Below are 55,713 nucleotides of genomic sequence, written 5' to 3'. Positions count from 1 at the left end.
GCAGCACATCGACGTTGTGGTTCACGCCGATCTGCTTCTCGCCCGCCACGATCAGGTGGCCGTTGGGCAGCACATCGATGACGGTGGTGGTGATGGAGCCGGTGAAGGCGTTGGCGCTTTCGGTGCCGCCGGCGCCGGAGAACTTGTTGTCGCTTTCCATGCCGGCGCCGAGCTTGCCCAGGATGCTGGCGCCGGGCTTCATGAACGGAATGGCGCTGACGCTGGAGTTCATCTCGTTGCTGCGGTTGACGCTGGACGACTGCTTCTGGCTGGCGGTGACCTTTTCCGTGATGGCAATGGTCACGATATCGCCCACCAGGCGGGCCTTGCGGTTTTCAAACGGCGGGCGGTAGCGGTTGCTCTGGAACAGGCTGCCGGTCGTGGTCGCAGACGGGGCGGGCGCGGTGATGGCGGCGGCCGTCAGCGGCTGGGTGGGCAGACCCATTTCCACCGGCGGTGGATCGTTGAAGGCGCAGCCGCTCAGGACCAGGGTGGCGCCGATCCAGATGCTGGTGCGCAGGGGCGGGCGGCCAGAGGTCGGGCGGTGCGACAGCAGCGAAAAACGGGAGGGCGTGGTCATGGCAGGTATTCCATTCGCAAAATCAGGAGTGGCTTGAGCAAGCACCACAAGGTTTTCAAGGTGGACTTCACCTGAAAACCTTGCTGGATGCGCTGAAGCAGCTCACTTAATAAGAGAGCTTGAGAATCAGAGCTGCGAGAGCTTGGCCAGCATCTGGTCACTGGTGGAGATGGCCTTGGAATTCATTTCGTAGGCACGCTGGGTCTGGATCATGGCCACCAGCTCTTCCACCACGTTCACATTGGACGATTCCAGAAAGCCCTGCATCACCGTGCCCAGATTGTTGGAGCCGGGGGTGCCCGCCTGGGGCGTGCCCGAGGCCGGGGTTTCACGGAACAGGTTCTCGCCCAGCGGCTCCAGGCCGGCGGGATTGATGAACGATGCCGTATTCAGCTGACCGATCTGCTGGGGGGTGGCGCTGCCGGACACCGTGACTTCCACCAGGCCGGTCTTGCTGATGCTCAGGCGGGTGGCGTTGGCCGGCACCGTGATGCCGTCCAGCAGCGGGTAGCCGCCGGCGGTGACCAGCTGGCCGGTGCCGTTCTTGCTGAAGGTGCCGTCACGGGTATAGGCCGTGGTGCCGTCGGGCATCTGGATCTGGAAGAAACCGTCGCCACTGATGGCCACATCCAGGTCCTTGCCGGATTCCAGCGGTGTGCCCTGGGTGAAGTTGCGGGTGGTGGCCACGGTGCGCACGCCCAGGCCCAGGTGCATGCCGGTGGGCAGGGTGTTCTGCTCGTCGGCCTGGGAGCCGACCTGGCGCAGGTTCTGGTAGATCAGGTCTTCGAACACGGCGCTCTGGCGCTTGTAGCCGGTGGTCGAGACGTTGGACAAGTTGTGCGAGACCACGTCCATGTTGGTCTGCTGGGCCTGCATGCCGGTCTTGGCAATCCACAGGGAATTCATCATGGCAAGGGTTCCTTCCGTATTCGGTGTGTGGGCTGCGCGCGGATCAGCCGTTCATGCTCAGCAGCTGGCTGGCTGTCTTGTCATTGCTCTCGGCCGTTTGCAGCATCTTGATCTGCTGCTCGAACTGGCGCGAGGCGGCGATCATGCCCACCATCTGTTCGACGGCGTTCACGTTGGAGCCTTCCAGGGTGCCGGCCACCAGACGGGCGTTGCCGTCGTTGGGCAGGTCGCCGTCTACACCACGGAACAGACCGTCATCGCTGCGCTTGATGGCTTGGTCGGCCGTGGGGGTGACCATCTTGAGGCGGCCGATGCTCATGGGCGGCTGGTTGGGCAGCGTGGCCACCACGGTGCCGTCGGCGCCGAAGTTGAGCTTGGCGTTCTGGGGAATGTCGATGGGCGTGCCGCCATCGGACAGCACGGGCAGGCCGGTGGCGGTGACCAACTGGCCCTGCTCGGTCACTTCCAGTGCGCCGTTGCGGGTGTAGGCCTCCATGCCGTCCATGCCCTGCACGGCAAACCAGGCATTGCCACGGGCCATGAGGTCGGTGTTCTTGCCGGTGGTCATGGCCGGGCCGGGGGTTTGCAGGTGGCCGGACGTGGCGTCCAGCGCAAACACGCGGGTGGTGGAGCCCTGGCCTTGCACGGGGACCGAACGGAATGTGGTCATTTCCGAGCGGAAGCCCGTGGTCGAGGCATTGGCCAGGTTGTTGGACAGCACCGCCTGCCGCTGGGCAGCGGCGTTGGCACCGGTCATGGTGGTGTAGATGATGCGGTCCATTACAAACTCCTAGTTGCGCGTGTCGGGTTGCGCTTAGCGCAGGTTGACCAGGGTCGAGAAGATCTGGTCCTGGGTCTTGATGGTCTGGGCGTTGGCCTGGTAGGCGCGCTGCGCGGTCATCATGTTCACCAGTTCGGCCGTCAGGTCGACGTTGGACTCTTCCAGCGCATTGCCCTGGATATCGCCAAAGCTGCCGCTGCCGGCCGATCCATAGACGGCGGGGCCGGAGTCATTGGAGGCAAGCCAGTTGTTGTTGCCGTCGGGGATCAGGCCCTGGGAGTTGGTGAACTTGGCCAGGGCGATCTGGGCTTCGGCGCGGGTGACGCCGTTGGAGTAGGACGCCATCAGCGTGCCATCCTTGGAGACGTTGACGCTGGTCAGTTCGCCGGAGGCATAGCCGTCCTGCGTCAGCTTGGCCACGGACCAGGCGCTGCCGAACTGGGTGGCCTTGGTCAGGTCCATCTTCACCGCGAAGGGGCTGGCGGCACCTGTGGTGGGGTTGATGGTCAGCTCGAACGGGTCGGTGGCCGCTGCGGGGGGCGCCGGCGTGGCGCTGGCCAGGGTGCCGTCGGTGTTGAAGGTCAGCGTGCCGATGGGGTCGGTGGCCGTCAGGCTGTCATAGACCTCCCAGCTGTTGGGGCCGGTCTTCTCGAAGTACACCGATGCAGGGTGGGCCACGCCCAGGCTGTCATAGACCTGCAGCGAGGTGCCGTAGGTGGCGCGCGGTGTGGGTTCGATGGGAGGGGTGGCCGAGGCATCGCCTGCCGCCAGGTTGGCGCGTGCATCCAGGTTCAGGATGCCCGCCACGCTGGTGGTCTGCTTGGCTGGAATGGGGGCGCCGGTGGGGAAGGTCAGTTCGGTCAGGGCCACGCTGTTGCGCTGGCCGGTGAGGGGGTCCACGGTGTAGCCCATGACCTTGTCGCCGTTCACGGTCTGCAATTCGCCGTTCTTGGTCAGCTGGAAGTTGCCGGAACGGGTGTAGGCCATGCCGCTGGAGGTGTTGACCACGAAGAAGCCATCGCCATTGATGGCCATGTCCAGACCGTTGTTGGTCGGAACGATCACGCCCTGGCTGAATTGCTGCGACACGGCGGCCACGCTCACGCCGATGCCGGCGTTGCTGCCGCTGGCGGCGCCCATGGCGCTGGCCACCATTTCATTGAACTCGGCACGCGAGGACTTGAAGCCGGAGGTGTTGCTGTTGGCGATGTTGTGGCCGATGACGTCCAGGTTCTTGCTGGAGGCGTTCAGGCCGGAGAGACCGTGATAAAAACCCATGGTGTGTGCTCCTCGAAGAGATGTGATTCCCGGTCTTAGAAGACCGACTTGACGCCGCTGTAGTCGACGGTGGCACCGCTGCCCAGCTCCAGCATCAGCTTGCCGTTGCTCACCGTGGCGGCGACGACGTTGCTGGCGGTCAGTGGCGTGACCTTGACGGTGCTTTCCGCGTTGGTGGCCTTCACGCTGTATTGCAGCTGCGACTTGTCGCCGGTGTATTTGCTGCCGTCCCAGGTGAAGTAGTTGCGGCCGGCATCCAGGCCGGTCATCTCGACCGTGTCCACCAGCTCGCCCGAGGCGTTGGAGATGGTCACGGTCACGTTCGCCGCCTTGCCGGCCAGCTCGAAGGCGGCCGTGGCCTGGCCTTCTTCGGTCACCGCCAGACCATTGCCCTCGGTCAGCACGGTGTGACCGATCAGGCTGCTGCCTTGCAGCATCTGCATCTGGTTGAACTGGCTGGTCACGCTGGAGACGGTGTCGTTGAGCTTTTCGATGCCGCTCACCGTGCTGATCTGCGCCATTTGCGAAGTCAGCTGGGCGTTGTCCATGGGGTTGGTGGGGTCCTGGTTCTTCAGCTGGGCCACCAGCAGGGTCAGGAACTTGTCCTGCATTTCCTGCGCGGAGGTCGCACCGGAACTGCTGGAAGAGGAAGAAGAGCTGTTGGAGCTGACGCCGTTGATCATGGGGTCCTACTTTCTGGTGCTGCGGGCGGTTACTGGCCCAGCTGCAGCGTCTTGAGCAGCAGCGTCTTGGCGGTGTTCATCACTTCCACGTTGTTCTGGTAGGAGCGGGAAGCGGAAATCATGTTGACCATCTCGTCCACGGCATTGACGTTGGAGTGGGTCACATAGCCTTGTTCATCGGCCAGCGGGTGCTCCGGGTTGTGCACGCGGCGGCCGGGGGTGTTGTCTTCCTCTACGCCCACCACTTTGACGCCGGCCGAGCCGTCCTTGCCCATGGGGGCGGTCTGGAAGACCACTTCGCGGGCCTTGTAGACATCGCCGTTGGGGCCGGCGACGGCATCCACGTTGGCCAGGTTGGAGGCCACGACGTTGAGGCGTTGCGACTGGGCGCTGATGGCGCTGCCCGAGACGCTGAAGATGGAGAACATGGACATGGTGGGTTCCTATTCCTGGCGGTGCGTGGATTACTGGCCGGTGATGGCGCTGAGCATGGTCTTGGACGAACCGTTCAGGAAACGCAGCGTGGCTTCGTAGCGCACGGAGTTGTCCACGAAGTTGGCGCGTTCGCGGTCCAGGTCCACGGTGTTGTTGTCCATGCTGGGCTGGGAGGCGATGGAGTAGCCCAGCGTGGAATCCTGGTTGTGCCCGGTCTTGGCGGCAGGCAGCGGAATGTGCTGGGCGTGGCTGACGCTGCCGGCGCGCTGCTGCTGCATCTGGGCGGTGGGCTGTTCGGTGGCCTCACGCAGGGTCTTGCCAAAGTCGAAGTCGCGGGCCACGTAGCCCGGTGTGTCGGCATTGGCGATATTGCTGGAGAGCATGCGCTGACGCTCGGCGCGCAGCACCAGTGCGTTGCTGTGGAAATTCAATCCGCCGGTCATTTTGTCGAGCATGTGTTCCTCTCGCTTGCAATAGATGGCATCCATGCATCGACAGGACGCAGGAAGTGGGCTGATTATGGAAATCGGGTGGTTTTTCTAAAGCGCGAAGAACTGGGGGTTGGGCCTGCAGTTCCAGGGTTTGCGCGCAGGCATCTGGCTCTACATTGCTGGCATCGCCTCGAAAGGGTTCGGGGCTGTCTGATATGAAAGCCTGTTCCTGATGTCCATTGCCCGCCGTGTTGCCGTCTCTGTCGCCACTTTCTGCAGCAAGCAGGGCGTGCTGGCGGCAGCGTGCGTGCTGGCTGCGGTGTCAGTGCACGCTCAGAGCGTGGAGCAGGTCAGCCAGCAATGGCTGAACAACGCGCTGGCGCAAGGCAGCGCTTCGCCGCAGGAAATGCCTTTGCGCCTGGAGGTGGAGCTGGGAAGACTGGATCCCCGCCTGAATCTGGCGCCGTGCGCCCGCATGGAGCCTTATCTGCCCAACGGCTCCAAGCTGTGGGGGCGCACCCGCATCGGTATCCGCTGCCTGGAAGGCAGTCGCCTGTGGAATGTGTTCATGCCTGTCACGGTCAAGGCCTGGGGTCCTGCCTGGGTGCTGACCAACAATGTCACCCTGGGGGACGTGCTGAGTCCCCAGGACGCCATGCAGTCCGAGGTGGACTGGGCGGCGGAAACGGCCGCTGTGATCGCCTTGCCGGACGACTGGGTCGGGCAAAGCGCGGCCCGCTCCCTGAGTTCGGGGCAGACCCTGCGCCAGGGCATGGTCCGGGCGCCGCAGCTGTTCAAGGCGGGATCGCCGGTCAAAGTGGTGGCTGGCGGCACAGGATTTCAAGTGACTTCGTCTGGCCAGGCACTTTCTGCCGGAGGGCAGGGGCAAGCCGTACGCGTTCGCATGGATAATGGCCGGATTGTCTCCGGTACGGTCAATGCGAGAGGGGAAGTCGTCGTCAACCAGTAGGTGGACGCCGTTTCGAAAAGAAACACTCAAGTTTTCCGGCACCCCGCCGATAGACTGGATATCAAGCCCGCAAGCGGGCACTGGAGCACACATGAAGGTCGGACAAAACGCAGAGCGGCTGGCACAGCTGCAACAAACCCAGATTCAAGCCGCGGCAGACAAAAAGGCCGGTACGGCCGGTGAAGCCCTGCAGCGCACCACCCAGACCGCCGCGGCCGGCGTGCCGGTGACGGTGTCGGATTCGGCGCGTTCACTCGATGTGAATGCCAAAAACCAAGGCGACATTGATGTTGCCAAGGTGCGCGCCATGCGTGAAGCCATTGCCAACGGCACGTTCTCGGTGAATGCCGGCGCCGTGGCCGACAAGCTGCTGGGCGATGCCAGCGACTTCCTGCGCCCTGTCGCCCGCTGAGATCTTCGCCCACCGGCGGCTGCGGCCCGCTCTTGCATGTTCTGCCTTCCGACCTTCGGCAGACCTGCATCGGCGGGCTTTGGCATTTCTGGCCCGGTGCCGCACAATGCACTCATTTTCTGACGGACGGAATATCGCGCTATGCAACTTGAAGAAGCCTTGAACCATGTGGAAAGCCAGGTCCAGCTGATGGCCGCCTCGTTGACCGGTCAGGAAGGTGTGCCAGCTCCCGATGTGGTGAGTGAGCGCTTGCGCAGCTGCATGGTGGCTTTTTCCGGGCTGGCGCAGAATTTCACGCCCGAGCAGTTCACCCCGGCATTGCGCCAGCGCATGCAGGTCATCTCCCAGACCCTGGCCCTGCAGCGCGAACATCTGGTGCGCATGGGCGCCATCACGGCACAGCAGGCCCAGGTCCTGGTGCCGCAGCAGCGCGATGGCCACACCTACGGGGAGATGGCGTCGACGGCCGCACCGCAAGGCGGACGGGCGGCGGTTTCCAAGCTCTATCACATCAGCGGCTGACGCTTCCAGCGCCTGAAAACGCAAAAGCCAGCGCTTGCGCTGGCTTTTTTGTGGGCGGCCGCTTCAGCCTGTGCAATGGCTGGAGTCTATTTTGAGGCGGGACAGCTAGCGGCGTGGGAGGCTGCAAGCGCTCCCAAGGGCCGGGGTGTTCAGTGGGGGCGCATTTTGGTGCGCAAGCGGGCAATGGCCTGGCTGTGCAGCTGGCAGACGCGGGACTCGGTGACTTCCAGCACGGCGGCAATCTCCTTGAGATTCATGTCGTGTTCGTAGTACATGCCCATCACGTACTTCTCGCGCTCCGGCAGGCCTTCGATGGCCTGCACCAAGGCGGTGCGCAGCCGGTGGTCGCGCAGCATGGCCATGGGGTCGCTGCTGCTGTCGGCCACATAGCGGTCCAGATAGCCTTCGTCGTCATCTTGGCCGGGGGACAGGTCTTCCAGATAGAACAGCTGCGTGCCGCGCACCTTGCCCAGCAGGCTTTGGTACTCGTCCAGCGGCAGGTCCATGGCTTCGGCGATTTCAGACTCGCGGGGCGTGCGGCCCAGCCGCTGCTCCAGGCGGCGGATGGTGACTTCGATGTCTTTCTGCCCTTTGCGCGAGCTGCGGCTCATCCAGTCGCTCTCGCGCAGCTCATCGAGCATGGCGCCGCGGATGCGCTGGCTGGCAAAGGTCTCGAATTGCACGCCCTGGGCACTTTCGTAGCGCGACAGCGCTTCGGCCAGACCGATCATGCCCACCTGGATCAAGTCGTCCAGTTCCACGTTCGGAGGCAGCTTGGCGATCATATGGTGCGCAATACGACGCACCAGCGGGGCGTGCTGGCGGATCAGCGCGTCACGATCAAGCTGGCCATGGGCGGTGTACATCGGGTCAATGGCTCCAATCGGTAGGCTGGGCGGCGGCCTGCTGCGGCATTCCTACCGCTTCGGCTTGCTCCAAGCATTGTAGCGACCAGCGCTGCAGTTGCCGGGGGTTATCGGGGTTCAGTTGCATGACGAGGGGCTCGACATGCAGGTGGTGCATGGCGCACTGCACCACGGCCTGCAGATTGCGGGCGAACCCAGTGTCCGGCGACATGGAAACCAGCTTGGCGGTCAGCCCTGTGTGCATCAGCATGTGCTTGAGTGCGCGGTAGCTGCGCAGCACGCTGCGGCCCTGGGAGGGCACCATCAGCAGCGGGGACTGGCTGGCACCGTGCAGCACCGGGCTCAGGATCTGTTCCGGGGCAATGATGATGACCAGCGCATGGTTGCGCAAGTGGCGGTGCAGCAGGTCCAGGGCGCGGCAGCCTTGCTGGCGGGCACGGTGGGCCAGTTGCAGCAGGCCGCGGGCGGCCGGCAGGGTGGCCACGCTGTGGGCGCCTTCGGTGCCCACGGGCAGTGCGCCAAAGCCGCTGCCGCTGTGGGGCTGCAGCAGATCCTGCAGGCCCGGCGCATCGGCCGTTTCCTGCTCGGTGCCGTCCAGCACGATGACCGGATAGCCTTGTTGTTGCAGGTGGGTGCAGGCGCTCCACAGGGCCTGGGTGCCTGCCAGATCACCGCCGGGCAGCACGCTCAGCACGCGCAGCGGGTTGGCGGCGGCCTGCCATTGCAGGCCGGAACCTTGGTGGCTGCTGCTCTCAAGCATGCAGGCCTCCGGCGCTGCGGGGCGATTCCGCAAAGAAGAAGTCCAGATCCAGGGCCGAGGGGTCGAAGGCCGAACGGGTGTGGGCACGCATGGACGAGGCGATCAGTTCCTGGGCGTTGGCGCGCTCGAAGTCTTCGGGCACGCGCTGGCCGTTGGTGATACCGCGCAGCTGCATCTGGTGGCGCACCAGTGCGTCCAGGGCCGGGCCCAGCTTCACGGCTTCGTCCACCTTGGACAGGATGGTCTGCTTGCAGCCGTTGCGCTTGAAGGCGCCCAGCGATTCGTCCAGCGTATCGCCCTGGCTGCCGGCGTTGACCACCAGCAGGCGTTGCACGCCCGGCAGGTCCAGCACGTCCAGGATGTCGTCCTTGCGCGGATCGCGCGGGGCCACGCCGGTGGTGTCGATCAGGACCATCTTCTTGCCGGACAGCAGGCTCAGCAGGTCCTGCAGCGCGGCCTTGTCATGGGCCAGGTGGGCTACCACACCCAGCATGCGGCCGTAGGCACGCAGCTGTTCGTGGCCGCCGACGCGGTAGGTGTCCAGCGTGATCAGGCCGACATTGTGGGCGCCGTGCACCTGAGCCGCCAGGGCGGCCAGCTTGGCGGCCGTGGTGGTCTTGCCCACGCCGGTGGAGCCCACCAGGGCGAACACGCCACCGGTTTCGTAGATGGAGGCCTGCTTGGCGTCGGTGTGCAGATTGCGTTCCAGCACGTTCATCAGCCACTTCAGGGCTTCGGCCGGGCCGGCGTTCTGGGGCATGCGCTCGAGCAGGGTACGGCCTAGCGTGGGCGAGTAGCCGGCGCGGATCAGCTTGACCATCAGGTTCGAGTGCAGCGGGCTCTGGCGCGTCTGGTTCAGCCACGACAGGGTGTTGAAGCGCTCTTCAATCAGGTCCTTCATGGACTGCAGCTCGCCCATCACCTGGGTGTTCAGCGCTGGGGCGGCCGGGGCGGGCTTGCGCGCCTCCACCGGCAGTTCAATCGCCATGCCGCGCAGCGGGTTGTGCTTGACCACCGTGGGGGTGGTGGGCAGCGGTGCGGTGTCGCGCACGGCATCCAGGCGGTTCTTGCGGGCAAAAGTGGGCAGTGCCGGCACTTCTTCTTCCATCTGGGCGTCGGGGCCGCGGCGGCGCAGCATGCGTTCGCGCACATAGTCCTGGAAGGACAGGGTGCTCATGCTCAGTTGCTCGGTGTCTTCCGCCACGGATTGCTTGGCCGATGCCTGCAGCGCCTTGGGAGGGCGGGTCTCTTCGGCGTCGCGGGCCTGGATGGCAGCCTGCAGGCGGTTGCTGGTGCGGTTGCCCTGGTCCAGCTTGCCCAGGCCGTCTTCCGACGTGGCCATGACTTCCACGCCGGTCGAGGTGGCGCGGTTGGCAAGGATCAGTGTGCCTTCCCCAAAGACGGCCCGCGCTTTGGCCAGGGCCTCACGGGAGGTGGGGGCGGTAAAGCGTTGGATGTTCATGCGGATGCACCTTTAAGAATGGGACCAATGCGGATGGTGTGCGTTTCGGGGATCTCGCTGTGGGCGAGCACCTGCAGTCGAGGAGCGACACGGCGCACCAACTTGGCAATGGTGTTGCGAATGGAGTCGGGAACCAGCAGGCAGGCGGGCATGCCCATTTCTTCCTGGCGGTTGGCCACTTCGGCGGCGCGCTGGGTCAGGACGTCGGCGACGCCGGGGTCCAGCGAAGGCGCTGCGGGGTTGGCCAGGGCCTGGACCAGCAGGCGTTCCAGGCCGGGCTCGATGGCGATCACGTTCAGTTCGCGGGTCGGGCCGTAAATTTGCTGGACGATGGCCGGCGACAGCGCGATGCGCACGCGGCGGGCCAGTTCCATGGGGTCCTGGGTCGAGCCAGCATGCTCGGCCAGCGTTTCGATGATGGTGCGGATGTCACGGATGTGCACCGAGTCCTCCAGCAGCAGCTGGAGCACTTTTTGGAACGTCGTGATGGACACCATTTTGGGAATGACTTCTTCGATCAGCTTGGGTGCCAACTTGGCAACATGCTCCACCAGCTGCTGCACCTCAGTGCGGCTGAGCAGCTTGGAAGCCTGGACTTGCATCAAGTGTGACAAATGCGTCGCCATCACGGTTTCCGAATCAACGACGGTAAAACCGGCCATTTGCGCCGCTTCCTTCTGGCGCTCATCGATCCAGTGGGCTGGCAGTCCGAAAGCGGGGTCGGTGGTGGGGGTGCCGATCAGCGGCGTGCTGATGCCGCCCGGGTTGATGGCCAGGTACATGCCGGGGAAGGCTTCGCCTTCGCCCACCATCACGCCACGCAGGGTGATGCGGTAGGCGCTGGGCTTGAGCTCCAGGTTGTCGCGCACATGCACGGCCGGGGGCAGGAAGCCCACTTCCTGGGCAAACTTGCGGCGCACGCCCTTGATGCGGGTCAGCAGGTCGCCCTGGCGGTTCTTGTCCACCAGCGCAATCAGACGGTAGCCCAGCTCCAGGCCCAGCAGGTCCACGGGCTGCAGATCGTCCCAGGTGGCTTCGCTGTCTTGCTGGGTGGCGGCCACGGCGGCCTGCTTCTGGGTGGCACCGGCTGCCTGTTCGGTCTTTTGCTGTTGCTTGCGGTGGGCCAGCCAGGCGGCGTAGCCGAAAGCCGAACCCATGGCCAGGAACACGACGTGGGGCATGTTGGGGATCAGACCCAGCAGGATCAGGATGGCGGCGGTGATGCCCAGCGCACGGGGCGAGGCAAACATCTGGGTGGCAATCTGCTTGCCGGTGTCGCCGTCCTTGCCGACGCGGGAGATCACCATCGCCGAGGCCACGGAAATCAGCAGGCCGGGAATCTGGGCGACCAGCGCGTCACCGACGGCCAGCAGGATGTAGCTGTTGGCTGCGTCACCCGCCGACAGGCCGTGCTGGGCCATGCCGATGATGAAGCCGCCGATGATGTTGATCACCAGAATCAGGATACCGGCCACGGCATCACCGCGCACAAACTTGGAGGCACCGTCCATGGAGCCGAAGAAGTTGGCTTCTTCGCCCACTTCGGCGCGGCGGCGCTTGGCTTCGGCTTCGTCGATCAGGCCGGCGTTCAGGTCGGCATCCACGGCCATCTGCTTGCCGGGCATGGCGTCCAGGGTGAAGCGGGCCGAGACTTCGGCGATACGCTCGGCGCCCTTGGTGATCACCACGAAGTTGATCACCACCAGGATGGCGAACACGATCAGACCCACAGCAAAGTTGCCTCCGATCAGGAAGTGACCGAAGGCCTCGATCACCGCACCCGCCGCTCCGGGGCCGGTGTGGCCTTCCATCAGCACCACGCGGGTGGAGGCCACGTTCAGCGACAGGCGCATCAGGGTGGTCAGCAGCAGCACCGAGGGGAAGGCCGCAAAGTCCAGCGGCTTGATCATGTAGGCCGCCACCATCATCACCATCAGCGCAATCGCGATGTTCAGCGTGAAGAAGGTGTCCAGCAGCCAGGGTGGAATGGGCAACACCATCAGCGCCAGGATGGCAATCACCAGAATCGGGGCCGACATGCCTTGCAGCGCATTGCCATGCTTGCCAGCCATCTGCTGGATGTTCTTGATCATTGCGGTGCTCATGGTGCGGTGCTTTCCGTGGTGGATTCAGGGGCGGTGCGCAGCTTGGTGTGCGGGTCCAGTTCAGGCGGGACCGGCGGTTGCACCAGTTCACCCGGGGGCGGGGCTTCGCCGCGCAGCGAGGCCTTGAGGCGGTAGACATAGGCCAGCACCTGGGCCACGGCGGTGTACAGCGTGGACGGGATGGCCTGGTCGAGTTCGGCGTTGGCGTAGAGCGCACGGGCCAGCATGGGCGATTCGAGCACTGGAATGTCGTGGGCCTTGGCGACTTCGCGGATCTTCAGTGCCACCAGGTCGGCGCCCATGGCGATCACCTGGGGGGCGGCCATGGTGGCTTCGTCGTAGCGCAGGGCCACGGCGTAGTGGGTGGGGTTGGTGACCACGAAGTCGGCCTTGGGCACGCGGGAGACGGAGGCGCGGTGCGCCATCTCGCGCTGCTTCTGGCGGATCTTGCCCTTCACTTCCGGGCTGCCTTCGGATTCCTTGTGTTCCTGCTTGACTTCCTGGTGGCTCATCTTCAGGCGGCGCTTGAACAGGAAGTTCTGCAGCGGCACATCGATGATGGCGACCATGAAGACCACCACCAGCATCAAGGCCATGCCGCCGGCAATCCAGTCGCCCACCTTGGACAGGGCCGAGCGGCTGGGCTGCAGGGGCAGGGTGGCCAGCTCGGGAATGCCGGAGCGCAGATAGAACCAGCCCACGAAGGCCAGCACGATGGTCAGCATCACGTTCTTGGCGGCCGTGACCAGCTGCTGCATGGACACCAGGTTCTTGATGCCCGACAGCGGGTTGATGCGGTTGAACTGGGGGGTGATGGGTTTGAAGCTGAGCACCCAGCCACCGGCCAGCACGCCGGAAATGATGGAGGCGGCCGAAATCAGCACGCCCAGAATCAGCACCGCCGTCAGAGCGACGATGGAGATGTCCACCAGGCGTTCCACCATCAGCTGGGGCGACAGGATGGTGCTGGCATTGAAGGACAGCTGGCGGGCCATGGCTTCGTGCATATGGCCGACCAGGGAAGGGCCGCCTGCCAGCACCGCCAGCGCGCCGACGCCCATCACCGTCAGGTGACCGAGGTCGCGGGAGCGTGCAGCTTGACCGTCTTTGCGGGTCTTCTGCAGTTTTCGCTCGGTAGCGGGTAGGTTTTTGTCTTGGCTGGATTCCATGGCGGCATGGGGGAATGTCCATGCCATTGTCCGCAGCGGGGTCTGCGGCGATGCCGTGAAAAGCGGGGTCGGGGGCGCGTTATTCCCGGATAGCGGACGCCGAAAACCCGCTGGAGTCTGCTAGCGCCGGCAGGCATGGGCCTGCCGATGGCTTCCCCAACAAGCGCTTTGCGCGCTGTTGCCCCCCTCATCCGGGTGAGCGGGGCCGGTGCTGCGCGGCGCAGCCGGGGGGGGCGCATGGCCGAGCCCAGCCGAGGGATGGAAAAGCCGGGCGGCGGTGCCGCCGCGGCTCAGAAGCCCAGGCTGGCCAGCAGGTCGTCCACTTCCGACTGGGAGGTGACCACGTTGGGGGTATTGTCCGGGTCTACCACCGGGCCTTGCAGCGCCGGGTGGCCGTCGGCCGTGAACTCGGCAGCCGGTGCAGCAGGCTCGACTTCCGGGACGGTCGCCAGCACCGCCGCCGCTGCCGGTGCGCTGTGCATGGGGGCCGTCTGCAGCAGCAGCTCGACCAGCTGCTCTTCCAGGCTGGACGTCAGCTTGACCACCTTGGCGATCACCTGGCCGGTCAGGTCATGGAAGTCCTGGGCCATCATGATTTCGGTCAGGCGGCTGTCCAGGCGGGCGTTGGCCGCATCCATGGCTTCCAGGTGGTTCATCACATGGCCTTTGGCCACGGCCGCCACGGGATCGGCCACCAGGGCCTCACGCATTTTCTGCGTCTGCTCCACGATCTGGCTGTGTTCGTCCTTGGCCGTATCCACAATGCCCAGCACCTTTTCCGCCGCTTCGCCGGTCAGGCGGGCGATGTAGGTCAGGCGGCTTTGGGCGTCTGGCAGGGCATCCACGGAGCCCTGGAGACGGTCGGCATAGCCAAGTTCTCGCAGCGAATCGTGCAACTGCCGGGTCAGCAGACCCAGCTTGTTGTGCACATCTCCCTGGTCGTAACCGCCGGGGAGAGGTGTATTCGGCGCTTCGTCCATGGGCTTACATCCCCATCTTTTTCAGCACCAGATTGACTTTTTCTTCCAGCGTGGCCTTGGTGAAAGGCTTGACGATGTAACCGGCAGCGCCACCCTGGGCGGCCGCCACGATGTCTTCCTTGCGGGCTTCGGCGGTCACCATCAGCACCGGCAGGTGCTTGAGCTTCTCATCGGCCTTGATTTCGGTCAGCAACTGGAACCCGTTCATATTGGGCATGTTGATGTCGGTCACCACGAAGTCGAACTTGCTGTTGCGCAGCTTGTGCAGGGCTACCACGCCATCTTCGGCCTCATCGGCTTCGGTGAAGCCGCTTTCCTTGAGCAGGTTGCGCACGATACGGCGCATGGTGGAGAAGTCGTCAACGATCAAAAAGCGAAGGGGATTGGCCACGTGAGGACCCTTTCGGTCGAAATAGCTCTGTTATCAATGATGTGCCGGTGCGCATACTAAGCGACAAATTGTCACAAAGATGGCGTGCCCGGTACAGGATTGTCCTGCTTATCGGCAGGTTCAATAGGTTCCTTGACCGCATGTTTGCCCAACAGCCGTTCTTCGGCCTCATGGGTCAGTACGGTGATGGTGATGCGGCGGTTCTGGGGGGCGCGCGGTTGGTCCGGGTACAGCAGGTCGCTGGCCGCCAGACCCACCACACGGGCCAGTTTGTCGTCAGGCATGCCGGACGACACCAATTCGCGGCGCGAGGCATTGGCGCGGTCGGAGGACAGTTCCCAGTTGCTGTAACCCCGCTGGCCGTTGCCATAAGGGGCGGCGTCGGTGTGGCCGGCCAGGCTGATGCGGTTTTCCACCCCGCCCATGGCCGTCCCCACTTCGCGCAGGATGTCGCGCATATAGGGCTTGAGGATGGCGCTGCCGATGTCGAACATGGGGCGGTTCTGTTCGTCCACGATCTGGATCTGCAGGCCGTCGGGGGTGACGTCGATACGGATCTGCGACTTGTATTCGTTCAGTGTGGCATTGCTGCTGATCATGGCGTCGATCTTGGCGCGCAGGGATTTGATGCGCTGGGCATCCTGCTGGGCGCGGATCTGGCGCGAGGTGCTGTCCATCTTGCGGCGGTCGTTGTTTTCGTCCGCGTCGGAGCGGCGGATCTGGCCGTGTACCTTGGCCAGGTCGTTGCCACCGCCGGGAATGATGCTGGAGCTGTTGCCCGAGCCGTCGCCGCCGGCCATCGAGACCTTCAGCGGCGAATTGAAATAGGCCGCAATCCCCTGCAGATCGCCTTTGGCGGTGGAGCCCAGCAGCCACATCAGCAGGAAGAAGGCCATCATGGCCGTCATGAAGTCAGCGTAGGCAATCTTCCAGGCACCGCCATGCGCGCCGTGGGCGGCTTTCTTGACGCGCTTGATGATGATGGGCTGGAGTTTTTTTTCGGTTGCCATGTGCGTGGGCCTTCTTCTTTACCGCTGGAGGCTTACTTCTGGCCCTTGACGTGCTCTTCCAGCTCCACAAAGCCGGGGCGTTCGGTCGAGAACAGCACCTTGCGGCCGAATTCAATGGCCGTGGGCGGGTTGTAGCCTTGCATGCTGGCGATCAGCGTGCACTTCACGCATTCCAGTTCCTTGGAGCCGTCCTGGAAAATCTGTTCGATCACGCCGGCCAGCGGTTCCACCAGCGCATAGGCCAGCAAGATACCGAGGAAGGTCCCCACCAGGGCGGAAGCGATCATGCCGCCCAGCACGGACGGGGGCTGGCCCACGGAGCCCATGGTGTTCACCACCCCCAGCACGGCGGCTACGATACCGAAGGCGGGCAGCGCACCTGCCAGGCGTTGCAAGGCTGCAACAGGGCGGTGGTTTTCCTGGTGGTGGGCCTCGATCTCGTTCTCCATCAGGGTCTCAATTTCGTGCGAATTGAGGTTGCCGGAGACCATCATCCGCAGGTAGTCGGTGATGAATTCCACCAGATGGTGGTCGGCCAGGATGTCAGGGTACTTCTGGAACAGCGGCGATTCGTTGGGCTCTTCCACATCGGATTCGATGGCCATCAGGCCTTCCTTGCGGGCCTTCTGCAGCAGGTCGTACAGCAGGGCCAGCAGGCTCATGAACCGGGCCTTGGTGTACTTGGAGCCTTTGATGGCCAGCGGAATGGCAGCAGCCGTGGCCTTCAGCACCTTGGGCTGATTGCTCACGATGAAGGCGCCAAACGCCCCGCCGCCAATGGTGGCCATTTCAAAAGGCAGCGCCTTGGCCAGCACGGACATATTGCCGCCGTGCAGGGCGTAGACGCCGAAGATGCAGCCGAAGGCCACGAGGTAACCGATGAGGACAAGCATGGGGAGGATTCTGTCAGTCAGCAGGCCGAGCTAAGGGGGGAAGAAGCGGCGGAAAAATGCGCATCTTCGGCGCTTGGGGAGGATCTTATCGAGGGAGACTTGGCTAGGCTAGAAGTGTATTCTGGTCAACAGATATTTCGATTTCTTTCATCACTTGCTATATGACAACGCTTGACCAAGCTGTGGTTGCCTCTGAACCCGTGCCGATGCTTTCCCATGCGCTGCATGACATCAATGTCAGGCTGATCGGGCAAAACAAGTTTTTGCCGGCGCTGACCGAGCTCATGTGCCTGGCCAAGGACCATGTGATGAGCGCCAACCTGTGGGTATTGATCGGCGTGGTGTACGCACGGATGTCGAATTGGTCGGCTGCCATCGGGGCGCTGGAAACGGCCATTGCGCTGGATGAGCGGGCGCAAGGCGCACACCAGCTGATGGCACTGGCGGTGTTCAGCATTGGCCGGCGTGAACAAGCCTGTCAGATGGTGGATGAGGCGTGCAAGCGCTCTTCGGAAAACAACGCCTGGCTGTTGCGTGCCTATATCCATGCCCACTCCTCCCGCAGCCCGGAGGTGGCGCTGAAGGTGGCTCAGGACTGGGGACGCCGTTTTGCCGATCCGCTCACTCGCAAGGCCAAGCCCCTGGTCGTTGGGGATCGGAATCCCCGGAAAAAACTAAAAATCGGTTACGTCACAGCCGATTTTCGGGAGCATTCGGTAGCGTTCTTTATGTTGCCGGTACTGAAATTTCATAATCAGGATGAGTATGAAATTCATGTGTACTCGAATGGACCATGGGACCATTACACGCCGCAGCTGCGTATGCATGTGCAGTACTGGGAAGATGTTATCGGGCTTTCCGATAAGGACCTTCATCAGAAAATCCGGGATGATCAAATCGATGTGCTGGTTGATTTGTCTGGTTTCACGCACGGCCACAGACTGGGCGTCTTTGCACAAAGAGCGGCGCCTGTGCAGGTGACGTGGGTGGGGTATATGCAGACCTTGGGTATGAAGGCCATGGATTATCGTCTGGTTGACAGTGGGGTCGCACCGCCCAGTCATGCACCTTATTATTCCGAAGCGCTATTCCAGATGCCGTTTTCAGGGTGTTATGCCCCTCCCGTGTATGCACCGTTGTGTGAGACGTTGCCGATGGAGCGCAACGGCTATCCGACGCTGGTTTCACCGAACAGTTCTGCAAAGATCACAGACGAAATGCTGGCGGTATGGTCCAAGATCCTTCATGCACGCGAAGATGCCCGGCTGATCATCTTGGTCAAGGAGCTGGATGCCGATGCTGCGCAGGCCGACATGCAGCCCCGTGTAGAGGCTGCTGGAATGCCTTTGGACCGTGTTTTTGTGATGCAGCAGCAGCCTTTGAACAATTTCATGGAGCTGGGTCACATTGCCGACATCATGCTGGATACCGCTCCTATGTCGGGAGGTACCACGGTTTTCCATGCGCTGTGGATGGGACTGACGGTGGTTTCCATGGATGCAGAGCGCGGGGTGGATGTCGTTGCGGCCCGTATTTTGCGAACGGTCGGGGCTGATGCGGAAATCACGCGCAACACCGATGAATATATACAGGCGGTTTTGGATTTGATGAATGATCCGGAGCGATTGTTGCGCCAGCGTCTGGGTGCGCGCGAGCAAATGCAGAACTGCGGGTATATGAATTTTGCAGAACGAACTGCGGACGTGGAGAAATCCTTCCGCCTGATGTGGATCAACTGGCTGCGCGGCAATAAAAAAATCCTGGATACGCAAGTTGATATGGATGCCTTGTTGCAGGAAATGGAGCCAGCGCTATGAAAGCAGATACTGCGCAGGAATTGGAGCGGATTCCATTATTGGTTCCGGACATTCCGGCACCGCAGTATTTATTGCCCTGGCTGGAAAAAGTGCATGCCGCACGGCATTATTCCAATTTCGGCCCTTTGGTGTGTGAGCTGGAATCCCGCTTTGCGCAACAGTTTGCGCTTCCGCAGCCCCAAATCACCACCGTGGCCAATGCCACTCTGGGTCTGGAGCTGGTGCTGCAGGCACTCGCGTTGGCGCCGGGGTCACGCATACTGGTGCCTGCCTTCACTTTTGTGGCCACGGCCACTGCCGTGTTGCGTGCGGGCCATATTCCTGTGCTGGCCGATGTGGATGCACACAGCTGGCTGCTGACGCCGGATATCGCGCGCCAGGCGTGTGTGGGCCGGCAACTCGATGCAGTGCTTGCCGTCGCCACGTTTGGCATGCCGCACGATATGCAGGCGTGGCAGCAGTTTGAAGAGGAAACCGGAATTCCCGTGGTGATTGATGCCGCCGCCGCTTACGGCAGCCAATGGTTGCAAGGGGCGCAGGGAACCTTGGTGTTCAGCTTGCACGCCACCAAAAGCCTGCCCGCCATCGAGGGCGGGGTCGTGGTTTCTTCCCGTCCGGGATTGGCCGCCAAGGTGCGGCAGTTGTCCAACTTCGGTATCAATCTGGATGCGGGTTCCGGCCTGCCTTTAGGCTCCCTGTCTGCCACCGGCACCAACGCCAAGATGAGCGAATACCACGCCGCCGTGTGTCTGGCGTCGCTTCAGATCTGGGAGCAGCGTTCGCTCCAGCGAAAAGCGTTGCATGCCGATTTGGTAGCGGAAATGGATCGCGCCACAGGGGGGCTGCTGGGTTGGCAGAAACCGGGGGCGGCAGGCAGCATTCAAGCGCCTGCATTGCTGTGTGCACAATTCCCCGATGAAGCGGCACGCAACCAGGCCGAGCAAGGGCTGACGCAAGCCAACATCACGACCCGGCGCTGGTACCAGCCCTTGTTGAGCGATATGGCGGTACTCCAGCAACGTTGTGAGACCTTGGCGGTGCCCAATGCGCAGCAACTGTCTCGCACTTTGCTGGGGCTGCCCTTTTTCATGGACATCACGCCAGCACAGAGGGCGCGGGTGGCGGAGACCGTGGCGCGATCCGCGCGGCGCTCAGGCCTGCGTGAAGCGCCACTTGCTACCGCTGCGCTCTAGCGTGGCATCCCATGTGCGCCTGCCGCACAGAAGAGGCGCAAGCGCATGGTCCGGGGGCGTTAAGCCCGCGGACGCCGGGCTGCGGCAGGCGTCCGTGGTGGGGCGGGGGCGTCCTGTGCTTCAGGCCGGGCGGCGCCGCAGAAAAAGCGTATCGCTGGCCACAAAAGCCTGATCGTAATCTCCTGTGCGAAGCAGTTCGTCCCCTGCGCGCTGCGGCCCATCGCCGAAGGCCCACACATAATCGTCCAACAGCAACCAACCGCCTGGTATCAGATGGGGCGACCAGGTTTCAATATCCTGAACGACATGGTCATAGCGGTGATTTCCATCGATATGCAGCAGCGCTATTTTTCCCGTGACCGGGACATCACCCAGGTCGGGAGAGTGCAAGCGCTGACCGGGAATCGCATCGAGGTAGGTCTCAATGGCTTGAACCGATGGTGCCCGGATATAGCCCATGCTGCCGACTTCGCTGGCCGTAGCGCAAAACTCTGCAAAAACACGGTCAAGGTCAATCAGTGATCTGCTATCGAACAAGCCCTGGGCGGCAGCTCCTTGATCCACAATTTGCTCCATGCGCCATGGATCGACACAGATGGTGGAGCCCACGCGGTAGTGCTGGGCCAGCCGTGCCAAGGCATACGCGGATCTGCCAAAGAGCGAGCCGATTTCCACCACATCGCCTGCGGGAACAAGGCGTGCAATGGCAGACATGGCCGTCAATTTCTCGGAATCGCTTTCACCTGGAACGCGCAAGAAGCCTCTGTGCAGTGCGGCGTATTGCAGTCGGTTCATGGCCGGGGCAGCATGCATGCCGTCGATTGACAGTGCCAAGTGATCCTGAAGTGCTTTGTCAGCCCAGTTCAGATGGGGCTCGAACTCATTCCAATAGTTCTGGAATGGGTGATCGTTGCACAGAGTGAATGCATATTTCTCGGCATCGCCATCTGGACCTTTTTTCAAGATGTTCTTGAAATGAGACCAGACCCCATGGTGGGGTGAATGGATATGCGTAATATGGTGATTTTCTAGCGCGCTTTCAAAGGTTGTGTTGAAAGCAGGGTCGGTGATATAGGGAAGTGATATTATTTCTTCGAAGTATTTTGAAGGAGAATGCAGCGGAACAGAGCTGGCCCCAATCACAGAAAAACCTAGCTGTTTTGCTGTCTTTGCAATATTTTCTGCACCATCAATTACCGCGGGAAATATAAGCAATGTCGGTTTTTTCATAGGCGATCAGAGGGAAATTTTTTTACTTTTGGACTTGATCAGCAAGTCCACATAGCCTTTTCCGAAATTGGCTCTTTTCCGAACGTATGCGTCAAATGGGGCAATGTCTTGGGGTGTCAATGGCGTCTTGAAGCGATCTGCCAAAGAGGTGTTGTGAAAAGTCGGCGGTGATAACTCAATCGCATCAAAATTTTCCACCAGATAGGTCAGGAAAGCATGAGAGCCCTGCGCGTCTACTTTATCTATCCATGCCGGTGCAAACTCTGTTCGAACAAGGAAATTATGATTCCGTTTGAAGAATTCTTCACCACCTTGAAGCACCTTGAAGTCATACCCTTGGGTGTCAACTTTAATGAATACTGACTTGTCGTCGGGGAATTTTGACAGAAGGCCTGACAACGTATTCTGGGAAACTGCGTAACTTGGTGTGTCGTCTCCGCTGGCAACACGACCATCGACGGAGAATCCCGGGCATTCTAGGAACCCCACATCCTCTGCCGAGTCGCCCATCGCAATGTTCTTCAGTTCATAGCATTTTATCGAGTTGATCTCCATATTTTTCTTATAGAGCGATGCAAGGCTTGCATTTGGTTCGATTGCAATAATATCTGTTTCAGGAAAATTTTCTGCAAAGCAAACAGAAGAAAATCCAATATTGGCGCCGATATCTACAATCAACTGGGGAGCAATAAGATTTCTTATCTCCTCGTATACTGGATGGTGAAACTCTGACCAGGCATTGTCTGTCTGATAGATGCCTCCACCCATGCTGCAGTCGATCTTGAGTTGGCTTTTCCCGAAATTGATCAAATCTCCGCGCCGCTGGCATATTTCAGCATAGAGTTCTGAATTGGAGAAATATTTTAATGCATTCATATCTTTGTCACATTGATGGGAACAAAATACAAGACACTTTCTGTCCATCCTTCGGTGTAGTGTCGGAGATAGATCTTGTAGTCTTTTCTGAGTTGCGTGACAAAATCATAAATTTGGATGAAATCCTGCGGATGGTGATAACCGCTGATCGCAAGAATAGGGTGATTCTTCAAGATGGTCGCTTGTGCGCCATTGAGTGCATGCAGTTCCCAGCCTTCCAGATCCATCTTAATGAAGTCTACGCGGGATAGGTTGAAAGAATCCAGGCGATCCACTTCAATGGAATCCGTACCAGAGTCGCTTATTTTGCTTGCGGAGCCATTGTCGCCAGAAAATCGCAATACCTCTTTTTTGCTGGAGAGCCCCACTCTGTAGGCATTGGTATTGCGTGTATTTTTTAACGCATCCAGGACTCTTTCATAGTTGCTTGCAGATGGCTCAAAAACATGGATATCGGAGTAGGCTGGGTAGCGGCTGGAGAATTCTAGACTGGTCTCTCCATGAAAACCGCCCGCGTCGACAAAGGAACCGTCTTGCGGAAAATCAAAAAATGACTCGAAATATTGATCATTCACTCGGCATGTATAGCCATGCATGAATGAGGGAGATCCCGTCATTCGGTAGTGAAAAATATCTAAAAGTGTTTTCCGGGATTCATCATCTGCCAGTTTTCGGTACAAATAATCAAAGTGTTCTGATTTTTCCTGCAAAGTCGCACGGCTCTGCTGGACGTACTCAGGAGGGGTGAAAAGATCGGGGTAAATCTGATAGAGGTCTGAATGATCCAGCCACAGACCATCTCCTCGTCTTTGAACATTCTGCTGTGCAGTGATGGGGCGTGCATTGGCAACCGTATTGACCAGGATCGCATCTGCAGGCAGTGCATGCTGACTTACAACAGGCAGTCCATGCCAATCCATGGGCTCCGTAATGAAATCATCCACCACGCCTGAAAGTTGAATATCTTTCGCGAGCAGCAATGTGTTTTCATTGCGCCCCAAAGCATAGCGCTTTTTCTGATCTGCCAAAAATACCTCGGCAGTGCTCTGGCGCGGGTTGGGATGCGCTGCCCACTGGGTCAGGAATTCTGAGGGGTGAGAGAGTATGGCGTGGTTCAGCATGAAAGAGCCTCGGTGACATGAAGTGGTGGTGCCTGCATCTCGCTGGACGCGCGAGCAATGTTTTCCCATTTTCCGCTGTGGGCAGACCGGTGCACTGCCTCCAGAAAAGCCAGTCCACGGGCCGCACTGGATGGGCCAAAAACGTAGCTGGAGTCGCGATGTGAGTCTTTGCTTGCAAGCAGGTCTGCAATATCGGTATAGAGATTGGCAAAAGCCTCTATGAATCCTGCAGGATGGCCCGCTTTGAACCTTGTGTAGCGGGCACTGTTTGCGGTCATCAACTGCGAAGACCCTCGGTCTATGCGCTCACGCCGACCGTCTTGTGAATTCCACTGGATTTCTTCCGGTTCCGCTTGGACCCACTCTGCCGAGGCCTTGGAGCCGAAAACCCTGATACGCAGACCATTGCGATAGCCCAATGCAGATTTGCCATACCAGTAATTGGCGCGCACATTGTTGGGGTAACGTGCAATGCAGCTGACATCATCTAGAATATTTTCAAACAGCCCGTAGGAGCGGTGATCGGCAACGACCTCGACCGCTTCTCCTGCGCCCAGGAACTCAACCAGATGGTGTGCGTGAACACCCAGGTCCAAGGAGACCGTCGGAATCTCCGCATCGCTGAGCCGCCATTTCTGGGGGCTGGGTGCCATACCATTGGTGATGCGCGAGAAACCTTCCTGCGGCATCTCCACATGGATTTGTTGCAGTGTGCCAAGCCGCCCCTGACGGATCATTTCACGGAGTTCACGGACCATGGGGTAGCCGGTATAGTTATAGGTAACGGCCAAAAAGCCTGCATGCGTTATTACATTTCTTTCTATGTCCAGGCTCTCTCGCAATGATGTGGTCAGTGCTTTTTCGCAAATCAAAGGAACTTGATTTTCCAATGCACAATTCAGTATCGGAGTGTGCATGGGGGTGGGGGTCAGCACCGCCAGCGCATCAATATTGTTTTTCTCTTTCTGAATCAACTCACCCCAACTCTCATATACGCGTTCGGGTTGAATCCCGTACGCCATGCCGGTTTTTGCGTTGATTTCCGCATTCCTGCTGAAGCAGCCTGTGACCAGCTCAAAACGCTTGTCCAGCGTGGAGGCCGTATAGTGGGCATAGCCTACGGCGGAGTTGATGGCACCACCGATGAATCCAAGGCGAAGGGGTCGATGAGGTGTGTGGTTCATACGAGTGCGTTCCTGAAGCTTTCGTGGCGATCTTATTGCGCTGTCATGTAATTGATCTTATATAGCTGCTTGTTAGAGATCATTTTTAAGATCTCTTTCAATTCACCATGATCTTGGCATTCCAGAAAGAGAATGCCGATGCGTCCTGCCGGGCTTGGTTTGATGGCGGCGCCAATGGAAGCAATCTGTATATATTCCAGGATGGGAATATGCTTGCTGAATTCAATGGACTTGAAAATTCCGGTGTGGTTGTCTGTGATCGTGTGGCGCAAAACTATCTTTCCATCATCGGCAGGTGTCTGAGAGATATCAAACTGTGGATGGATGAAATAGCTGGCATATGCCGCAGCATAATCGAAGCCAGAAGAATGTTGGATCAACTTGCTGTATAAATCACCTGGGCATCTTCTGGTGATTTCAATCAGCCATATATTGTGACTGTGGTCCACGATGAATTGCGTGTGAACCAGCCCATTTTTTATATTGAGAATGCGCGCCAGCTGTGTGATCTCATGCCGAATCTTGTTTTTGATGGCATCGCTGAGTTCGTGAGCGACATAGCTGGTGTCCACCGCATACTGGTTTGCGAAGCCATACTCGGTCACCCAGAAGTCACGGACAATGCTTTCTGCGCCAATGAACGCAGAATGGCTATATAGCTGACCTTCTATATAGTCTTCAACCAGGCAGTTCTGGGACTTTGAGTTTTGTATCGCCAGCTGAATGGCCGATTCCAGTTCTTCAGCGGCCGGAGAATACAGCTTGGTAATGCCTTTCCCGCTGAAAGAATCTGTTGGCTTGACAATGATGGGGCGCTGAGGCGGCGAGCTGCGAACTTGCGCAATGTCATGCTTGCGGGGAACTGATAGGTTATTCGCTTGCGCAAAGTTCCTGAAAAGCTCTTTGTTGAGTATTTTTTGTGCGACGTCTGCACTATCAATGCTCGCAGCGTTCTGAACATGGGGAATGCCGGTGCATGCGGCATACGATGCATCGTTGCATCCCGGGACGATGCAATCAATCGAATATTGGGCGACGACCGCAGCCAGAATTTCCTTGTTGGAATAATCTGCGTGAATATAGTTATTCAGGCCTACGGCTAAAAAATCATTTCTATTCCCGCCAATGACAAAGACATTATGTCCCCCGGCCACCAGTGACTCATAGATTGGCATCGAGGAGAAGTTGGTATCGACCAGCAGAATGTTCATTGGAGAGATGGTTTTGAATGCCTAAAAAAAAGCCGCAGCACCCAGTTGCAACTGAATGCTGCGGCTCTTGATGCGGCCGGTAACGACGTAGCCAGTAAGAATGTTGAGATTACTTTTGCAGCAACTGCAGAACGTTCTGCGGGATCTGGTTGGCTTGCGACACCATGGCTGTGCCAGCTTGCTGCAGGATCTGGGTACGGCTCAGATTGGCGGTTTCCTTGGCGAAGTCGGCGTCCATGATACGGCCGCGGGCAGCAGACAGGTTCTCGACCTGGATGTCGATGTTGTTCACTGCATTTTCGAAGCGGGTCTGCACCGCGCCCAGGGTGGCGCGTGCGCCATTGACCTGGTCCACGGCGCTGTCGATCTTCTTGAGGGCCACCCAGGCGCCGGCTTGGGTGGTGACATCGATTTGCTCAATGCCCTTGTCGTTGATGACCGACGTTGCCGCGGCGGTGCCGCCTGCCATGTCGAAGTCGGCCTTGACGATGCCCGTGGCAGCGGCAGAGAAGTTCGCGGACAGCGTGACGGGCACGGGTTCGCCATTGGCGTCCAGCTTGCCGGACATCAATTCCACCTTGTAGGTTTCCGTGCCCTCGATCTTGGTCAGGTAGGCGGTCACACCGGTGTCGGCGGTCTTGTTGTTGATGGCCGTCACCACCTGGCCCAGACGCTCTTGCGGATTCTGGGCAGCCTTGATCGTTTCCAGGGTGACCACGGTGGCGTTGGGGGCGGTACCGACGGTGATGGAGGCAAAGTCTGCTGCAGTAGCGGTAGCAGGGTCTGCCGGGATGGAGGTGCTGATGTCGGTGATGGAGGCCAGATCCACGACCGAGTTCGTGGCGGCATAGGACGTGGTGGACAGCTGCGAAGCGCGGGTGTCTGCCAGTGCGCCCAGGGTCACGTTGTCGCCGGAGTTGGCGCCCACTTGGAACACGGCGCCGGCAAACGAACCGTCCAGAATCTTCTGGCCGTTGAAGTTGGTCTGCTTGGCCACACGGTCAATTTCAGCCGACAGCTGGCTGACTTCGGCCTGCAGGGCCTTGCGGTCGCTGTCGCTGTTGGTGGCGTTGGAGGCTTGCACGGCCAGTTCACGCATGCGCTGCAGCATGTCACCCACCTTGCCCAGCGCACCTTCTGCCGTCTGTGCCAGCGAAATGCCGTCGTTGGCATTGCGCGAGGCCACGCTCAGGCCGCGGACCTGGGTGTTCATGCGCTCTGCGATGGCCAGACCGGCGGCATCGTCCTTGGCGCTGTTGACACGCAGGCCTGACGACAGACGTTGCATGGTGGTGTTCAGCGAGCTACCCGAGAGGGTCAGGTTTCGCTGCGCATTGATCGAAGCAATATTGGTGTTGATAGTTGCGGCCATTGCTGTTCCTCTAGTGAAAGGGCGGGTTGCATCGCATCGCTACTGAAACCGTGGGCACAAATAAGCGACAGGCAACGCTAGCGATGGGGGAATTCTTCTATGGAGGGCGGCTCGGCATAGCGGGAATAAACGCAGCAATCACCGCGCTTCTCGGTCTTTCGTGACGGAGGCGGGGCAGAAGAGGGGATGGGGGCTCTGCAGGGAGCAAAGCGGCCTTCGCAGGCGGATGCGAAAAAAAGCTAAAGAAATTTCCAGGGGGCCCGATAACAGTTTTGTACGGAGCAAGCACGCAGCCTCAAGGGGGTGCAAAGGTCCACAGAGACAACCGCAAGCACCGGCAAAAGCAAACGTTCATCAACTATCGCCTGGATAAAAGGAATCGCATCATGGCCATGACCATCAACACCAACATCGTTTCGATCAACGCCCAACGCAACCTGGGTCTGTCCGGCAGCTCGCTCGGCACCGCCATGCAACGTCTGTCCTCGGGTCTGCGTGTCAACAGCGCCAAGGACGATGCCGCCGGTCTGGCCATTTCCCAGCGTATGAGCACCCAGGTCCGTGGCCTGACCGTGGCTGCCCGCAATGCCAACGATGGCATCTCGCTGGCACAGACGGCAGAAGGTGCGCTGGGCAAGGTGGGTGACATGCTGCAGCGCATGCGTGACTTGGCCGTGCAGTCCAGCAACGCCACCAACAGCAAGAGCGACCGCGAAGCCCTGCAGGCCGAGCTGAGCCAGCTGCGTGACGAAGTGGACCGTGTGGCCAAGACCACGACCTTCAACGGCGCCAAGCTGCTGGACGGCAGCTTCACCGGCGGCGTGTTCCAGGTGGGGGCCAATTCCGGCGACAACATCACCGTGGGTGCCCTGAGCAACACCAAGGTGACCGAGCTGGGCAATTCGGTGTACGGCTCCGGCTCCACCACTGCAGCGACCGCCGAGGCTCTGCAAACCACCTTGGCGGGTAACGGTACGGTTGCTGCCGCAGACGTGACGATCGGTATCCGAGGTGCCGATTCGACCACGGTGCACACGATCACCATCAAGGCCGATGCCAACATGACCAAGGAGCAGGCGCTGGGCAAGACGATCGAGGCGATCAACTCCAAGACGGCTGACACTGGCGTGACGGCTTTCCTGGAAGAGGATGCCGCTGGCGTCATGCAGATCCAGATCCGTGCGACCGCGGAACAGGCAGGCAATGCCACGGGTGTTGCGATCACCTACAGCACGGGTACCAATGTGACCGGTGCCGGTGCGGACCTGGTGGCCGCTGCAAGCGTGACCGATGCAGGCGACAAGGGTATCGACAAGCTGGACATCAGCACCCAGTCGGGCTCTTGGGAAGCGCTGCAGCGTATCGACGGTGCCATCGACTCCGTGAGCTCCGCACGGGCCGGTTTGGGTGCCATCCAGACCCGCTTTGAGAAGTCCATCGAGAACATCGAGTCGATGAACGAAAACCTGACGGCTGCCCGTGGACGCATCATCGATGCCGACTTCGCCAGCGAAACCGCTGCCCTGAGCCGTGCGCAGATCCTGCAGCAAGCGGGTACCGCCATGGTCTCCCAGGCCAACCAGCTGCCCCAGCAAGTGCTGAGCCTGCTGAAGTAAGAGGCACCGTACCCAGGGACACGCAAACCGCGGAACTCTGGGTACAGCGTTTGAATGAATAACCCCGTGCCCTGCACCCCCTCTCTCGCAGGGCATGGATCCGGAATTACGGGCGGGCAACTGCCTGAAAACAAGGTGTCAACCGTTCTTGGGCTTGAGCAAATGGGACCGGTTTGACGCTATCCATCACTGTGTGAGCGTTAGAAAAGAAGGGGAAATCAAATGGCAATGACCATTAACACCAATGTTGTGTCGATCAACGCGCAACGTAACCTGGGTCTGTCTGGCAATTCGCTGTCGACCTCCATGCAACGCCTGTCCTCGGGTCTGCGTGTGAACAGTGCCAAGGACGATGCCGCTGGTCTGGCCATCTCCGAACGCATGAGCACCCAGGTTCGTGGCCTGACCGTGGCTGCCCGCAATGCCAACGACGGCATCTCGCTGGCGCAAACCGCGGAAGGTGCGCTGGGCAAGGTGGGCGACATGCTGCAACGTATGCGTGACCTGGCTGTTCAGTCCAGCAACGCGACCAACAGCGCTAGCGACCGCGAAGCCCTGCAGGCCGAGCTGAGCCAGCTGCGTGACGAAGTGGACCGTGTGGCCAAGACCACGACCTTCAACGGCGCCAAGCTGCTGGACGGCAGCTTCACCGGTGGCGTGTTCCAGGTGGGTGCCAATTCCGGCGACAACATCACCGTGGGTGCCCTGAGCAACACCAAGGTGACCGAGCTGGGTAATTCCATCTACGGTTCCGGTGCGACGGCCGCCACGGCGACCGATGCCCTGCAGACCATCCTGGCTGGCAACGGCACCGTGGCTGCTGCGGACGTGACGATTGGTATCCAAGGTGCCAATTCGACCGCCGTGCAGACTGTCACGATCAAGGCCGATGCCAACATGACCAAGGAACAGGCTCTGGGCAAGGCGATCGAAGCGATCAACTCCAAGACCGCTGACACCGGCGTGACGGCTTTCCTGGAAGAAGATGCTGCTGGCGTGAAGCAGATCCAACTGCGTGCAACCGAAGACAAGTCGGGAACCGCTACAAGCGTGGCAGTGACGTACAGCTCCGGCACCAACGTGACCGGTACGGGTGCGAACCTGGTGGCCGCTGGTACCCTGACGGAAGCCGGCGACAAGGGTATCGACCAGATCGACATCAGCACCCAGTCGGGTTCTTGGGAAGCCATGCAGCGTCTGGACAAGGCCATTGACAGCGTGAGCTCTGCACGTGGTCAGCTGGGCGCCCTGCAGACCCGCTTCGAGAAGGCTGTCGAAAACATCGACATCCAGAACGAAAACGTGACAGCTGCCCGTGGTCGCATCATCGATGCCGACTTCGCTTCCGAAACTGCCAACCTGAGCCGCGCTCAGATCCTGCAACAAGCCGGTACCGCCATGGTGGCTCAGGCCAACCAGCTGCCGCAGAACGTGCTGAGCCTGCTGCGTTAATCAGCCAGGCAGCAGCCATGACCTGTGATGGGCCATGGTTGCTGGCTGAATGAAAGTTTGCTTTGATGACCGCCATGGATTCATGGCGGTCTTTTTTTTGGCCAGCTGGGTTTGGTCGGTGTGTATGGCGTCTTGTGATGTTGGGATCCGACAAACGGCAGTCGAAGACCCTCAACTATCGGGAAAACCGGCCGATATCTCAAATAGGCAAGGTGTAGGGGTAGCGGGTCAGACGTACTGTCCGGTGCTCTCCGTTTAATTCGGCCTTTTGTATTCCGGCAAGAGGTTACACAATACGTGCAGTTTCAGATCTGTGCAGACCGGCACGGATCAGCAAGGAGTATGCAATATGGGCGTTTCATCCGTAGGTATCGGCAGCGGGCTGAAGGTTGACGAGATCGTCTCTCAGCTGGTGGAGCTCGAGAAAAAACCACTGGAAACGCTGCAGTCGAAGGCAGAAATCATCAGTGCCAAGATCTCGTCCTATGGGCAGATCAAGTCGCTGATGGATGACCTCAATGCTGCCGCCCGGGATTTGACACTGGACCGCACCTGGGGTGCTTCCAAGGTGTCGTCCTCCGGCTCTGCTGCCACGGGTGCCATGACCGGGCTGGCCGCCGCCGGCTCCTACAACGTCAATGTGCTGCAGCTCGCGCAGAGCCAGACCTCGGTGACGACCAAGCTGGCCAAAGGTGCCACGATGGACGTGTCGGGGGTGATGCGTTTCAAGATTGGTAACCTGGAAACCAAGACCTTTGACCTGTCCATCAATGCATCGGACACGCTGCAGAACGTAGCGGACAAGATCAACGGCGACACCAATATCAGCAAGTCCGTGGTGGCCACGGTCATCAAGGACAGCTCGGGCAACGAGCAGCTGATGATTCGCTCGCGGGAAACCGGCCTGGACAGCAAGTTTGAGGTCAGCCTGGGCTCGAGTGTCGATACCAATGGCGACCTGCAAGCATTCGGTACGCTGGACACCGGCAATCTGGTGACCTTGGCGGGTACGGGTGGCATCACGACCACGCAGGCTGCCAAGAATGCCGAGATGGAACTCAATGGCGTGAAGCTGGAGTCGAATACCAACACCTTTGCGGAGACGATCCCAGGGCTGTCGATTTCGGTATCGGCAGTGGGAACCTCGCTGCTGACGATCGCGCCCGACAAGGACGCGGTGCAGGCCAGCATCCAGAAATTTGTGGATGCCTACAACGCGGTGAATGATCTGCTGTCGCAGTCCACCAAGAGTGTGCGCACCGCGGACGGCAAAACGGATGATGCGGCCATCAAGGATGGCAGCGGTCTGCTGCAGGGCGACAGCAGCACGGTGAGCCTGCAGAACTCCTTGCGGATGATGCTGCAGCGCGTTTCCAGCAACGCCACAGGGGCCTACACGCGCCTGTCCGAAGTCGGCATGCAGATGCAGCAGGGCGGCAAGCTAACCGTGGATACGGAAAAGATGACCGCCGCGCTGAAGGATGTGGATTCGCTCAAGAGCCTGTTCACTGCCAAGGCCGATGCGCAGGGCGCGGGTGGCGGTGTGGCCACCAATTACAAGACGTTCACCGACGAGCTGCTGGCTTGGGAGGGAACGCTCAACAACAAGACCGACGCCTTGCAAAAGCAGCTGGACAACAATGGTGACCAGCAGGACAAGGTGAATGCCCGGGCCTCGACGCTGGAAACCCGTCTGCGTGCACAGTACAGCGCGCTGGATGTGAAGATGGCATCGCTCAATGCTTTGGATTCCTACGTCAGCCAGATGGTGACGACCTGGAACAAGTCGAGTGATTGAGTTGGCTGGGCCAGCGGTTTTATTGCCAACAAATTAGGTGCACAAGGAATTACATGTTTTCGTCCACAGGTTTCAGCAAAGCGAATGCCTACCGCCAGGTAGGGGTGCACTCCGGCGTTGAAGATGCCTCTCCGCATATGCTGATCCAGATGCTGTTCGATGGCCTGTTCCAGTCGCTGAATGCGGCGCGTGGCGCCATAGAGCGCGGGGATATCGAGGAGAAGGGGCAGCACATCTCCCGGTCTGTCCGCATTCTGCAGGAAGGCCTGATCATGGGTCTGGATATGGAAAAAGGCGGCGAACTGGCTGCAAATCTGCGCTTGCTGTATGACTACTGTGTGGCACAGTTGACCAAGGCCAATCTGCACAGCGATGCATCGCTGGTGGAAGAGGTGATCAGTGTTTTGCAGCCTGTGGCACAGGGGTGGAAAGAAATTGGTTCTCAGGTGGATACAGTCGCACGTGGAGACTGAGATGGAGATGCAGTTGTTGGATTACTACAAAGCAATCGAAGCGAAGAGCGCAGACATGCTGCAAGCAGCCCAGTCTCATGATTGGGATGCGGTGGTCGACTGTGAAAAGGCCTGTGGTGTGCTGATCAATGAACTGCGTGTCCAGGCCGAGCAGAACGTGCTGTCCGTCGTGGAGCGCAAGGAAAAGACGCGCATCATGCAGCGCATTCTGCGCAACGATGCCCAGATCCGTATCCTGGCCGAGCCCTGGCTGGCGCAGCTGGACCATCTGGGCAAGGTGCCTGCATCGCTGATGCACTGAACCCCATCTGATTCGACAGATTACAAGGCCCGCATGCCGAGAGGTGTGCGGGCCTTGTTGCATGGGCGCCAGGATCGCTGTTGGCGGCCAGCTGCCTGGAAGGGGGGGGATGTCTGCTGATGAATTGGCGAATTGGCGTGCTGCAGGATGGTTAGGTGTGTGGTCGGGGTAAATGGCCGCGTGTTCTTTGCAGCGCGGCCCCCTGTGCCGCCACATCCGGGCTCTGGAAGATGCCAGTCCTTGCGTAGTTGGAGCGGTGCAGCGCAGCAGGCGTCGTCTACGGACAAAAAAAAGCCACAGATTGCTCCGTGGCTACTTGAAGTGTGAACTGTGAAGAGGAAAGGGGTGAATGCATGCGGCTGGCATGCATTCCAATGGGGTCATTACACCTGCATGTTCATCACATCGGTGTAGGCCTGGACCAGGCGATTGCGTACGTGCAGCGTAGCCTGGAAGCCGATCTGTGCTTTCTGCATGGCCACCATGGTTTCTTCCAGGCTGACCGACGGATTTTCCAGCTGCACTTCTTTTTGCAGGTGGGAAGAATGGTTCTGCGAGGCGCTGACCGAGCGCAGCGCGCTTTCCAGCTCGGTGCTGAAGCCGTTGCCCTGGGCCTCGGCCTTTTGCAGAGGTTTGGTCAGGCGGGCGGTCAGGTCGCCGCCGGCAGAGACGGGTGAGGTCGCGCTATGAAGACGGAGGTCCATGGTGGGTTCCTGATGGTGACTTGAAGATGGCGCAATCGTAGGCGGGCGGGGAAAGTGCATCTGGGGGAATAAAGCGGGAAAGCCGCGCCTTATTGGGGGAACGCCGGCGGGGGGATTTCGCATACTCGGCACCACGTTGGGCTCCGTGTCGGGCCCGCACTTTCTGTTTGTGGAAGAACCCATGTCCGCTGTCGCACAAGTCCCTGTTGCCGAGAATCCGCCTCCCGCAGTCACGCAGGCGCCTGCCAGTTGGCAGCAGCGCATCAGCGACATGGACCGCGGCCAGCGCCTGCGCTGGGGTGCGGTTGCCGCTGTGGCCGTGGCCGCTGTGGCCGCGGCCTTCTTCTTCAGCCGCCAGCCGGATTACCGGGTGCTGTTCTCCAACCTCAGCGACAAGGATGGCGGCGCCATCGTGGCGCAGCTGGCGGGCATGAACGTGCCTTACAAGTACACCGAAGGCGGTGGCGCCATCATGATTCCGGCCGACCGCGTGCATGACGTGCGCCTGAAGCTGGCCACGCAAGGCCTGCCCAAGGGTTCGGTGTCGGGCTTCGAGATCATGGAGGGCAGCAAGTTCGGTATCACCCAGTTCCAGGAGCGTGTGAACTACCAGCGTGCGCTGGAAGGCGAGCTGACACGTTCCATCCAGGGCCTGTCGGCGGTGCAGAACGCCCGCGTGCACCTGGCCCTGCCCAACCAGAATGGATTTTTCCGTGAGCAGCAAAAGCCTTCGGCTTCGGTGCTGCTGACGTTGTACCCCGGCCGTGTGCTGGACCGCACCCAGATTGCCGGCATCGTGCACCTGGTCTCGTCCAGCGTGCCGGAGCTGCTGCCCACGGCGGTCAGTGTGCTGGATGACAGCGGCAAGCTGCTGTCGCAGGCGCCGGATGGCAAGGACAGCCCGGTCGATCTGCAGCAGCTGATGTTCCAGCAGCAGCTGGAAAAGCAATACACCCAACGCATTCTGGACATCCTGGAGCCCGTGGTGGGCAAGGGCAATGTCAAAGCCCAGGTGACGGCCGAGCTGGACTTCTCGCAGTCCGAATCCACCACCGAGCAGCACAATCCCAACCAGGGCCAGGCGCCCAGTGCCGTGCGCAGCCAGCAGGTGGTGGAGAGCACCGGTGAGCAAAAGCCCCAGCCGCCGACCGGCGTGCCCGGCGCCACCAGCAACCAGCCGCCCCAGCAGAACCAGGCGCCGATCAACAGCAACAATGCACCGGTGCTGCAGGCTGCCAACGGCACGCAAAAGGCCGACTTCATGAGCATTCCCGGCAGCAAGCGCGAGTCGGTGACCAATTTTGAAGTGGACAAGACCGTCAGGGTCACCCGCAACAGCACCGGTGGCATCAAGCGCATGACGGCCGCGGTGGTGGTCAACTACCTGCCCGTGGCGGCGGCCGAAGGCGAAGGTGCTGCGGTACCGAAGGCGCTGCCGGCAGAGCAGCAGGCCCAGATGCTGGCCCTGGTGCGCGAGACCATTGGCTACAACGCCGATCGCGGGGACTCGGTCAACCTGATGAACGCACCTTTCCGTGTGGAGAAGGTGAATGTCGAGAACCTGCCGCTGTGGCGCCAGCCTGAAACCATTGAACTGGCCAAGACCCTGGCCTGGCCTGTGGGTCTGGGCGTGGCCGCTGCCGTGGTCCTGCTGGGTCTGCTGCTGCGCCGCCGCAAGCAAAAGAAGCAGGAAGCGACTGCCGTGGACCTGCTGGCTGCCGAAGAGCTGGAACGCCCCGCATTGGCCGCGCCGCTGAAGCCGGGCGAGCCTTCGCCCGAGCAGATTCGACTCGAGCAGGCGCGTGCCCTGGCCAAGCAGAACCCGATTGCGGTGGCCAACATCGTCAAGACCTGGATCAGCGGCGAGGCGTCCTGAAGCGACTCCTTGATTCCACACCACATACAAAGAGAATCTTATGGATGACCGTGGCCTGAATGACGCCGCCATTTTGTTGATGTCCCTGGGCGAGGAGGAGGCGGCCGAGGTGTTCAAACACCTGTCGCCCAAGGAGGTGCAGAAGCTGGGCGAAACCATTGCCCGCATGCGCGCCGTGTCCAAGGAAAAAGTGGATTTCGTGATCGCCCGCTTCACGGACGATTGCGCAGCCCAAAGCCTGCTGGTGGAAGATGCCAGCGGCTATGTGAAATCGGTGCTCCGGCGCGCGCTGGGTGACGACAAGGCTGCCCTGCTGCTGGACCGTATCCTGCAGGGTGGCGATGTCTCGGGCATTGAAAGCCTGAAGTGGATGGACCCGGTGTCTGTGGCCGAACTGCTGCGTAACGAACACCCGCAGATCGTGGCGGCCATCCTGGTTCACCTGGAACATGAACAGGCGGCAGCCGTGCTGATGCAGCTGCCCGAGCGTCTGCGCAGCGAAGTGATGCTGCGTGTGGCCACCTTGGAAGGTATCCAGCCTTCGGCCCTGAAGGACCTGAACGAGGTGCTCTACAAGGTGCTGGCAGGTGGCGACAAGATCCGCAAGACATCGCTGGGCGGTGTGAAGACCGCTGCCGAAATCATCAACCAGCTGGGCGGCAATGCCGATGTGGCGGTGCTGGACACCATCCGCAACTACGACGCCGACCTGGCGCAGAAGATCATGGACAAGATGTTCGTGTTCGACGACCTGGTCAAGCTGGACGACCGCTCGCTGCAGCTGGTGCTGCGCGAAGTGCCGTCCGAGACCCTGATCGTGTCGCTCAAGGGTGGCTCGATGGAGGTGCGCGACAAGATTCTGGCGAATATGTCCATGCGTGCTTCGGCAGCCCTCAAGGAAGACCTGGAGTCCCGCGGCCCGATGCGCCTGTCGGAAGTGGAAGCGCAGCAGAAGGAAATCCTGAAGGTGGTGCGTCGTCTGGCCGAAGAGAACCAGATCACCATCGGCGGTGGTGCCGAAGACAGCTTCGTGTGAGGACGTGGTCATGACAAGTTCCACCCACCACTACGCACGTTTCATCCCCAGCGAAGAGATCGATGCACAGTCCGTGCGCCACTGGCAGTTCGGCGATGTGCAGAAATCCGCGCCGGGCGCGGCGCTGCAGCCCCTGCACGAGCTGGCCACGCTGACGGACCTGCTGCCACCCCCTGCCCCGCAGGGCATGGCGACGCAGGCATTGCCCGAAGACGCGGTGGTGGCGGAAGAGGACAACGCCGTCCAGCTGCGCGAAGAAGAGGTGCATGCCCAGCTGGAGCAGGCCCGCCAGGAGTCGCATGATGCAGGCTATGAGGCCGGCATGCAGGCTGGTCATGGGCTGGGGCTGGAAGAGGGCAAGCAGCAAGCGGGCGCCGAATGGCAGCACCGTTTTGATGATTACATGGCCCAGCAAGGCCGCCAGGCGGCCGAACAGCTGCAGGCAGTGCTCCAGGCTGCGCAGCGCGACGTGCAAGGCATGCAGCAGCACATGGCGCCGGATGTGTTGCAACTGGCCTGCGATATTGCGCGCCAGGTGGTGCGCCAGGAACTGCGCAGCAATCCCCAGGCCCTGCTGCCGGTGGTGCGCGAGGCGCTGGACATGATGTCGGCCGAATCCAAGCCCGCCACGGTGCGCCTGAATCCCCAGGACTGGGAGCGCCTGCAGGAGCCACTGAAGGCTGCCCACCCGCAGCCCAAGATCGAATGGCTGGCGGATGCCAGCGTGCAGCCAGGCGACTGCCTGGTGGAAAGTGCCGGGGCACAGGTGGATGGCAGCCTGGAGCGCCGCTGGCAGCGTGCCGTGGCCGCGCTGGGTCTGGTGTCCACATGGTATGACGGAGCACCTGCCCATGGCCAATGACACCGATATGCCCGTGGCCGACCAGTTGCAACGGTTCTTGCAGCTGGGCCGTGAGCGGCTCAAGCAGCCCTTGCCGCTGCACAGCCACGGCACGCTCACCCGCTTGACGGGCTTGGTGCTGGAAGCGTCGGGCCTGCGCGTGCCGGTAGGCTCGCAATGCCATCTGCAGATGCCCGGGCAGGAACCGGTGCTGGCCGAGGTGGTGGGCTTTGCCGGTGATCGCGCTTTTCTGATGCCGGCGGGGGACATCCAGGGCCTGTCTTGCGGTGCGACCGTGACACCGGCCGAGCCCTATGTGCCGCCGTTGCAGCTGAGCGATACCGAGGTGCCGGTGCTGGCCAAGGGTGTGCTGCGGCTGCCCATGGGAGATGGGCTGCTGGGTCGGGTGGTGGATTCGCAAGGCGTTCCGCTGGACCATGCCGGACCGCTGGCGAACGTACAGGCCGAGACCCTGGACCGCGAGCCCATCAATGCCATGGAACGTGCCCCTGTGCGCGAAAGCCTGGACACCGGTGTGCGGGCCATCAACGCCCTGCTGACCGTGGGGCGTGGACAGCGCCTGGGTCTGTTCGCCGGTTCGGGCGTCGGCAAATCGGTGCTGCTGGGCATGATGGCCCGCTATACCAAGGCCGATGTCATTGTGGTCGGCCTGATCGGCGAACGGGGCCGCGAAGTCAAGGAATTCGTGGAAGATATTCTGGGTGCGCAGGACCGCTCGCGCGCCGTGGTGGTGGCCGCGCCGGCCGATGCGCCGCCGCTGCTGCGCATGCAGGGTGCCAATTACGCCACCGCCATTGCCGAGCATTTCCGCGACAAGGGCCAGCATGTGCTGCTGCTGATGGATTCGCTCACCCGCTACGCCCAGGCGCAGCGTGAGATTGCCTTGGCGATTGGCGAGCCGCCGGCCACCAAGGGCTATCCACCCTCGTGTTTTGCCAAGCTGCCCGGCCTGGTGGAGCGCAGCGGCAACGGCCTGCATGGCGTGGGCTCGATCACGGCGTTCTATACCGTGCTGTCCGAAGGCGATGACCAGCAGGATCCCATTGCGGATGCGTCGCGCGCCATTCTGGACGGGCACTTTGTGCTGTCGCGTGCGCTGGCGGAACAGGGGCATTACCCCGCCATCGACATCGAGCAGTCCGCGTCGCGGGTCATGCACAACGTGGTCACGCGTGAGCACTTCGATCTAGCTAGGCGGTTTAGGGCTGTCTATTCCTGCTATCAAAAGAGTAGGGATTTGATACAAGTAGGGGCTTATATGAGTGGCTCCGATCCCGCGGTGGATGAAGCCATTCGACTGCAGCCCTCCATGGTGCAGTTTCTGCAGCAAACCATGTTTGAGGCGGCGCCCATGGAACAGAGTCTGGTGGACATGGCTGCGGTCCTGGAACAGCAGTGAGCAAATAAAGGGAGACGCTGATGTCATCACTTCACGCTTTGATGGTGGCCATTGAAATGGCTACGCGCAAACGCGATGAGGCCCGCCAGGCCTTGCGCGAGCGCCAGCGTGCGCATGCGGCTGCACAGTCCCAGATGGAGCAGCTGGAAAGTTACACGGAAGAAATGCGCCAGCGCTGGGCGCCGCAAGAAGGTGCCGAACTGAAGCTGGAGGTGATGTACCACCACGAGCAGTTCATGGCACGGCTGCAGCATGCGATCGGTTTGCAGACCCGGGTGATGCAGGACCAGGCGATCCGTCTGGAGGCTGCCCAGAAGGCCCTGATGGCCACCGAGCTGCGCCTGTCCAGCCTGAACAAGGTGGTGGAGACGCGCCGCCGTGACATCGCCCTGGCGCAGCTGCGCCGGGAACAGAAGCAAACGGACGAGCGTGCTGCGCTGCAGTTCATCGGCCGCACTTTCGGCATGCAGTTCCAGGAGGCCTGAGCATGGAGACATTGCCATCCACCCCGGCTCCCGGCAAACGCGCCACGGCCGCAGAAGGACTGGCGGCCCTGCAGCGCAAGCCACGGGCTGCAGAGGGTGACAGCGACAGCGCGGGGCAGACCTCTGCCGCCGGCTTTTTCCGGCTGCTGCAGGCGGCCGCGCAACCGGAAGCCAGCGATGCGGCGTTGACGGACGTGGGCGCGTTGGGGACGGACCCCAGCCTGGGACTGGGGCTGCCGCAGGCTCTGCCGCAACCGGAGGTCGCGGTGGAGGGGGATGCGACGTCCATGACCCTGATGGTGGGCGATGCGGCCTGGACGGTGCAAAGCCTGGTGGGGCAGACGGCCCGCATGGACCAGTCCGCCGATGTGGCCTTGCGCAATGGCTCCCACTTGCAGACGCGGATGGATGCGGGGGACCCCTTGGGTTTGATGCGCAGTGCGGCCCAGAGCGCGCTGGGCGCTGCGTCCCAGGTGCCGGTGGTGGCGCAGGGCGTGGCCCAGGCCTTGGGTGGCGGCGTGATGCAGGCGGTGGCACAAGGCGATGTAGCCGGGGCTGCCGCATGGAATGCCGTCAGCGATACCGCACAGTCCCTGGTGGATGCCATGGCCGATGCCGTGAAGTCTGACGACGGCGACGCGCTGTCGCGCGGCGAGCGCGGCAGCGAAGGGCGTGTCAGCCTGCAAGGCCAATGGACGGCCACCGACCGCCAGGCACAGCCTGCCGAGGTGATGCAGCGCCTGCTGGGGCAGATGTCGCAATTCCTGTCGGCCACGGGCGCGACAGAGGCTGCGGGGCTGCGCCGTGCCGGCAGCAAATCGGTCGATGATGCGGTCACTTCAGCCCAGGATGCTGCCGCTGTGCCTCCTGGCGCCGGGATTGGCGCTGGAACAGGGCGCTTGCAGGACAACGCCGTGGCGCAGGCCGCCGCCGGCCAGCAGACGTCCAACGGAGATGCGCAGGGTGCGCAGGCCGAGCCGGACATGGCGTTCTGGATGAATGCCCGACAGCAACGCGCCGAAGTGGTGCTGGACCGGGACGGCGCGCCGGTCCGCGTGCAGGTCACCATGGAAGGCAGTACCGCCCATGTGACGTTCCGCAGTGACGAGCAGGCCACCCGGTCCATGCTGGATGCCAGTGTGGCCCAGCTGCGTGACATGCTGGCCGCCCAGGGGGTGGAGCTGGCAGGGGTGCAGGTGGGGGCGCAGGGCAGTGGCAGCTCGCAAGGCGATTCCTCTGGTGCGCAGGAGGCTTTCATGCCCGAGGGCGCGCGCCGCGTGCGCTTGCCATCGCAGGCGGGGGCTGAGCAGACGCCCGGCCTGCAGCGTGCGGGCAGTGGCAGCCGCCAAGGCGTCGATATTTTTGCGTGAACGGCAAAAAACACGCTCTGTATACAAGAGCGAAGCCACCAGGGGCGCCGAGTGCGCCCCTTGTCACGTCTGCTGCACTGCAAGGCCATGGCAGCCGGGATTCATGGCTGTGTGGGTGCTGCAATGCAACAAAAAAGACGGTTTTCTGCCCACTGGAGCGGAACACCGGGCGTGAGCGGCAGGGATTGGGCGATGTTTCGGCGCTTTATTCTGGCTATGATTTCGACCGTGCCCGGAATAATTGGCACCCAAAGGCCCGTATCAGGCCTGAGCCAGCGTAGTGCGGCGCCCTGTCCAATGGCCGGATCAGTCTGACAAATCAGGCTGTGAAGCCCGCGCAGGGCGATGTCACCCGCCGGCTCGGCGCCGGGCAGTCCCATTTTCCACGCAAGGAATCACACGTGTCCGCCACTTCTTCTGCAGCATCTCCTGGCAAAGAACCTGCCAAGAGCAAAAAACTGATCGTGATCGGTGCCGTTGTCGCTTTGCTGGTGATCGTCGCGGCCGCGCTGGGCCTGTTTCTGGTGAACAAGCAACGCCATGCCGCCGATGATGATGCGCAGGAGTCGAAAGCCGCCGCCGTGCTGGTGCCGACTTTCCTGCCCATGGAAAACATGGTGGTGAATCTGGCCGATACCGGCGGTGACCGCTTTGCGCAGATCGGCATCACGCTGGAGCTGCAGGACGAGAAGACCTCGGCCTCCGTCAAGCAGTACATGCCCAGCATCCGCAATGGGGTGCTGATGCTGGTGTCGCAGCGCACGGCCGAAGAGCTGCTGCGCCGCGAAGGCAAGGAAAAGCTGGCGGCCGACATCCTGGCCGAAGTCTCGCGTCCGCTGGGCGTGCGCCCAAGTGCCGCACGCGTCGAGCATGACGCCGACGACGGCGAGGAAGAAGAGCGTCCCCGTCGCCGTGCCAATCCGGTGCGCCGCGTGCTGTTCTCCAGCTTCATCATTCAGTAAGCAAGCGCGGGAGTACAGGGCATGAGTGATTCTTTTCTCTCGCAAGAGGAAGTTGACGCCCTTCTGGAAGGGGTGACCGGCGAGAGCCAGAAGTCAGACGCTGGCGACGTCGATGAAGCCAACGTACGCAACTACGACATCTCCAGCCAGGAACGCATCGTCCGCGGACGCATGCCGACCATGGAAATCGTGAATGAGCGTTTTGCGCGCAACTTCCGTATCGGCCTGTTCAACTTCATCCGCCGCAGCCCCGAAGTCTCGGTGGGCACGGTGAGCGTGCAACGCTACAGCGCTTTCCTGCGCCGTCTGGCGGTGCCGACCAATTTCAACATCGTGGCTATCCGCCCCTTGCGCGGCAATGGCCTGGTGGTCTGCGATCCCTCGCTGGTGTTCGGCATCATCGATACCCTGTACGGCGGCGCAGGCCGTCTGCAGACCCGTATCGAGGGCCGCGATTTCTCCGCCACCGAGCAGCGTGTGATCAACCGCCTGGTGGATGTGATCTGCGAGGAATACAAAAAGGCCTGGCACGGTATCTATCCGCTGGAGCTGGCCTACCAGCGCTCGGAAATGCAGCCGCAGTTCGCGAACATCGCCACGCCCAGCGAAATCGTGGTGTCCACCGCGTTCCAGCTGGAAATCGGCGACATCTCCGGCTCCATCCACATGTGCTACCCGTATGCCACATTGGAGCCGATTCGCGACATCCTGTATTCGTCCACGCAGGGCGACTCCATGGAAGTGGACCGCCGCTGGGTCAAGGTGCTGACGCGGGAAATCCAGTCGGCCGAAGTGACGCTGGTGGCCGAGCTGGCCCGCGCCGATGCGACCGTGGAGCAGCTGCTGGCCATGAAGCCGGGCGACTTTATCGAATTGGACCGTGAGCCACGTATCAAGGCATCGATCGGCGGTGTGCCGGTGTTCGATTGCCAGTACGGGACTTACAACAACAAATACGCCATCCGCGTGGAGCAATGCCTGCGTGGGGTGGATGCAAACTGGACGGGAGATAAGAATGGCAACTGACCAAAATACCGACGCCGCAGGCGCGGGCGCAGGCGATGATCCGTTTGCCGATTGGGCCGAAGCACTGGGCGAGCAGAAAAAGGTCGATGACCAGCAGTCCGTGCTGGATGCCGAACAAGGGGGCCCGCTGAGCGGCGAACCCGCTTTTGCCCGCGGCACGGAAGTGCCGGTCAACGACATCAACATGGTGCTGGACATCCCGGTCCAGCTGTCGGTGGAACTGGGCCGCACCAAGGTGCCCATCAAATACATCCTGCAACTGGCCCAGGGGTCGGTGGTGGAACTGGACGCACTGGCCGGTGAACCCATGGATGTGCTGGTCAATGGCTACCTGATCGCCCAGGGCGAAGTGGTGGTGGTGAACGACAAGTTCGGTATCCGCCTGACCGACGTGGTCACGCCGTCCGAACGCCTGCGCCGCGTCAGCCGTGGATAACTCGGCGACCGCGTCCGTCTCCAGCTTCCAGACCATTGCGGTGCTGGTGCTGTTCATCGCCGTGATGGCGGTGCTGCCCTGGTTGCTGCGCCGCTGGCAGCGGCGCCAGATGGTGGCGCGGGGCGGGCAGGGCGTGCAGACCCAGGTGCTGTCCACGGTGGCGCTGTCCCCGGGCCAGCGCATTGTGGTGGTCGAGGTAGGCCAGGGCGGGCACAGCACGCGCCTGGTGCTGGGTGTCACGGCCCAGAACATCCACTGCCTGCATGTGCTGGGCGATGCCGTGCCGGCGGGCGCCGCGGATGCGGCGGCGGCTTCCCCTGCCTCGTTTGCTGGTGCCATGGAACAACTTCAGCAGGCCAGCAGCCAGCCCGCGGCCAGCACACACCCTTGAAGCCCGCGGCGGCGCAGCCTGCGCTGCCGGGTGCACAACCTGATTTCTTTCTGGACCCCCTTCCATGTCTCGCACTTCCCTTTTGGCCAAGCTGGCAGCCTGCGCGCTGACCTGTGCGGTGGTGCCGCAGATGGCCTGGGCGCAGAACGCGCCCAGCCTGCCACTGCTGGTGGGTTCGGGAGGGGGCGGCACCAATTTCTCGGTGCCCATCCAGACCCTGCTGTTCTTCACGGCACTGTCCTTTCTGCCGGCCATCCTGCTGATGATGACGGGCTTCACCCGCATCGTCATTGTGCTGAGCCTGCTGCGTCAGGCGCTGGGCACGCAGTCCTCCCCGCCCAACCAGGTGATAATCGGCCTGTCGCTGTTCCTCACGCTGTTCGTAATGGGCCCCACGCTGGACCGGGTCTATGAGGATGCCTACAAGCCTTACAGCAGCGGCGCCATCACCTTCGAGGCGGCGGTGGGCAAGGCCGAGCTGCCGATGCGCGACTTCATGCAGCGCCAGACCCGCCAGTCCGACTATGCGCTGTTCGCCCGCCTGGCCAAACTGCCGGCGGACACCAAGATTGAAGATGCGCCTTTCCGCGTGGTGGTGCCGTCGTTCGTGATCAGCGAACTCAAGACCGCGTTCCAGATCGGGTTCATGATCTTCATACCCTTTCTGATCATCGACATGGTGGTGTCGTCCATCCTGATGTCGCTGGGCATGATGATGCTGTCGCCGGTGCTGGTGGCGCTGCCCTTCAAGATCATGCTGTTCGTGCTGGCGGATGGCTGGAATCTGCTGATCGGTTCGCTGGCTTCCAGCTTCGCCATCTAGAAGGAGCGTCCATGAATGCCCAGTCGGTACTGACCTTTGGCCGTGAAGCCCTGACCTTGCTGCTGATGATTTCCCTGCCCGTGCTGCTGACGGTGATGGCTGTGGGTCTGGTGGTGAGTATTTTCCAGGCGGTGACGCAGATCAACGAGAACACCTTGTCCTTCGTGCCCAAGCTGGTGGCGGCGGTGCTGGTGTTCCTGGTTGCCGGGCCGTGGATGCTGAGCACGGTGGTGGACTTCATCCGCCGCACCATCGAAAACATTCCGCTGGCGCTGGGCTGACGCGCAGCGGCTCCCGGTTTCGGTACCTACTCACAGGCGGCACACGGTGTTTGGCTTTTCCGAGCAGCAGATCATGGCCTGGCTGTCGCCGATCATCTGGCCGTTTCTGCGCACACTGGCCATGTTCTCGGTGGCGCCGGTGTTCTCGCAGCGAGCCATTCCGGCGCGCGGCAAGGTGGCCATGGCCTTTGTAGTGGCGCTGGGCGCCCAGGCCACGCTGATCGACCAGCCGGTGGTCAGCGTCAACTCTCCGGACGCTCTGGGCACGGTGCTGCAGCAAGTCGGCGTGGGGCTGGCTATCGGTTTTGCCGCACGCCTGGCCATCGCGGCCGTGGAAGTGGCCGGTGAACTGGTGGGTCTGCAGATGGGCCTGAACTTTGCCTCTTTCTTCGACCCGGTCAGCAATGCGCAGCTCAGCGCCATCTCGCGTTTTCTGGTGCAGATCTTCACGCTGCTGTTCATTGCGATCAACGGTCACCTGGTGGTGCTGATGGCGGTGATCAAGAGCTTTGACGCCTTTCCGGTAAACGGGCATTTCATGCAGTCGGTCTCGCAGATGCGCATCCACGAGCTGGGCAGTGCCATTTTTTCCAGCGCGCTGTGGATCGCCCTGCCCATGATGGCGCTGCTGTTGTTCGTGAACCTGACCATGGGCATCATCTCGCGCATTGCGCCGCAGATGAATATTTTTGCCGTTGGCTTTCCCGTCACGCTGACGGTGGGCATGCTGGGCATCACCGCCACGCTGCCGATGATGGAGCAGCCGCTGCTGCGCATGTTCGAACAGGCCCTGGGTGTGTTTGGCGCGGTGTCGTTCTAGGCGCGACGCACGGCGTGACGCCATCAGCGCCGCGGGCGCGGGCCGGGACAGAACGGCATGGTTTTGTCATGCATCCGCAGCGTCTGCGGTGAGGCTGTCTGTTTTTTGAGCAGGTCTGGCAGCGGGGGCGGGCCAGGTGCACCGCTACAGCATTGTCGGCCGTGGCTCAGACCAGGTTGTTGCGGATGGCGTAGACCGTCAGCTCGGCATTGTTGGCCAGCTGCAGCTTCTCCAGCACCCGGGCGCGGTAGACGCTCACCGTCTTCGGGCTGAGCATCAGCTCTTCGGCGATATCGGTCAGCCGCCGGCCGGTGGCAATTTTCTGCAGCGTCTGCATCTCGCGTTCGGACAGGGTTTCGTGCAGCACCTCGGCCTGGGGCTGGGCCACGCTCTCGGCCAGCATCTGTGCGACTTCGGCTGTCAGGTATTTGCGCCCCTGCATGACCATGCGCACGGCCTCGATCAGCTGCACCGGATCGCCCGCCTTGTTGGCATAGCCCTGGGCCCCGGCCTTGAGGCTGCGCAGCGCATACTGGTCTTCGGGGTACATGGAGACCATGATGACCTTGATCTCCGGGTGCGTCTCACGCACGCTGGCCAGCACCTCCAGTCCGTTGCGACCGGGCATGTTGATGTCCAGCAGCAGCACTTCACAGGCGGCGGTGCGCAGGGCCTCGCGCAGTTCGGTATAGCTGGCGGCCTCGGCGGTGACGCGGATATCGGTGGCTTCCTGCAAGGTGTCCCGGATGCCGCGGCGCAGCACGGCATGGTCGTCGCATAGCACTACTTGGATCAAAGCGTTTCCTCGGCAAATTCAGCACCAGACGCCGATGGTAGTGGGATGGAGACAATGATGCTGCTGCCTTTCCCTATTTGGCTGCTGACATCCAGCCATCCCCCCACGGTGCGGGCGCGTTCGGCCAGGCCGCGCAGGCCGAAGGCCTTGGGCTTGTCGCGCTGGGCGGGGGCGATGCCGCAGCCGTTGTCGCGCACCTCCACCGTCAGCACGCCCTCGGCATCCGACATCTCGATGTGCACGGCCGTGGCCTGGGCGTACTTGGAGACATTGGTCAGTGCCTCCTGGGTGGTGCGGTAGGCGACCAGCTGGATGTTGGATGCCAGATTGTTGTGTAAAGGCGACAATCTCAGCGCCACGGGAATGCCGGTGCGGCGTTCGAACCCTTCGGCCAGCCACTGGATGGCGGCGGCCAGGCCCTGGTCCAGCACCGGGGGGCGCAGGTCCAGCATGATGCGCTGGCTGGCGCCCAGGGCATGCTGCAGCATCTCCAGTGCGGACTGGGCGTGCTGCACTACCTGGGGCTGGGTGGCGGTGTTGCGCGCAATCCATGACAGGTCGAACTTCACGGCGGTGAGCGCCCCACCGATGTCGTCGTGGATTTCCCGGGCGATGGCGGCGCGCTCCTGCTCGATCGAGGTCTGCAGGTGCTCCGTCAGCTCGGCCAGGCGCCGTTCCGAAGCGGCCAGCTCGGCGGCCGCCAGCTCGCGCGCGCGCCGGGCCTCGTGCACTTCCAGGGCCCGCTCCAGCACGTGGGGCAGCCGTGCCATATCGTCCTTGAGCAGGTAGTCGGAGATTCCCAGTCGGATGGCGTCGACGGCCGCCGCCTCGCCAATGGCCCCGGAGAGCAGGACAAAAGGGGGAAAGGGTGATATCTGTTGTGCGCCTTCCCAGGCGTCGATGGCGGTAAACCCGGGGAGGTAGTAGTCCGCCAGTACCAGATCATAGGGACGGGCGGCCAGTGCCTCCAGGAAAGCCGCAAGCTGGTCGACGCAATCGATCTGGCAGACCCGTTGCGCACGGCGCAAAGTCAATGCTGCCAGTCGTTGATCGGCTTGTGAATCCTCAAGGTGGAGGATCAGGAGGGGTCTATCTGTTGGATCAGGACCCATAAGGGGCGCTATCATAGGATACATCTTGGAACAAACGTGCAGGCTGGCGTACGCTACAGCTCTGAAGTTAGGGCTCATTCCCCTGCACGTCCTCAGCAGAGCCACAAGGTGATGCGCCTGCGCAGGCGCCCACCGGGTGAGTTCCTGTCCAAGCTTTGCACCTGCCCCTGAATGGAGAAACGATGCATTCAACGCTATCACCGACCGGAGAACCTGCTGTTCAGGTGCCTGTCATGGTTGCGGCGGAATTGCAGGATTCCCTGTTGGTCGTCATGCGCGACCTTCATCGACTGGAAGGGCTCCTCAATCATGCCACGTCCAATTTGCTGGAGCGGTTTTCTGAAGCCAACGGCCTGCTCTCGGGCACCGGCGCAGTGGACCGCAACGAGCTCGAAGCCGCCCGCCATGCCTTGCGCAGTGCCGTCACGGAACTGCAATTCCATGACATGGCCACCCAGTTGATCTGGCACACCACCCAGGTGTTGCAGGGGTGTGCATTCCGGCTTGCGGCGGAAACCATGGGCGTGGAAGAAGGGGAACTGCCTTCGGAGCCTGCACAATCCATGATGCCGGAACGCCCTAACCCTGTGACCCAAAGCGAAATGGACGCGGGTTCGGTGGATTTGTTCTAAGACGCTGTCCTGTTTACTAATTCCAAAGTCAGTTGGAGCCCATACATGCAATCGATCCTCGCTGTAGATGACTCACCATCCATGCGCAAGATGGTGTCGTTCACCCTGTCCGGCGCAGGCTACAAAGTCGTCGAGGCCGTGGACGGCATGGACGCGCTGGAAAAAGCAGAAGCACAACAGATAGATCTTGTGCTGGCTGACCAGAACATGCCGCGTCTGGATGGCATTGGCCTCACCAAGAAACTGCGCGAGCATCCGCGCTTCAAGAACACCCCGATTCTGATCCTGACCACCGAGTCCAGCGACCAGATGAAGCAGGCTGGGCGCGCGGCTGGCGCTACCGGCTGGCTGGTCAAGCCGTTCGATCCGAACCGCCTGATCGAAGTCATTCAAAAAGTAATCCGCTAAGCAGCGGCGCAGCAGGCGATCACAGGAGCCTACATGGTGGACACTCATACAGATGCTGGGGGCGGGGCGGATTTCGACCTCACCCAGTTCTATCAGATCTTTTTCGAAGAAGCCGGGGAAAACCTCGACCAGATGGAGCAGATGCTGCTCAACCTGGACTTGTCGGCTGCCAACGACGAAGAACTCAACGGCATCTTCCGTTGTGCGCATTCGATCAAGGGGGGCTCTGCCACCTTTGGCTTCTCCGATGTGGCCGAGCTGACCCACAAGATGGAGTCGCTGCTGGACCGCCTGCGCCGCCACGAAATCACGCCCATCCCCGAGATGGTGGATGTGCTGCTGGAATCGGCCGATGCCTCGCGCAGCCTGCTGGCGCGCCACCAGGCGGGCGGTGAGGGCGAAGCCCTGTCGACGTCCGATCTGGTGCGCCGCATCACGGAACTGGCCGCCGGCAACGGCGCGGTGCCCGCTCCGGTGGCAGCCCCTGTGGTGGTGGCCCCGGTGGCACCACCGCCTCCCGCACCGGCCCCGGTGGCCGCCGTCCCGGTGGGCGGTACCCGTGCGCTGGAGATTCGCATCGGCCCCATGGACAACCTGGATCTGGCCGATGCCATCAAGGAGCTGTTCCGCGATATCCCGGGCCTGGGCACCATCGAAGACCTGCCCTGTACCGACGCCGGCTGTCGCCTGTTCGGAGTGCAGACCCAGTCCACCGATGAGGACCTGCTGGACCTGTTTGCTTTCCACGTTGCCAAGGAGCAGGTGCAGATCCGCAGCCAGGCCTCCCAGGCGGCACCGGTGGCTGCGGCTGCTGCGCCGCAGGCGGAGGCCGTGGACGCAGCCCCTGCACCGGTGGAAGCCGCTGCGGCGGTGAACAGCGACATGGTGAGCGGCAATTTCGGCATCTTCCCGGGTGCGCCCGGCGATCCGGAAACCCGTCCCGCGTTGGCACCGGCCAAGGCCTCTGCCGCAGCCAAGCCGGCCGTGGCGGCCACCATGGAGTCCACCAGCATCCGCGTGGCCCTGGGCAAGGTCGACCAGCTGATCAACCTGGCCGGCGAACTGGTGATCACCCAGGCCATGCTGGCGCAGAACAGCCGCACGCTGGACCCGGCTGCCAACCAGCAGTTGCTGGCCGGCCTGGCGGACCTGGACCGCAACACGCGCGACCTGCAGGAATGCGTGATGTCGATCCGCATGATTCCCATGTCCACCGTGTTCAGCCGTTTCCCGCGCATGCTGCGGGACCTGGCCAACAAGATGGGCAAGAAGTTCGACCTGGTGCTGCAGGGCGAAGCCACCGAGCTGGACAAGGGCCTGGTGGAAAAGATCACCGACCCGCTGACCCACCTGGTGCGCAACTCGCTGGACCACGGCATCGAAATGCCCGAGCAGCGCATTGCGGCCGGCAAGTCCGAAGCCGGTACGCTGACCCTGGCGGCTTCCCACCAGGGCGGCTCCATCGTCATCGAAGTGCGCGATGACGGCCGTGGCATGAACCGCGAAAAGATTCTGCGCAAGGCCCGTGAGCGCGGCATGGATGTGTCGGACAGCCTGCCCGATGCCGATGTCTGGCAGCTGATCTTCGCCCCCGGCTTCTCCACTGCCGATGTCGTGACCGATGTGTCGGGCCGCGGCGTGGGCATGGACGTGGTGAAGAAGAACATCACCGCGCTGAACGGTACCGTGGAAATCGACTCGGCCGAAGGCGTGGGCATGCGTGTGGCGATCCGCCTGCCGCTGACCCTGGCCATCATGGACGGCATGTCGGTGGGCGTGGGCCAGGAGGTCTACATCCTGCCGCTGTCTTCGGTGGTGGAGTCCTTCCAGGTCAATCCGAACGATGTGAACACCGTGGCCCAGGGCTCCCAGCTGGTCAAGGTGCGCGACGAGTACATGCCCGTGATCGCCATGGAAAAGACGTTCCGTGTGCCGCGCGCCGAAGGGGAAAAGAGCAGCGACATCATGGTGGTGGTCGAGTCCGACGGCAGCCGGGTGGCATTGCTGGTGGACGAACTGCTGGGGCAACATCAAGTGGTGGTGAAGAACCTCGAGTCCAATTACCGCAAGGTGCCGAATGTGTCGGGTGCCACCATCCTGGGTGATGGCACCGTGGCCTTGATCCTGGACACCATCAGCATGGTGAACCGGGCGCGTTACTGATACCGGATTGCAGGCGATCCACAACTAGCAAAGGCCAGGCCCCCAGCGGGCCGCCAGGAGAATTGAAATGAATGTGATGGGCAAAAATACCGAGTCTGCGGCCAACGGCACCCGCGAATATCTGACCTTCCGTCTGGGTCAGGAGGAATACGGCATCGACATCCTCAAGGTGCAGGAAATCCGCGGCTACGAACAACCCACCCGCATTGCCAATGCACCGGAATTCATCAAGGGCGTGGTGAATCTGCGCGGCACCATCGTGCCGATCGTGGACATGCGCCTGAAGTTCAACTGCACGGAAGTGGAATACAACAGCTTCACGGTGGTCATCATCCTGAACCTGCGCAACCGCGTGGTCGGCATTGTGGTGGACTCCGTGAGCGATGTGATGGAGCTGGCGCCGGACGCCATCCGCGCGGCACCCGATATCGAAAGCGCCATCGACAACGGCTGTATCCTGGGCCTGGGCTCGGTGGGCGAGCGCATGCTGATCCTGCTGGACATCGAAAAGCTGATGTCCAACGTGGACATGGGCCTGGTGGCCCCGGCCGAGTAAAGGGCGCTGCGGCGGATTAGCTAGCCAACGGCCCGCCCTGTGGTGGGCTGTTGAATTTGAACGCCTTGCGGGCGTTGGGATTTTTTGACCCTTTCATCCATGCGTACTTCTGCTTCTTCGTTGTCCACGGATGCCGGGTCGGCATCCGGCATGCCGGCCTCCATGGGGGGCGGGGCTGCGCAGCGCGAGTTCGCCTGGACCAATGCCGATTTCACCCGCGTGCAGGCACTGATCTACAAGCACGCCGGCATCAGCCTGCACGATGGCAAGCACGCCATGGTGTACAGCCGCCTGTCGCGCCGCCTGCGCGATACGCGGCTGGACAGTTTTGACGACTACCTGTCCTGGCTGGAAAAGCAGCCTGGCGATGCCCCGGAATGGCAGGAATTCGTCAATGCGCTGACCACCAATCTGACCTCGTTCTTTCGCGAGCAGCACCATTTCGAGATCTTTGCGCAGCACCTGCGCAGCAAGCAGCAGCCCTCGTGGAAGGTCTGGTGCAATGCCGCATCGACCGGGGAAGAGCCTTATTCCATCGTGATGACGGCCCAGGAAGCGCTGGGTGCCAATGCGCAGTTCAAGCTCACGGCCAGCGACATCGACTCCAAGGTGCTGGCCACGGCATCGAATGGCGTCTACCGCCTGGACAACGTGAAGAACCTGAGCCAGGAGCGTCTGCGCCGCTTCTTCATGAAGGGCAAGGGGGCCAACGAAGGCATGGTGCGCGTCAAGCCGGAGCTGCGCCGCATGATTGACTTCATGCAGGTCAATCTGATCAAGGACGACTGGCCCTTCCAGGAGTCCTTCGATGTGGTGTTCTGCCGCAACGTGATGATCTACTTTGATGCGCCCACGCAGCGCCGTGTGCTGGAGAAGATCCACCGCGTGCTCAAGCCGGGTGGCATGCTGTTTGTGGGGCATGCCGAGAATTTCAGCGAATCGCGCGACCTCTTTACCTTGCGCGGCAAGACCGTGTACGAGCGTCGCTGAACGGGCTGCGCCGGTTATTGGAACAAAGGTCCACCATGAATCCTCTGCGAAAAGGCGTACCGATGTCGTCCAATCCCTTGGGGGGCGGCTTTGGCTCGTCCCTTGCCTTTGGTGAGCGCCGGGGTCCCGTGCCCAAGATGGCGCCGCCGAGTGCCCCGGTGTTCCACCGGCCGGCGGCCGCACAGCCGCCTGCGCCGCCGTCGTCACTGGAGGCACTCAAGCGCCGCACGCCCAAGCCGGGCGAGGCCTCGTTCTTCTATTTCGATCCGCATTTCCAGTTCAACGCCGTCAAGGTGTTGCCGGGCGAGTATTTCGTGACGGGCGAGAACATGGCCATCGTCACGGTGCTGGGCTCGTGCATTGCTGCCTGCCTGTGGGACCGCACCCTGAACATTGGTGGCATGAACCACTTCATGCTGCCCGATGGTGATGCCGGCGATGTCTCCGGCCGCTACGGCTCGTATGCGATGGAACTGCTGATCAACGAGATGATGAAGCTGGGCGCGCGCCGCGAGACCATGCAGGCCAAGATCTTTGGCGGCGGTCAGGTGATGGCCAACTTCACCACCATGAATGTGGGTGAGCGCAACACCGATTTCGTCACCCAGTATCTGAATACCGAGCGCATCCCCATCGTCTCCGAGGATGTGCTCGACATCTATCCACGCAAAGTGGTCTACTTTCCGACCACCGGCAAGGCCCTTGTCAAGCGCCTGGCGCATGCCCACCCCGAAGAGCTGGTGGCGCAGGAACGCCGCGGCAATGCGGCCACGGTGGCGCAGTCCAATGCCGGCGGCAGCGTAGACCTGTTTTGAGAGAGGTTTGAGGGAATGAGCAAGAAGATCCGTGTGATCGTGGTCGACGACTCCGCGCTGGTGCGCAGCCTGCTGGCCGAGATCATCAACCGACAAAGCGATATGGAGTGCATCGGCACGGCCAACGACCCGTTGATTGCCCGCGAGATGATCCGCGAACTCAACCCCGATGTGATCACGCTGGACGTGGAAATGCCGCGCATGGACGGTATCGACTTTCTCGGCCGTCTGATGCGCCTGCGCCCCATGCCGGTGCTGATGATTTCCACGCTGACCGAGCGCGGTGCCGAAGTGACCATGCGCGCGCTGGAACTGGGGGCCGTGGACTTTGTGGCCAAGCCCCGCGTGGGGGTGGCCAACGGTCTGCAGGACCTGGCCAACCAGATCGTGGACAAGATCCGTGTGGCGGCGGTGGCCCAGGTGCACCGTGCGGTGCCCGCGGCCCGTCCGGCCATGGCGCCTGCGGCCAAGGGGGCCGCACCGGGTGTGGCTGCTGCACCCGTGTCGTCGGCCACTTTGCTGGGCCGGCTGTCCACCGAGAAGGTGATTGCCATCGGTGCCTCCACCGGGGGGACCGAGGCCATCAAGGAAGTGCTGGTGCAGATGCCGGCCGACTCCCCGGCCATCGTCATCACCCAGCACATGCCGCCGGGCTTTACCACCAGCTTTGCGGCACGCCTGAACGGGCTGTGCCAGATCACGGTGAAGGAAGCCGTGCAGGGCGAACGTATCCTGCCCGGCCATGCCTACATCGCACCGGGCGGCAAGCAGTTCTCCATTGCCCGCAGCGGCGCCAACTATGTGGCCGTGGTCAATGATGAGCCGCCGGTCAACCGGCACAAGCCTTCCGTGGAAGTGCTGTTCAAGTCCGTCGCCGCCTGTGTGGGCCGCAATGCCTTTGGCGTGATGCTGACCGGCATGGGGGCCGACGGGGCCGCCGCGATGCGCGAGATGAAGGACGCCGGCAGCTACAACTATGTGCAGGACGAAGCCAGCTGCATTGTCTTCGGCATGCCGCGCGAAGCCATTGCCCATGGTGCCGCCGATGAGGTGCTGCCGCTGACGCAGATTGCCAGCGCCTTGCTGGGCAAGCTGCGCACTTCGCCCGACCATGTGCGCCACCGTATCTGAGGTGGGCACCAGCCGGCTGGCTGCCTAGGGGCGCAGCAGCGGACATACAAAAAAGGGAGCTGTATCAGCTCCCTTTTTGCATGCACGGCGCCGGATCGCCGTCGCCTGGTGTGCGCGTCAGGCGGACAGCAGCTCCCAGCGCTCCAGTGCTGCCATCAGTGCCGCTTCGATCTCTCCATCCCGCAGCTGCAGTTGCACCGCACGGGCGTTGTCGGTGGCATACAGGCTGCCATCGGCCAGGGTGGCCTGGATGGTTGCCTGCTCCGTTTCCAGTGCCGCAATCTGCGCCGGCAGCCGTTCCAGCTCGCGCTGTTCCTTGTAGCTGAGCTTGCGCTTGGCGGCAGGAGTGGCGGCCGCTGTCGGTGCGCTGGCGGTGGCTGCTTCCTTGGCGGGGGCGGGCTTGGCGGCTCCGGCCTTGGCCGCCTGTTCAGCGGCTGCCTTGCTGCGTTTGGACTGGACCAGCCAGTCCTGCACGCCGCCTTCGTACTCGCGCCACTGGCCGTTGCCTTCGGCGGCAATGGTGCTGGTGACGACGTTGTCCAGGAAGGTCCGGTCGTGGCTGACCAGGAAGACGGTGCCGTCGTAGTTTTGCAGCAGGTCTTCCAGCAGCTCCAGCGTGTCGATGTCCAGGTCGTTGGTGGGTTCGTCCAGCACCAGCACATTGGTGGGGCGGGCGAACAGCCGTGCCAGCAGCAGGCGGTTGCGTTCACCGCCCGAGAGGCTGCGTACGGGCGAGTTGGCCCGGGCCGGGGAGAACAGGAAGTCGCCCAGGTAGCTCTTCACGTGCTTGCGCTGGTTGCCGATCTCGATCCACTCGCTGCCGGGGCTGATGAAGTCCTCCAGCGTGGCATCCAGGTCCAGTGCATTGCGCATCTGGTCAAAGTAGGCCACGGTGATGTTGGTGCCTTGGCGTACCGTGCCCCAGGGGCTTTCGCCGGGCTCGGGCGCCGGGGCGTTGGCGGGTGCCGGGTCGGGCTGCAGCTGACCCAGGATGAGCTTGAGCAGCGTGGTCTTGCCGGCGCCGTTGGGGCCCAGCAGGCCGATCTTGTCGCCGCGCAAGATGGTGGCACTGAAATCGTCCACGATCACGCGGTCGCCAAAGGCCTTGCTCACGTGGGTCAGCTCGGACACCAGCTTGCCGCTTTTCTCGCCGCTGCTGACATCCATCTTCACGCTGCCCTGGGCAGTGCGACGGGCCGCATGTTCGCTCCGCAGTTCCTGCAGGCGCACGATGCGTGCGGTGGCACGGGTACGGCGGGCTTCCACGCCCTTGCGGATCCAGATTTCTTCCTGGGCCAGCAGCTTGTCGGCCTTGGCATTGATCACGGCTTCCTGTGCCAGCTGTTCCGCCTTGTTGGTCACATAGGCCGCAAAGTTGCCGGGGTAGGAGGTCAGCTCGCCACGGTCCAGCTCGACGATCCGGGTGGCCACGTTGTCCAGGAAGGAGCGGTCGTGGGTGATGAGCACAATCGCTCCCTTGAACTCCTTGAGCAGGCCTTCCAGCCATTCGATGGAGTCCAGATCCAGGTGGTTGGTGGGCTCGTCCAGCAGCAGCACATCGGGTTGTGTCACCAGGGCCTGGGCCAGTGCCACGCGCTTGCGCACACCGCCCGACAGATTGCTGATCAGCGCATCGGCCTTCAGGTGCAGGCGTTGCAGGGTTTCCTCCACGCGCTGCTCCCAGTTCCAGGCATCTTGCGCCTCGATGCGGGACTGCAGAGCGTCCAGATCCACGCCCTCGGCGCCGGACAGGTACTGATCGCGCAGCGCAGCCACTTCCGCCAGCCCGGTGGAAGCGGCCTGGAACACCGTGTGCTCCGGCTGCAGATCGGGCTCCTGTGCCACATAGGCAATGCGCACGCCCGTCTGCACTTGCAGATTGCCGTCGTCCGGGTGGGCCAGGCCTCCCAGAATCTTCAAGAGCGAAGACTTTCCAGCGCCGTTGCGGCCGATCAGCCCCACGCGTTCATTGGTTTCCAGGGAGAAGCTGGCGTGATCCAGCAGTGCCACATGCCCGAAAGCGAGCTGTGCGTCCAGTAAGGTGATGAGTGCCATGTTGCCGCCATTATCCAAGGCAGCGCGCAGCGCTGCCTTGGAAAGGCTGTGGCCGGTCTGCACCAGGATGGTGGGAGTTCGGGATAACCCGGAAATCCCGTGCTATGATCCGTCTCCTGCCAAGTTGCAAGCCATCGGTAAGCAACGGAGGAAGTCAAAAAATTTTTCCGAAGTTCTTCAAATTTCGGCATACAATGCAAGGCTTCGCTGCTGAGAGCTACCGGCTCCGGCGGTCAGAAAGATCAAAAAATTCTTTGATCTGCACAACGAAAGTTGTGCTACAATACAAGGCTTCGCTGATCA

At 61.7% G+C, this 55,713-nt stretch carries 56 protein-coding genes (1 of these 56 only partly in view); 30 read left to right on the top strand and 26 right to left on the bottom strand.

What is annotated here, in order from left to right:
- From QM470_RS14905 to flgB, 7 genes are all read right to left on the bottom strand, one after another.
- Positions 1–580: the 5' portion of a flagellar basal body L-ring protein FlgH gene (locus QM470_RS14905; protein ID WP_283339805.1), read on the bottom strand. It extends 164 nt beyond the left edge of the window; only the first 580 of its 744 coding nucleotides appear in the window; it begins with the start codon at positions 578–580; its stop codon lies off the left edge, out of view.
- A 126-nt stretch (positions 581–706) separates the two neighbouring features.
- Positions 707–1,489 carry a flagellar basal-body rod protein FlgG gene (gene flgG / locus QM470_RS14900; RefSeq protein WP_066541708.1) on the bottom strand — a complete coding sequence of 261 codons (783 nt, stop codon included), beginning with the start codon at positions 1,487–1,489 and terminating at the stop codon, positions 707–709.
- A gap of 43 nt (positions 1,490–1,532) precedes the next feature.
- Positions 1,533–2,270 carry a flagellar basal-body rod protein FlgF gene (gene flgF / locus QM470_RS14895; protein WP_280012800.1) on the bottom strand — a complete coding sequence of 246 codons (738 nt, stop codon included), beginning with the start codon at positions 2,268–2,270 and terminating at the stop codon, positions 1,533–1,535.
- Positions 2,271–2,303: 33 nt separating this feature from the next.
- Positions 2,304–3,548, bottom strand: coding sequence for a flagellar hook protein FlgE (gene flgE / locus QM470_RS14890; protein WP_283339804.1), 1,245 nt, complete (start codon positions 3,546–3,548; stop codon positions 2,304–2,306).
- A 35-nt stretch (positions 3,549–3,583) separates the two neighbouring features.
- A complete protein-coding gene (locus QM470_RS14885) occupies positions 3,584–4,231 on the bottom strand; it encodes a flagellar hook assembly protein FlgD (RefSeq protein ID WP_280012796.1) in 648 nt (215 codons plus the stop codon).
- 29 nt (positions 4,232–4,260) lie between these two features.
- Positions 4,261–4,665 carry a flagellar basal body rod protein FlgC gene (gene flgC / locus QM470_RS14880; protein ID WP_066541713.1) on the bottom strand — a complete coding sequence of 135 codons (405 nt, stop codon included), beginning with the start codon at positions 4,663–4,665 and terminating at the stop codon, positions 4,261–4,263.
- Between the two features lie 30 nt (positions 4,666–4,695).
- Positions 4,696–5,121, bottom strand: a complete 426-nt coding sequence (flgB, locus tag QM470_RS14875) for a flagellar basal body rod protein FlgB (protein ID WP_066541818.1) — start codon at positions 5,119–5,121, stop codon at positions 4,696–4,698.
- A gap of 208 nt (positions 5,122–5,329) precedes the next feature.
- On the opposite strand from flgB, the gene flgA reads away from it, so the two are divergent.
- From flgA to QM470_RS14860, 3 genes are all read left to right on the top strand, one after another.
- Positions 5,330–6,067, top strand: a complete 738-nt coding sequence (gene flgA / locus QM470_RS14870; protein WP_283339803.1) for a flagellar basal body P-ring formation chaperone FlgA — start codon at positions 5,330–5,332, stop codon at positions 6,065–6,067.
- 91 nt (positions 6,068–6,158) lie between these two features.
- Complete coding sequence (gene flgM, locus QM470_RS14865) at positions 6,159–6,479, top strand: flagellar biosynthesis anti-sigma factor FlgM (protein ID WP_280012792.1); 321 nt, start codon at positions 6,159–6,161, stop codon at positions 6,477–6,479.
- Positions 6,480–6,620: 141 nt separating this feature from the next.
- The gene (locus tag QM470_RS14860) at positions 6,621–7,001 is read left to right on the top strand and encodes a hypothetical protein (protein WP_066541719.1); all 381 of its coding nucleotides are present in this window, start codon (positions 6,621–6,623) and stop codon (positions 6,999–7,001) included.
- A gap of 149 nt (positions 7,002–7,150) precedes the next feature.
- On the opposite strand, the gene QM470_RS14855 is transcribed toward QM470_RS14860, so the two are convergent.
- From QM470_RS14855 to motA, 9 genes are all read right to left on the bottom strand, one after another.
- A complete protein-coding gene (locus QM470_RS14855) occupies positions 7,151–7,867 on the bottom strand; it encodes an RNA polymerase sigma factor FliA (RefSeq protein ID WP_066541721.1) in 717 nt (238 codons plus the stop codon).
- 4 nt (positions 7,868–7,871) lie between these two features.
- The gene (locus tag QM470_RS14850) at positions 7,872–8,627 is read right to left on the bottom strand and encodes a hypothetical protein (RefSeq protein ID WP_066541724.1); all 756 of its coding nucleotides are present in this window, start codon (positions 8,625–8,627) and stop codon (positions 7,872–7,874) included.
- A complete protein-coding gene (gene flhF / locus QM470_RS14845; protein WP_218333445.1) occupies positions 8,620–10,089 on the bottom strand; it encodes a flagellar biosynthesis GTPase FlhF in 1,470 nt (489 codons plus the stop codon). Before flhF ends, QM470_RS14850 begins: the two co-directional genes overlap by 8 nt.
- Positions 10,086–12,194 carry a flagellar biosynthesis protein FlhA gene (flhA, locus tag QM470_RS14840; protein WP_283339800.1) on the bottom strand — a complete coding sequence of 703 codons (2,109 nt, stop codon included), beginning with the start codon at positions 12,192–12,194 and terminating at the stop codon, positions 10,086–10,088. Before flhA ends, flhF begins: the two co-directional genes overlap by 4 nt.
- Entirely contained in the window at positions 12,191–13,363 is a 1,173-nt protein-coding gene (gene flhB, locus QM470_RS14835) for a flagellar biosynthesis protein FlhB (protein WP_283339799.1), read from the bottom strand. Before flhB ends, flhA begins: the two co-directional genes overlap by 4 nt.
- Before the next feature lie 290 nt (positions 13,364–13,653).
- Positions 13,654–14,343, bottom strand: coding sequence for a protein phosphatase CheZ (locus QM470_RS14830; protein ID WP_283339798.1), 690 nt, complete (start codon positions 14,341–14,343; stop codon positions 13,654–13,656).
- A gap of 4 nt (positions 14,344–14,347) precedes the next feature.
- Positions 14,348–14,734: a chemotaxis response regulator CheY gene (gene cheY, locus QM470_RS14825; RefSeq protein WP_066541731.1), complete on the bottom strand. Its 387-nt coding sequence runs from the start codon at positions 14,732–14,734 to the stop codon at positions 14,348–14,350.
- Positions 14,735–14,805: 71 nt separating this feature from the next.
- Positions 14,806–15,744 (bottom strand): flagellar motor protein MotB, encoded by a 939-nt coding sequence (gene motB, locus QM470_RS14820; protein WP_066541732.1) that lies wholly within the window; start codon positions 15,742–15,744, stop codon positions 14,806–14,808.
- Between the two features lie 32 nt (positions 15,745–15,776).
- Complete coding sequence (motA, locus tag QM470_RS14815) at positions 15,777–16,637, bottom strand: flagellar motor stator protein MotA (RefSeq protein ID WP_066541733.1); 861 nt, start codon at positions 16,635–16,637, stop codon at positions 15,777–15,779.
- Positions 16,638–16,798: 161 nt separating this feature from the next.
- Here motA and QM470_RS14810 point away from each other — a divergent pair, with 161 nt between their 5' ends.
- Together QM470_RS14810 and QM470_RS14805 are read left to right on the top strand one after the other, a co-directional pair.
- Complete coding sequence (locus tag QM470_RS14810; RefSeq protein WP_283339797.1) at positions 16,799–18,454, top strand: O-linked N-acetylglucosamine transferase, SPINDLY family protein; 1,656 nt, start codon at positions 16,799–16,801, stop codon at positions 18,452–18,454.
- The gene (locus tag QM470_RS14805) at positions 18,451–19,647 is read left to right on the top strand and encodes a DegT/DnrJ/EryC1/StrS family aminotransferase (RefSeq protein WP_283339796.1); all 1,197 of its coding nucleotides are present in this window, start codon (positions 18,451–18,453) and stop codon (positions 19,645–19,647) included. Before QM470_RS14810 ends, QM470_RS14805 begins: the two co-directional genes overlap by 4 nt.
- A gap of 120 nt (positions 19,648–19,767) precedes the next feature.
- On the opposite strand, the gene QM470_RS14800 is transcribed toward QM470_RS14805, so the two are convergent.
- From QM470_RS14800 to QM470_RS14775, 6 genes are all read right to left on the bottom strand, one after another.
- A complete protein-coding gene (locus QM470_RS14800; RefSeq protein WP_283339795.1) occupies positions 19,768–20,877 on the bottom strand; it encodes a class I SAM-dependent methyltransferase in 1,110 nt (369 codons plus the stop codon).
- Positions 20,878–20,883: 6 nt separating this feature from the next.
- On the bottom strand, positions 20,884–21,753 hold the full coding sequence (locus tag QM470_RS14795) for an FkbM family methyltransferase (RefSeq protein ID WP_283339794.1): 870 nt from the start codon (positions 21,751–21,753) through the stop codon (positions 20,884–20,886).
- Complete coding sequence (locus QM470_RS14790; RefSeq protein ID WP_283339793.1) at positions 21,750–22,874, bottom strand: FkbM family methyltransferase; 1,125 nt, start codon at positions 22,872–22,874, stop codon at positions 21,750–21,752. Before QM470_RS14790 ends, QM470_RS14795 begins: the two co-directional genes overlap by 4 nt.
- Positions 22,868–24,058 carry a Gfo/Idh/MocA family protein gene (locus tag QM470_RS14785; protein WP_283339792.1) on the bottom strand — a complete coding sequence of 397 codons (1,191 nt, stop codon included), beginning with the start codon at positions 24,056–24,058 and terminating at the stop codon, positions 22,868–22,870. Before QM470_RS14785 ends, QM470_RS14790 begins: the two co-directional genes overlap by 7 nt.
- A 32-nt stretch (positions 24,059–24,090) precedes the next feature.
- On the bottom strand, positions 24,091–25,269 hold the full coding sequence (locus QM470_RS14780) for an ATP-grasp domain-containing protein (RefSeq protein WP_283339791.1): 1,179 nt from the start codon (positions 25,267–25,269) through the stop codon (positions 24,091–24,093).
- Between the two features lie 109 nt (positions 25,270–25,378).
- The gene (locus QM470_RS14775) at positions 25,379–26,641 is read right to left on the bottom strand and encodes a flagellin (RefSeq protein ID WP_283339790.1); all 1,263 of its coding nucleotides are present in this window, start codon (positions 26,639–26,641) and stop codon (positions 25,379–25,381) included.
- 386 nt (positions 26,642–27,027) lie between these two features.
- Here QM470_RS14775 and QM470_RS14770 point away from each other — a divergent pair, with 386 nt between their 5' ends.
- The 5 genes from QM470_RS14770 to QM470_RS14750 all read left to right on the top strand — a co-directional run bounded on the left by QM470_RS14770 (position 27,028) and on the right by QM470_RS14750 (position 32,281).
- Positions 27,028–28,257, top strand: a complete 1,230-nt coding sequence (locus QM470_RS14770; protein WP_283339789.1) for a flagellin — start codon at positions 27,028–27,030, stop codon at positions 28,255–28,257.
- A gap of 222 nt (positions 28,258–28,479) precedes the next feature.
- Entirely contained in the window at positions 28,480–29,709 is a 1,230-nt protein-coding gene (locus QM470_RS14765) for a flagellin (RefSeq protein ID WP_283339788.1), read from the top strand.
- A 349-nt stretch (positions 29,710–30,058) separates the two neighbouring features.
- Positions 30,059–31,507 (top strand): flagellar filament capping protein FliD, encoded by a 1,449-nt coding sequence (gene fliD / locus QM470_RS14760; protein WP_283339787.1) that lies wholly within the window; start codon positions 30,059–30,061, stop codon positions 31,505–31,507.
- A gap of 53 nt (positions 31,508–31,560) precedes the next feature.
- On the top strand, positions 31,561–31,980 hold the full coding sequence (gene fliS, locus QM470_RS14755) for a flagellar export chaperone FliS (protein WP_283339970.1): 420 nt from the start codon (positions 31,561–31,563) through the stop codon (positions 31,978–31,980).
- 1 nt (position 31,981) lies between these two features.
- Positions 31,982–32,281: a flagellar protein FliT gene (locus QM470_RS14750; protein ID WP_283339786.1), complete on the top strand. Its 300-nt coding sequence runs from the start codon at positions 31,982–31,984 to the stop codon at positions 32,279–32,281.
- A 383-nt stretch (positions 32,282–32,664) separates the two neighbouring features.
- Here QM470_RS14750 and fliE read toward each other — a convergent pair whose 3' ends face one another.
- The gene (gene fliE, locus QM470_RS14745; protein WP_066541758.1) at positions 32,665–32,985 is read right to left on the bottom strand and encodes a flagellar hook-basal body complex protein FliE; all 321 of its coding nucleotides are present in this window, start codon (positions 32,983–32,985) and stop codon (positions 32,665–32,667) included.
- 181 nt (positions 32,986–33,166) lie between these two features.
- Between fliE and fliF the strand changes: the two genes are divergently transcribed.
- From fliF to fliR, 13 genes are all read left to right on the top strand, one after another.
- Positions 33,167–34,861 carry a flagellar basal-body MS-ring/collar protein FliF gene (fliF, locus tag QM470_RS14740; protein ID WP_283339785.1) on the top strand — a complete coding sequence of 565 codons (1,695 nt, stop codon included), beginning with the start codon at positions 33,167–33,169 and terminating at the stop codon, positions 34,859–34,861.
- A gap of 40 nt (positions 34,862–34,901) precedes the next feature.
- The gene (fliG, locus tag QM470_RS14735) at positions 34,902–35,897 is read left to right on the top strand and encodes a flagellar motor switch protein FliG (protein ID WP_066541760.1); all 996 of its coding nucleotides are present in this window, start codon (positions 34,902–34,904) and stop codon (positions 35,895–35,897) included.
- Between the two features lie 10 nt (positions 35,898–35,907).
- Entirely contained in the window at positions 35,908–36,759 is an 852-nt protein-coding gene (locus QM470_RS14730; RefSeq protein WP_283339784.1) for a FliH/SctL family protein, read from the top strand.
- 7 nt (positions 36,760–36,766) lie between these two features.
- Entirely contained in the window at positions 36,767–38,158 is a 1,392-nt protein-coding gene (fliI, locus tag QM470_RS14725) for a flagellar protein export ATPase FliI (RefSeq protein ID WP_066541826.1), read from the top strand.
- Positions 38,159–38,178: 20 nt separating this feature from the next.
- On the top strand, positions 38,179–38,643 hold the full coding sequence (gene fliJ / locus QM470_RS14720) for a flagellar export protein FliJ (protein ID WP_066541831.1): 465 nt from the start codon (positions 38,179–38,181) through the stop codon (positions 38,641–38,643).
- 2 nt (positions 38,644–38,645) lie between these two features.
- Positions 38,646–40,013: a flagellar hook-length control protein FliK gene (locus QM470_RS14715; protein ID WP_283339783.1), complete on the top strand. Its 1,368-nt coding sequence runs from the start codon at positions 38,646–38,648 to the stop codon at positions 40,011–40,013.
- Positions 40,014–40,414: 401 nt separating this feature from the next.
- The gene (locus QM470_RS14710; RefSeq protein ID WP_066541832.1) at positions 40,415–40,975 is read left to right on the top strand and encodes a flagellar basal body-associated FliL family protein; all 561 of its coding nucleotides are present in this window, start codon (positions 40,415–40,417) and stop codon (positions 40,973–40,975) included.
- Positions 40,976–40,996: 21 nt separating this feature from the next.
- Positions 40,997–42,001 carry a flagellar motor switch protein FliM gene (fliM, locus tag QM470_RS14705; RefSeq protein ID WP_066541766.1) on the top strand — a complete coding sequence of 335 codons (1,005 nt, stop codon included), beginning with the start codon at positions 40,997–40,999 and terminating at the stop codon, positions 41,999–42,001.
- On the top strand, positions 41,991–42,437 hold the full coding sequence (gene fliN, locus QM470_RS14700; protein ID WP_066541768.1) for a flagellar motor switch protein FliN: 447 nt from the start codon (positions 41,991–41,993) through the stop codon (positions 42,435–42,437). Before fliM ends, fliN begins: the two co-directional genes overlap by 11 nt.
- The gene (locus QM470_RS14695; protein ID WP_283339782.1) at positions 42,430–42,828 is read left to right on the top strand and encodes a FliO/MopB family protein; all 399 of its coding nucleotides are present in this window, start codon (positions 42,430–42,432) and stop codon (positions 42,826–42,828) included. The genes fliN and QM470_RS14695 overlap by 8 nt, the downstream gene beginning before the upstream one ends.
- A 64-nt stretch (positions 42,829–42,892) precedes the next feature.
- Positions 42,893–43,651, top strand: coding sequence for a flagellar type III secretion system pore protein FliP (gene fliP, locus QM470_RS14690; protein WP_066541770.1), 759 nt, complete (start codon positions 42,893–42,895; stop codon positions 43,649–43,651).
- Between the two features lie 11 nt (positions 43,652–43,662).
- On the top strand, positions 43,663–43,932 hold the full coding sequence (gene fliQ, locus QM470_RS14685) for a flagellar biosynthesis protein FliQ (RefSeq protein WP_066541772.1): 270 nt from the start codon (positions 43,663–43,665) through the stop codon (positions 43,930–43,932).
- A gap of 46 nt (positions 43,933–43,978) precedes the next feature.
- On the top strand, positions 43,979–44,752 hold the full coding sequence (gene fliR / locus QM470_RS14680; RefSeq protein WP_218333458.1) for a flagellar biosynthetic protein FliR: 774 nt from the start codon (positions 43,979–43,981) through the stop codon (positions 44,750–44,752).
- Between the two features lie 166 nt (positions 44,753–44,918).
- Here fliR and QM470_RS14675 read toward each other — a convergent pair whose 3' ends face one another.
- Both QM470_RS14675 and QM470_RS14670 read right to left on the bottom strand, forming a co-directional pair.
- Positions 44,919–45,548, bottom strand: a complete 630-nt coding sequence (locus tag QM470_RS14675) for a response regulator (RefSeq protein ID WP_066541774.1) — start codon at positions 45,546–45,548, stop codon at positions 44,919–44,921.
- A complete protein-coding gene (locus tag QM470_RS14670; protein WP_283339780.1) occupies positions 45,545–46,660 on the bottom strand; it encodes a hybrid sensor histidine kinase/response regulator in 1,116 nt (371 codons plus the stop codon). The genes QM470_RS14675 and QM470_RS14670 overlap by 4 nt, the downstream gene beginning before the upstream one ends.
- 182 nt (positions 46,661–46,842) lie before the next feature.
- Here QM470_RS14670 and QM470_RS14665 point away from each other — a divergent pair, with 182 nt between their 5' ends.
- The 7 genes from QM470_RS14665 (at position 46,843) to QM470_RS14635 (ending at position 53,355) form a co-directional block, all read left to right on the top strand.
- Positions 46,843–47,292 (top strand): hypothetical protein, encoded by a 450-nt coding sequence (locus QM470_RS14665; RefSeq protein WP_066541778.1) that lies wholly within the window; start codon positions 46,843–46,845, stop codon positions 47,290–47,292.
- 45 nt (positions 47,293–47,337) lie between these two features.
- Complete coding sequence (locus QM470_RS14660) at positions 47,338–47,700, top strand: response regulator (protein WP_066541780.1); 363 nt, start codon at positions 47,338–47,340, stop codon at positions 47,698–47,700.
- A gap of 33 nt (positions 47,701–47,733) precedes the next feature.
- On the top strand, positions 47,734–49,863 hold the full coding sequence (locus QM470_RS14655) for a chemotaxis protein CheW (RefSeq protein WP_283339778.1): 2,130 nt from the start codon (positions 47,734–47,736) through the stop codon (positions 49,861–49,863).
- 67 nt (positions 49,864–49,930) lie between these two features.
- On the top strand, positions 49,931–50,419 hold the full coding sequence (locus tag QM470_RS14650) for a chemotaxis protein CheW (protein ID WP_280014351.1): 489 nt from the start codon (positions 49,931–49,933) through the stop codon (positions 50,417–50,419).
- A gap of 150 nt (positions 50,420–50,569) precedes the next feature.
- Positions 50,570–51,409 carry a CheR family methyltransferase gene (locus QM470_RS14645; RefSeq protein ID WP_225608903.1) on the top strand — a complete coding sequence of 280 codons (840 nt, stop codon included), beginning with the start codon at positions 50,570–50,572 and terminating at the stop codon, positions 51,407–51,409.
- 137 nt (positions 51,410–51,546) lie between these two features.
- A complete protein-coding gene (gene cheD / locus QM470_RS14640; protein WP_066541836.1) occupies positions 51,547–52,224 on the top strand; it encodes a chemoreceptor glutamine deamidase CheD in 678 nt (225 codons plus the stop codon).
- Positions 52,225–52,239: 15 nt separating this feature from the next.
- Complete coding sequence (locus tag QM470_RS14635; protein WP_280014350.1) at positions 52,240–53,355, top strand: protein-glutamate methylesterase/protein-glutamine glutaminase; 1,116 nt, start codon at positions 52,240–52,242, stop codon at positions 53,353–53,355.
- A gap of 117 nt (positions 53,356–53,472) precedes the next feature.
- Here QM470_RS14635 and QM470_RS14630 read toward each other — a convergent pair whose 3' ends face one another.
- Positions 53,473–55,410 (bottom strand): ATP-binding cassette domain-containing protein, encoded by a 1,938-nt coding sequence (locus QM470_RS14630; RefSeq protein WP_283339777.1) that lies wholly within the window; start codon positions 55,408–55,410, stop codon positions 53,473–53,475.
- Positions 55,411–55,713 lie beyond the last annotated feature (303 nt).

It is taken from the genome of Comamonas sp. 17RB (assembly GCF_030056555.1).
GTDB classification, from domain to species: Bacteria; Pseudomonadota; Gammaproteobacteria; order Burkholderiales; family Burkholderiaceae_C; genus Comamonas; species Comamonas terrigena.
Note: the sequence above shows the minus strand (reverse complement) of the source record. Positions and strands in the feature narration are given on the sequence as shown.

Excerpts from the sequence above, each read along its gene's own strand:
- flgM (WP_280012792.1), top strand. The coding sequence starts at position 6,159 with ATGAAGGTCGGACAAAACGCAGAGCGGCTGGCACAGCTGCAACAAACC.
- QM470_RS14655 (WP_283339778.1), top strand. The coding sequence starts at position 47,734 with ATGGTGGACACTCATACAGATGCTGGGGGCGGGGCGGATTTCGACCTC.
- motB (WP_066541732.1), bottom strand. The coding sequence starts at position 15,744 with ATGGCAACCGAAAAAAAACTCCAGCCCATCATCATCAAGCGCGTCAAG.
- QM470_RS14780 (WP_283339791.1), bottom strand. The coding sequence starts at position 25,269 with ATGAACATTCTGCTGGTCGATACCAACTTCTCCTCGATGCCAATCTAT.
- QM470_RS14645 (WP_225608903.1), top strand. The coding sequence starts at position 50,570 with ATGCCGGCCTCCATGGGGGGCGGGGCTGCGCAGCGCGAGTTCGCCTGG.
- flgF (WP_280012800.1), bottom strand. The coding sequence starts at position 2,270 with ATGGACCGCATCATCTACACCACCATGACCGGTGCCAACGCCGCTGCC.
- QM470_RS14855 (WP_066541721.1), bottom strand. The coding sequence starts at position 7,867 with ATGTACACCGCCCATGGCCAGCTTGATCGTGACGCGCTGATCCGCCAG.
- QM470_RS14790 (WP_283339793.1), bottom strand. The coding sequence starts at position 22,874 with ATGCTGAACCACGCCATACTCTCTCACCCCTCAGAATTCCTGACCCAG.
- fliF (WP_283339785.1), top strand. The coding sequence starts at position 33,167 with ATGTCCGCTGTCGCACAAGTCCCTGTTGCCGAGAATCCGCCTCCCGCA.
- flgG (WP_066541708.1), bottom strand. The coding sequence starts at position 1,489 with ATGATGAATTCCCTGTGGATTGCCAAGACCGGCATGCAGGCCCAGCAG.
- QM470_RS14650 (WP_280014351.1), top strand. The coding sequence starts at position 49,931 with ATGAATGTGATGGGCAAAAATACCGAGTCTGCGGCCAACGGCACCCGC.
- QM470_RS14770 (WP_283339789.1), top strand. The coding sequence starts at position 27,028 with ATGGCCATGACCATCAACACCAACATCGTTTCGATCAACGCCCAACGC.
- fliQ (WP_066541772.1), top strand. The coding sequence starts at position 43,663 with ATGAATGCCCAGTCGGTACTGACCTTTGGCCGTGAAGCCCTGACCTTG.
- QM470_RS14660 (WP_066541780.1), top strand. The coding sequence starts at position 47,338 with ATGCAATCGATCCTCGCTGTAGATGACTCACCATCCATGCGCAAGATG.
- QM470_RS14785 (WP_283339792.1), bottom strand. The coding sequence starts at position 24,058 with ATGAACCACACACCTCATCGACCCCTTCGCCTTGGATTCATCGGTGGT.
- fliG (WP_066541760.1), top strand. The coding sequence starts at position 34,902 with ATGGATGACCGTGGCCTGAATGACGCCGCCATTTTGTTGATGTCCCTG.
- flgC (WP_066541713.1), bottom strand. The coding sequence starts at position 4,665 with ATGTCCATGTTCTCCATCTTCAGCGTCTCGGGCAGCGCCATCAGCGCC.
- QM470_RS14635 (WP_280014350.1), top strand. The coding sequence starts at position 52,240 with ATGAGCAAGAAGATCCGTGTGATCGTGGTCGACGACTCCGCGCTGGTG.
- QM470_RS14630 (WP_283339777.1), bottom strand. The coding sequence starts at position 55,410 with ATGGCACTCATCACCTTACTGGACGCACAGCTCGCTTTCGGGCATGTG.
- flhB (WP_283339799.1), bottom strand. The coding sequence starts at position 13,363 with ATGGAATCCAGCCAAGACAAAAACCTACCCGCTACCGAGCGAAAACTG.
- fliE (WP_066541758.1), bottom strand. The coding sequence starts at position 32,985 with ATGGACCTCCGTCTTCATAGCGCGACCTCACCCGTCTCTGCCGGCGGC.
- flgE (WP_283339804.1), bottom strand. The coding sequence starts at position 3,548 with ATGGGTTTTTATCACGGTCTCTCCGGCCTGAACGCCTCCAGCAAGAAC.
- QM470_RS14800 (WP_283339795.1), bottom strand. The coding sequence starts at position 20,877 with ATGAAAAAACCGACATTGCTTATATTTCCCGCGGTAATTGATGGTGCA.
- QM470_RS14805 (WP_283339796.1), top strand. The coding sequence starts at position 18,451 with ATGAAAGCAGATACTGCGCAGGAATTGGAGCGGATTCCATTATTGGTT.
- fliD (WP_283339787.1), top strand. The coding sequence starts at position 30,059 with ATGGGCGTTTCATCCGTAGGTATCGGCAGCGGGCTGAAGGTTGACGAG.
- QM470_RS14665 (WP_066541778.1), top strand. The coding sequence starts at position 46,843 with ATGCATTCAACGCTATCACCGACCGGAGAACCTGCTGTTCAGGTGCCT.
- motA (WP_066541733.1), bottom strand. The coding sequence starts at position 16,637 with ATGCTTGTCCTCATCGGTTACCTCGTGGCCTTCGGCTGCATCTTCGGC.
- flgA (WP_283339803.1), top strand. The coding sequence starts at position 5,330 with ATGTCCATTGCCCGCCGTGTTGCCGTCTCTGTCGCCACTTTCTGCAGC.
- fliM (WP_066541766.1), top strand. The coding sequence starts at position 40,997 with ATGAGTGATTCTTTTCTCTCGCAAGAGGAAGTTGACGCCCTTCTGGAA.
- QM470_RS14810 (WP_283339797.1), top strand. The coding sequence starts at position 16,799 with ATGACAACGCTTGACCAAGCTGTGGTTGCCTCTGAACCCGTGCCGATG.
- QM470_RS14850 (WP_066541724.1), bottom strand. The coding sequence starts at position 8,627 with ATGCTTGAGAGCAGCAGCCACCAAGGTTCCGGCCTGCAATGGCAGGCC.
- QM470_RS14775 (WP_283339790.1), bottom strand. The coding sequence starts at position 26,641 with ATGGCCGCAACTATCAACACCAATATTGCTTCGATCAATGCGCAGCGA.
- cheD (WP_066541836.1), top strand. The coding sequence starts at position 51,547 with ATGGCGCCGCCGAGTGCCCCGGTGTTCCACCGGCCGGCGGCCGCACAG.
- QM470_RS14715 (WP_283339783.1), top strand. The coding sequence starts at position 38,646 with ATGGAGACATTGCCATCCACCCCGGCTCCCGGCAAACGCGCCACGGCC.
- fliS (WP_283339970.1), top strand. The coding sequence starts at position 31,561 with ATGTTTTCGTCCACAGGTTTCAGCAAAGCGAATGCCTACCGCCAGGTA.
- QM470_RS14670 (WP_283339780.1), bottom strand. The coding sequence starts at position 46,660 with ATGGGTCCTGATCCAACAGATAGACCCCTCCTGATCCTCCACCTTGAG.
- flhA (WP_283339800.1), bottom strand. The coding sequence starts at position 12,194 with ATGAGCACCGCAATGATCAAGAACATCCAGCAGATGGCTGGCAAGCAT.
- QM470_RS14730 (WP_283339784.1), top strand. The coding sequence starts at position 35,908 with ATGACAAGTTCCACCCACCACTACGCACGTTTCATCCCCAGCGAAGAG.
- flgB (WP_066541818.1), bottom strand. The coding sequence starts at position 5,121 with ATGCTCGACAAAATGACCGGCGGATTGAATTTCCACAGCAACGCACTG.
- fliJ (WP_066541831.1), top strand. The coding sequence starts at position 38,179 with ATGTCATCACTTCACGCTTTGATGGTGGCCATTGAAATGGCTACGCGC.
- QM470_RS14830 (WP_283339798.1), bottom strand. The coding sequence starts at position 14,343 with ATGGACGAAGCGCCGAATACACCTCTCCCCGGCGGTTACGACCAGGGA.
- fliI (WP_066541826.1), top strand. The coding sequence starts at position 36,767 with ATGCCCGTGGCCGACCAGTTGCAACGGTTCTTGCAGCTGGGCCGTGAG.
- QM470_RS14795 (WP_283339794.1), bottom strand. The coding sequence starts at position 21,753 with ATGAATGCATTAAAATATTTCTCCAATTCAGAACTCTATGCTGAAATA.
- QM470_RS14860 (WP_066541719.1), top strand. The coding sequence starts at position 6,621 with ATGCAACTTGAAGAAGCCTTGAACCATGTGGAAAGCCAGGTCCAGCTG.
- fliN (WP_066541768.1), top strand. The coding sequence starts at position 41,991 with ATGGCAACTGACCAAAATACCGACGCCGCAGGCGCGGGCGCAGGCGAT.
- flhF (WP_218333445.1), bottom strand. The coding sequence starts at position 10,089 with ATGAACATCCAACGCTTTACCGCCCCCACCTCCCGTGAGGCCCTGGCC.
- QM470_RS14750 (WP_283339786.1), top strand. The coding sequence starts at position 31,982 with ATGGAGATGCAGTTGTTGGATTACTACAAAGCAATCGAAGCGAAGAGC.
- QM470_RS14765 (WP_283339788.1), top strand. The coding sequence starts at position 28,480 with ATGGCAATGACCATTAACACCAATGTTGTGTCGATCAACGCGCAACGT.
- fliP (WP_066541770.1), top strand. The coding sequence starts at position 42,893 with ATGTCTCGCACTTCCCTTTTGGCCAAGCTGGCAGCCTGCGCGCTGACC.
- QM470_RS14885 (WP_280012796.1), bottom strand. The coding sequence starts at position 4,231 with ATGATCAACGGCGTCAGCTCCAACAGCTCTTCTTCCTCTTCCAGCAGT.